Source organism: Pseudomonas sp. GM41(2012) (assembly GCF_000282315.2).
Taxonomy (GTDB): domain Bacteria; phylum Pseudomonadota; class Gammaproteobacteria; order Pseudomonadales; family Pseudomonadaceae; genus Aquipseudomonas.
Map to the genome: position 1 here is coordinate 1,322,131 of NZ_AKJN02000007.1, position 57,039 is coordinate 1,379,169.

The window sequence follows — 57,039 nt, forward strand, 5'->3', positions numbered from 1 at the left end:
TACCGTGGTCATGTCGCCTGAGACGCTGTCGATCAGTGGTCTATGGGGGTACATCCACTACCTGGCTGACCAGGGCTTGAGCAATGGTCGTTACTGGCTGGCATTTTGGGTCAAGGTGTTGCAGCCGCTGGTCACCGCCGCGCTGGTGCTGATGGCAATTTCCTTCATTTTCGGTCCGTTGCGCTCGGTGACCCTCGGTCAGCGGGTGTTCACCGGTGTGCTGGTGGGCTTCACCTTTCGCATTGTTCAGGATTTGCTCGGTCCTTCGAGCCTGGTCTTCGGTTTCTCGCCACTGTTTGCGGTCCTTGTGCCGGCGGGTGTTTGTGCCTTGGCCGGGGTCTGGTTGTTGCGTCGGGCCGGTTGATCAAGGGTTTCTCCTGACCTTGCAGGTCACTCAAAACGCCCCTGTCGCAAGACCGGGGCGTTTTTGTAGGCGCCGTCTGACCTGCGAACGTGACGCTTGCGCCGTGGATCAGGTACAATTCCCGGCTATTTTTCGGCGGGCTATGCCTGCAGCCTTTTTGAGTGTTGATCCGTGAGTGATTTGAGTCATATCCGCAATTTCTCCATCATCGCCCACATTGACCATGGCAAGTCGACGCTGGCCGATCGCTTCATCCAGATGTGTGGCGGCCTTGCCGAGCGCGAAATGGAAGCCCAGGTTCTGGACTCCATGGACCTGGAACGTGAACGCGGGATCACCATCAAGGCCCACAGCGTCACCCTGTATTACACCGCTCGCGATGGCATCAAGTACCAGCTGAACTTCATTGACACCCCGGGCCACGTCGACTTCACCTATGAAGTCAGCCGGTCGCTGGCGGCCTGTGAAGGCGCGTTGCTGGTGGTCGATGCCGGTCAGGGCGTTGAAGCGCAGTCGGTAGCCAACTGCTACACCGCGATTGAGCAGGGCCTGGAAGTGATGCCGGTCCTGAACAAGATCGACCTGCCTCAGGCCGATCCGGACCGCGTGAAAGAAGAAATCGAAAAAATCATCGGCATCGATGCCACCGACGCGGTCGAGTGCAGTGCCAAGACCGGTCTGGGCGTCGACGAAGTGCTGGAGCGTCTGGTCAAGACCATTCCTGCGCCGACCGGCAACTATGAAGATCCGCTGCAAGCGTTGATCATCGACTCCTGGTTCGACAACTACCTGGGCGTTGTTTCCCTGGTTCGCGTGCGCCACGGTCGTGTGAAGAAGGGCGACAAGATCCTGGTCAAGTCCACCGGCAAGATCCACCTCGTGGACAGCGTCGGTGTCTTCAACCCGAAACACACCGCCACCGTTGACCTGAAGGCCGGCGAAGTGGGCTTCATCATCGCTGGCATCAAGGACATTCACGGTGCGCCGGTCGGTGACACCCTGACCTTGAGCTCCACGCCGGACGTCGACGTGCTGCCAGGCTTCAAACGCATTCAGCCGCAGGTATACGCCGGCCTGTTCCCGGTCAGCTCCGACGACTTCGAAGATTTCCGTGAAGCCCTGCAAAAGCTCACGCTCAACGACTCGTCCCTGCAATACACCCCGGAAAGCTCCGACGCACTGGGCTTCGGCTTCCGTTGCGGGTTCCTCGGCATGCTGCACATGGAAATCATCCAGGAGCGCCTGGAGCGCGAGTACGACCTGGACCTGATCACCACGGCGCCGACGGTAATTTTCGAGCTGCTGCTGAAAACCGGCGAAACGATTTACGTCGACAACCCGTCGAAGCTGCCAGACCTGTCCTCGATCGAAGACATGCGTGAACCGATCGTGCGGGCCAATATTCTTGTGCCGCAAGAGCACCTGGGCAACGTCATTACCCTGTGCATCGAGAAGCGTGGCGTCCAGCACGACATGCTGTTCCTCGGTACCCAGGTCCAGGTGACCTACGATTTGCCGATGAACGAAGTGGTCCTGGACTTCTTCGACCGTCTGAAATCCACCAGCCGTGGCTATGCTTCGCTGGATTACCATTTCGATCGTTATCAATCGGCTAATCTGGTGAAACTGGATGTGCTGATCAACGGTGACAAGGTCGACGCCCTGGCGTTGATCGTGCACAAGGATAACGCGCACTACAAAGGTCGCCAGCTGACCGAGAAGATGAAAGAACTGATTCCACGTCAGATGTTCGACGTCGCAATCCAGGCCGCCATTGGCGGGCAGATCATTGCGCGGACTTCCGTCAAGGCACTCAGAAAGAACGTATTGGCCAAATGCTACGGCGGTGACGTTAGCCGTAAGAAAAAACTGCTGGAAAAGCAAAAGGCCGGTAAAAAACGCATGAAGCAAGTCGGTAACGTGGAAATTCCACAAGAAGCCTTCCTTGCAGTGCTCAGGTTGGATAGTTAGGTCCTATGTCACTAAATTTCCCGCTGTTGCTGGTCATCGCCGTGTTCGTCTGCGGCCTGTTGGCGTTGCTCGATCTGCTGTTCCTGGCGCCACGGCGCCGGGCTGCCATTAACTCTTACCAGGGTAGCGTCAGCCAGGCTGACATGGTGGTGGTCGAGAAACTGAACAAAGAGCCGCTGCTGGTCGAATACGGCAAGTCGTTCTTCCCGGTGTTGTTCATCGTGCTGGTACTGCGCTCGTTCCTGGTGGAACCGTTCCAGATTCCTTCGGGCTCGATGAAACCTACACTGGATGTTGGCGACTTCATTCTGGTGAACAAGTTTTCTTACGGGATCCGCTTGCCGGTGATCGACAAGAAAGTCATCGAAGTCGGTGATCCACAGCGCGGCGATGTGATGGTGTTCCGCTACCCGAGCGATCCGAACGTCAACTACATTAAACGTGTGGTGGGCCTGCCGGGTGACCAGATTCGTTACACCGCCGACAAGCGTCTGTTCGTCAACGGTGAGTCGATTGCCGAACAACTGGTCGGCTCCGAGCCGGGCACGTTGGGCAGCGCTGAGCTCTACAAGGAAAAACTCGGCATCGCCGAGCACCTGATCCGCAAGGAAATGAGCCGCTATCGTGCATCGCCGGACCATACATGGACCGTGCCTGCCGGGCACTACTTCATGATGGGCGACAACCGCGACAACTCGAACGACAGTCGCTACTGGGATGATCCGAGCATTCCCAAGGATCTGCTGGGCATGGTTCCCGACAAGAATATCGTCGGCAAGGCCTTTGCAGTCTGGATGAGCTGGCCGGAACCCAAACTCAGTCACCTGCCGAATTTCTCGCGGGTTGGCCTGATCAAGTAATCAAACACGGCGCTGTTGAACACAGCGCCGAATGCATTTCTGGAGTCGGCACAATCGACGCCAGACGCATGAAAACAATGATATTCAGGACGTAATTTTTGAACACAGCGTTAATTGTCCCAAGCCTGCGCCGCACCACGGCGATGGCGGTGGAATCCAGCCACGAACTCAGCGTGGGTAAACCGTGAGCGTCTCCTTAAGCCGTCTAGAGCGTCAGCTCGGCTACACCTTCAAGGATCAGGAACTGATGGTCCTGGCCCTGACTCACCGCAGTTTTGCCGGGCGTAACAACGAACGCCTGGAATTCCTCGGTGATGCCATCCTTAACTTCGTCGCTGGCGAGGCGCTGTTCGATCGCTTCCCGCTGGCCCGCGAAGGTCAGTTGTCGCGCTTGCGCGCACGCCTGGTGAAAGGCGAGACCCTGGCCGTACTGGCTCGTGGTTTCGATCTGGGCGAATACCTGCGCCTGGGTTCCGGTGAATTGAAAAGCGGCGGGTTCCGTCGCGAGTCGATTCTGGCCGATGCCCTTGAAGCGCTGATTGGTGCGATCTACCTGGATGCCGGCATGGACATGGCACGTGAACGCGTGTTGGCCTGGCTGGCCGGGGAGTTCGAAGGCCTGACGCTGGTCGACACCAACAAAGATCCAAAAACCCGCCTGCAAGAGTTCTTGCAGTCCCGTGGTTGCGAACTGCCGCGTTACGAAGTGGTGGATATCCAGGGTGAGCCGCATTGCCGGACGTTCTTCGTCGAATGTGAAATCACCTTACTGAATGAAAAAAGCCGAGGTCAGGGTGTGAGCCGTCGTATTGCCGAACAGGTAGCGGCCGCTGCAGCACTGATTGCCCTGGGCGTGGAGAATGGCCATGACTGATTCAACTGCAACTCGCTGTGGCTATGTCGCCATCGTCGGCCGTCCCAACGTGGGCAAGTCCACGCTGCTGAACCACATCCTCGGTCAGAAGCTGGCGATCACCTCGCGCAAGCCTCAGACCACTCGCCACAATATGCTCGGCATCAAGACCGAGGGCGCCGTGCAGGCGATCTACGTCGACACCCCCGGCATGCACAAAGGTGGCGAGAAAGCCCTGAACCGCTACATGAACAAGACCGCTTCGGCAGCGCTGAAAGACGTCGACGTGGTGATCTTCGTGGTTGACCGCACCAAGTGGACCGACGAAGACCAGATGGTCCTCGAGCGCGTTCAATACGTGACCGGCCCGCTGATCGTGGCGCTGAACAAGACTGACCGCATCGAAGACAAAGCCGAGCTGATGCCGCACCTGACCTGGTTGCAGGAACAGTTGCCGAACGCGCAGATCATGCCGATCTCGGCCCAGCACGGGCATAACCTCGAAACGCTGGAGCGCGTGATTGCTGGTTACCTGCCAGAAAACGATCACTTCTTCCCGGAAGACCAGATCACCGACCGCAGCAGCCGCTTCCTCGCCGCTGAACTGGTACGCGAGAAAATCATGCGCCAGATGGGCGCCGAGCTGCCGTACCAGATCACCGTCGAAATCGAAGAGTTCAAGCAACAGGGCAAAACCCTGCACATCCATGCCTTGATCCTCGTCGAGCGCGACGGCCAGAAGAAAATCATCATTGGCGACAAGGGTGAGCGGATCAAGCGCATCGGCACCGAGGCACGCAAGGACATGGAGTTGCTGTTCGACTCCAAGATCATGCTCAACCTCTGGGTCAAGGTGAAAGGCGGCTGGTCCGACGATGAGCGCGCCTTGCGTTCGCTGGGTTACGGCGACCTGTAACACCGGTTCCTGATACACCGAAGTACCCTGTGGGAGCGAGCCTGCTCGCGATAGCGGTCTGCCAGTCAACATCAATGTTGAATGTCATGCCCTCATCGCGAGCAGGCTCGCTCCCACATTGGTTTTGGGTGGTTTATAAATCTGTGCTGACTCATTGAGAACGCTGACTTCCATGTCCCAAACCCCTCCCATCGGCCAACCCGCCTTCGTGCTCCACTCCCGCGCTTACCGCGAGAACAGCGCATTGGTGGATTTCCTCACGCCGCAAGGCCGGCTGCGGGCGGTGTTGCGCAGTGCGCGGGGCAAGGCCGGGACGTTGGCACGGCCGTTCGTGCCGCTGGAAGTCGAATTCCGTGGGCGTGGTGAGTTGAAGAATGTCGGGCGCATGGAAAGCGCTGGCGTCTCCACCTGGCTCAATGGTGAGGCGCTGTTCAGCGGTCTCTACCTCAATGAGCTGTTGATTCGGCTGCTGCCGTCCGAAGACCCGCATCCCGCTGTGTTTGACCATTACGCCGCGACCCTGCTTGCGCTTGCTGAAGGTCGTCCGCTGGAACCGTTGTTGCGTTCCTTCGAATGGCGGCTGCTGGATGACTTGGGTTACGGCTTCGCTCTGACTACCGACATTCATGGCGAGCCCATCGCGCCGGATGGTCTCTACCGTCTGCAAGTGGATGCGGGGCTCGAACGGGTCTACCTGCTGCAACCCGGTCTGTTCAACGGCACCGAACTGTTGGCCATGGCCGATGCAGATTGGTCAGCCCCCGGCGCGCTATCGGCAGCCAAGCGATTGATGCGCCAGGCACTGGCCGTTCATCTGGGCGGTCGTCCCTTGGTAAGTCGCGAGTTGTTTCGCAAGCCGTAGGGTCTGTTGATGCTTGGCAGCGGCCGCGCCGGGCGCCCACTTGGCGCAAGGCTGCGTTGCTCGGAACTTATTTGGAACAACCAAACTATGTTCCTCGCGCCTTGCCCTGCACCAAGTGGTCATCCGTCGCGGCCGCTGCCAAACATCAACAGACCCTATCTCCCCGTGTATGCTGTGCACCGAACTTTCCCTTCTTCAGGAGCGCTTCCGTGACCACCAGCAATCGCATTCTTCTTGGCGTGAACATCGACCATGTTGCCACCCTGCGTCAGGCCCGGGGCACTCGCTATCCGGATCCGGTCAAGGCAGCACTGGACGCGGAAGAGGCGGGCGCTGACGGCATAACCGTGCACCTGCGCGAAGACCGTCGGCACATTCAGGAGCGCGACGTGTTGCTGCTCAAGGATGTGCTGCAAACCCGCATGAACTTCGAAATGGGCGTGACCGAGGAGATGATGGCGTTCGCCGAGCGCATCCGCCCGGCGCACATTTGCCTGGTGCCGGAAACCCGTCAAGAGCTGACGACCGAAGGTGGTCTGGACGTGGCGGGGCAGGAAGCGCGGATCAAGGCGGCGGTGGATCGTCTGGCGAAAATCGGCTGTGAAGTGTCGCTGTTCATTGATGCTGACGAGCGGCAGATCGAAGCGTCCCGTCGTGTTGGTGCGCCGGCTATTGAACTGCATACCGGTCGTTATGCCGATGCCGAGACGCCGACCGATGTGGCTGAAGAGCTCAAGCGTGTGGCGGATGGCGTGGCGTTTGGTCTGGCTCAAGGTTTGATCGTCAATGCTGGCCACGGTCTGCACTATCACAACGTTGAAGCTGTAGCGGCGATCAAGGGCATCAACGAACTGAACATCGGCCACGCGCTGGTGGCTCATGCGTTGTTCGTCGGGTTCAAGTCGGCGGTGTCTGAAATGAAAGCACTGATCCTGGCTGCTGCGCTCAAGGGCTGACGTCGGCGGCGCTGCCATCGCGGGCAAGCCTTGCTCCTACAGGTCCGTGTCGAACGCACAACTTTCGTTCACCCGGACCTGTAGGAGCAAGGCTTGCCCGCGATGGCGTCTTTGAAGGCTGCGAAGATTTAAAGCTGTGGGGTTTCCGGATTTGGCTTGGTCTTGTCGACCCCCGGCACATGCAGGTTGCCTTCGGCGACCTGATTGCCTTCAAGCTGCGGCTGCGTCACCCAGGTCAGGATGTCGTAGTAGCGACGGATGTTCGCCACAAAGTGAACGGGTTCGCCGCCACGGGCATAGCCGTAACGGGTTTTGCTGAACCACTTCTTCTCGGACAGGCGCGGCAGGATCTTTTTCACGTCCAGCCACTTGTTCGGGTTCAGTCCTTCCTTGGCCGCCAGTTTGCGCGCGTCATCCAGATGACCGCTGCCAACGTTGTAGGCCGCCAGTGCAAACCATGTGCGATCCGGCTCCTGGATCGACTCATCCAGCTGATCCTTCATGTAGGCCAGGTACTTGGCGCCACCCATGATGCTTTGTTTAGGGTCCAGTCGATTAGACACACCCATGGCCTGCGCAGTGTTCTGGGTCAGCATCATCAGGCCGCGCACGCCAGTCTTCGACGTGACGGCCGCTTGCCATAGCGATTCCTGATAACCGACCGCGGCCAGCAAGCGCCAATCGACTTTCTCTTTCTTGGCGTACGCCTTGAAGTGCTGTTCGTATTTGGGCAGACGTTGCTGCAAGTGTTGGGCGAAGGTGGTGGCGCCCATGTAACCCAGTACATCGACGTGCCCGTAATAGCGGTCTTTCAGACGCTGCAAGGTGCCGTTTTTCTTCACCTTGTCGAGGTAGTCGTTGATCTCGTTGAGCAAGCTGTTGTCGTCGCCAGCGGCCACCGCCCAGCTCTGGTTGCTGGCGTCACCGAGGTCGAAGGCTACCCGCACGTTGGGGAAGTAGACCTGGTTCATCGCGACTTCGTTTGAATCGACCAGGGTCAGGTCTATCTGATCTTCATCGACCATCCGCAGCAAGTCGACGACTTCAACGGCGTCGGACTCTTCGTATTCAATGCCGGGATATTTCTTTTTCAGCTCCGCCAATTGCTCGGCGTGGGTGCTGCCCTTGAGCACCATGATCTTCTTGCCCACCAGATCCTTCGCGTCGGTCGGCCGGGATTGGCCGTTGCGATAGATGACCTGCGGGGTGACTTCGAGATAGGAGTGGGAAAACCGCACCTGCTTTTTACGTACTTCGCTGCTGACCAGGCCGGCAGCAGCGATCACCGGGCCGTTGGGCTTGCCCACCTGATTGAACAGGTCGTCGAGGTTGTCGGCGGTTTCGATTTTGAGTTCCACCCCCAGATCGTCGGCGAAGCGCTTCACCAGCTCGTATTCGAAGCCGGTTTCACCGTTGCGATCCTGAAAGTAGGTGGCGGGGCTGTTACGGGTAACCACCCGCAGCACGCCATCCTCCTTTACGCGCTCCAGCGTGTTGGGTTTATCAACACAGCCACTGAGCACCAGGAAGAGTCCGGTTGCGATCAGCCATTTGGCGAACCGCGGACGCAAAGCCGTTGGGGAAAACATCTGCGCAGTATACGCAAAGGACCACGAGCGCCATATCTCGACAGCGAAGGGCTTGTCTGCTAGGCAACTGAAAACCGCTCCGGAGCCCGCAGGAATGGGCCCGAGCAGCATTTTGTGACAGAAAAAATATCGCTCGACGTGCGCCTGTTTTATGTCCGAACACCCGGCCCGACGCCCGGGTGCAGCCGCCCGTACCGTTTCGGGTGATGTCGCGGCCTGTTTAGGCTAGAATGCACGGCCTCAAAGCACACCCCTTCCCGAGGCTGTCCCGAAGATGTTGATCCTGCGCGGCGCTCCTGCCCTTTCTGCCTTTCGCCACAGCAAACTCCTTGAGCAACTGAGCCAGAAAGTTCCGGCTGTCAGTGGCTTGTATGCTGAATTCGCTCACTTCGCCGAAGTTACCGGCGTCCTGACCGGCGACGAACAGCAGGTGCTCGCGCGCCTTCTGAAGTACGGCCCAAGTGTTCCGGTTCAAGAGCCGACCGGTCGTCTGTTTCTGGTGTTGCCGCGGTTCGGCACCATCTCGCCATGGTCCAGTAAAGCCAGCGACATCGCTCGCAACTGCGGCCTGACGAAAATCCAGCGCCTGGAGCGCGGTATTGCGTTCTACGTCGCCGGCCAGTTCAGCGACGCCGAAGCGCAGCTGATCTCCGATGCGCTGCACGACCGCATGACCCAGATCGTCCTCGACAACCTTGAACAAGCAGCCGGCCTGTTCAGCCATGCCGAGCCGAAACCGTTGACCGCAATCGACGTGCTGGGTGGCGGCCGCGCCGCGCTGGAAAAAGCCAACACCGAGCTGGGCCTGGCCCTGGCCGAAGACGAGATCGACTACCTGGTCAACGCCTTCGTCGGCTTGAAGCGCAACCCCCACGACATCGAACTGATGATGTTCGCCCAGGCGAACTCCGAGCACTGCCGTCACAAGATCTTCAACGCCAGTTGGGACATCGACGGTCAGAGCCAGGAAAAAAGCCTGTTCGGCATGATCAAGAACACCTACGTGATGCACAGCGAAGGCGTTCTGTCGGCTTATAAGGACAACGCATCGGTGATCGTCGGCAACGTCGCCGGTCGTTTCTTCCCGGACCCTGAAACCCGCCAGTACGGCGCGGTGCAGGAACCGGTGCACATCTTGATGAAAGTCGAAACGCACAACCACCCGACTGCGATTGCCCCGTTCCCGGGCGCATCCACCGGTTCCGGTGGCGAGATTCGCGACGAAGGCGCAACCGGCCGTGGTGCCAAGCCAAAGGCTGGCCTGACCGGTTTCACCGTGTCCAACCTGCAAATCCCGGGCTTCGAACAGCCGTGGGAAGTGCCGTACGGCAAGCCTGAGCGCATCGTTACCGCGCTGGACATCATGATCGAAGGCCCACTGGGTGGCGCCGCGTTCAACAACGAATTCGGTCGTCCGGCCCTGACCGGTTACTTCCGTACCTTCGAACAGTCGATCACCACCCCGCGTGGCGACGAAGTTCGCGGTTACCACAAGCCGATCATGCTGGCCGGCGGTATGGGTAACATCCGTGCCGAACACGTGCAGAAAGGCGAGATCACCGTTGGCTCCAAGCTGATCGTGCTCGGCGGCCCGGCGATGCTGATCGGCCTGGGCGGCGGCGCGGCTTCCTCCATGGCCACCGGCACCAGCTCGGCAGACCTGGACTTCGCTTCCGTACAGCGCGAAAACCCGGAAATGGAACGTCGCTGCCAGGAAGTCATCGACCGTTGCTGGCAGTTGGGTGAACACAACCCGATCAGCTTCATCCACGACGTCGGCGCGGGCGGTCTGTCCAACGCCTTCCCGGAACTGGTCAACGATGGCAACCGTGGCGGTCGCTTCGAACTGCGCAACATTCCAAACGACGAGCCGGGCATGGCCCCGCACGAAATCTGGAGTAACGAATCCCAGGAACGCTATGTTCTGGCGGTCGGCCCGGCTGACTTCGAACGCTTCCAGGCGATCTGCGAGCGCGAGCGTTGCCCGTTCGCCGTCGTCGGCGAAGCCACTGCCGAGCCGCAACTGACGGTCACCGACAGCCACTTCGGTAACAGCCCGGTGGACATGCCACTCGAAGTGCTGCTGGGCAAAGCCCCACGCATGCACCGTTCGGCCGTTCGCGAAAATGAAATGGGCGACGATTTCGATCCGTCGACCCTGGAGATCGCAGACTGCGTCGAACGCGTTCTGCATCACCCGGCCGTGGCGAGCAAAAGCTTCCTGATCACCATCGGCGACCGCACCATCACCGGCCTCGTGGCCCGTGATCAGATGGTCGGCCCGTGGCAGGTTCCGGTGGCCGACGTTGCCGTCACCGCCACCAGCTTCGACGTCTACACCGGTGAAGCCATGGCCATGGGCGAGCGCACTCCGCTGGCACTGCTGGACGCTCCGGCGTCGGGCCGTATGGCCATCGGCGAAACCCTGACCAACATCGCGGCTTCGCGCATTAACAAGATCTCCGACATCAAACTGTCGGCGAACTGGATGTCCGCTGCCGGTCACCCGGGTGAAGACGCGCGTCTGTACGACACCGTGAAAGCGGTCGGTATGGAGTTGTGCCCGGACCTCGGCATCACCATTCCGGTGGGCAAGGACTCCATGTCCATGGCCACGCGCTGGAACGACGAAGGCGTCGACAAGACCGTGACCTCGCCGATGTCCCTGATCGTGACCGGTTTCGCGCCTGTGGCTGACATCCGTCAGACCCTGACGCCGGAACTGCGCATGGACAAGGGCACCACCGACCTGATCCTGATCGATCTGGGCCGTGGCCAGAACCGGATGGGCGCCTCGATCCTGGCTCAGGTTCACGGCAAGCTCGGTTCGCAAGCGCCGGACGTCGACGATGCCGAAGACCTCAAAGCCTTCTTCGCCGTGATCCAGGGCCTCAACGCCGACGGTCACCTGCTGGCTTACCACGACCGTTCCGACGGTGGTCTGTTGACCAGCACCGTGGAAATGGCCTTCGCCGGCCATTGCGGTCTGAGCCTGAACCTCGACGGTCTGGCAGAGACTTCTGCCGACATCGCCGCGATCCTGTTCAACGAAGAACTGGGCGCCGTGATCCAGGTTCGCCAGGACGCTACTCCAGACATCCTCGCGCAGTTCAGCGCTGCCGGTCTGGGCGAGTGCGTGTCGGTGATCGGTCAGCCGATGAACAACGGCCAGATCAGCATCACCTTCAACGGCGAAACCGTCTTTGAAGGTCAGCGTCGTCTGCTGCAGCGTCAATGGGCTGAGACCAGCTACCAGATCCAGCGGCTGCGTGATAACGCCGACTGCGCCGAACAAGAGTTCGACGTGCTGCTGCAAGAAGACAACCCGGGCCTGAGCGTCAAGCTCAGCTACGACGTCAACCAGGACGTCGCCGCGCCTTACATCAAGAAAGGCATCCGCCCACAGGTTGCCGTGCTGCGTGAGCAGGGCGTCAACGGTCAGGTGGAAATGGCGGCCGCGTTCGACCGCGCCGGTTTCAACGCGATCGACGTGCACATGAGCGACATTCTGGCCGGCCGTGTCGACCTGAACGAGTTCAAAGGTCTGGTGGCGTGCGGTGGTTTCTCCTACGGCGACGTTCTCGGCGCCGGCGAAGGCTGGGCCAAGTCCGCGCTGTTCAACAGCCGCGCTCGCGATGCGTTCCAGGGCTTCTTCGAACGTACCGACAGCTTCACCCTCGGCGTGTGCAACGGTTGCCAGATGATGTCCAACTTGCACGAGCTGATCCCGGGCAGCGAGTTCTGGCCGCACTTTGTGCGTAACCGTTCCGAGCAGTTCGAAGCCCGTGTGGCGATGGTTCAGGTTCAGGAATCGAACTCGATCTTCCTGCAGGGCATGGCCGGTTCGCGTATGCCGATCGCTATTGCTCACGGTGAAGGTCATGCCGAGTTCGCCAGCGAAGAAGCGTTGCTGGAAGCTGATCTGTCGGGTTGCGTGGCGATGCGTTTTGTCGACAACCACGGCAAGGTCACCGAAAACTACCCGGCCAACCCGAACGGCTCGCCGCGCGGGATCACCGGTTTGACCAGCCGCGACGGTCGCGTGACGATCATGATGCCGCACCCGGAGCGTGTGTTCCGCGCGGTGCAGAACTCGTGGCGTTCGGAAGACTGGAACGAAGACGCACCTTGGATGCGTATGTTCCGTAATGCGCGGGTCTGGGTGAACTAAGAGCGGGTGAACTAAGCGCTGTGTACAAGCTCAGTTTTTTTGTTCCAACCAGTCACGTCGAAGACGTGAAAAGTGCCGTATTCGCCGCCGGTGGCGGACGGATCGGCGTGTACGACCATTGCGCCTGGCAAGTGCTCGGCCTCGGCCAGTTTCGTCCATTGGATGGCAGTCAGCCGTTCATTGGGGAAGCGGGGCAGGTCGAGCAGGTTGAGGAATGGAAGGTTGAGCTTGTGGTCAGTGACGAGTTGATTCGGGCGGTGGTGGTGGCTCTGAAGCAGAGTCATCCCTATGAGACGCCGGCTTATGAGGTGTGGCGGTTGGAGGATTTTTGATCTGCCTGCCGCTGAATTGAGAAACCCGTTGAATTTGCGTTCAGCGGGTTTTTTGTTGCCTGAACAAATGAATGCACACACCCCTTGTAGGAGCTGTCGAGTGAAACGAGGCTGCGATCTTTTGACCTTGAAAAATCAAAATCAAAAGATCGCAGCCTCGTTTCACTCGACAGCTCCTACAGGGGGCGTGGGTTAAACCTTGGCACTCACCTCGCTGCGATTCACCAACGCATCCAGCGCATCACTCAAACTCGATGCCTTGTCGCCAATCAGTAGATGCCAAATCCCTCCCTCCAACTGACTGACGCCCTGGCAACCCAACGCCTTCAGATCACATTCCGACAACGCCTTGCCATCCGCCAGTTGCAATCGAATCCGGGTCATGGCGATGCAATCCATCTGCAACACGTTCTCGCCGCCACCCAAAGCGTTCAGCCATTGCTGTGCTTCTGTATTTGCCATCGCCGCAGGTTTCGGTACATCGATCACCGCAGCGGGGGAGGAAATGATCGCGCGCCCCAACGCAGGCATCGCCAAGCGAATCTCATCGGCAATGCTGTCCGCCATCGGCCCGACCACCACCTGCAAACTCCCACCCTTGCCCGGACGCACCACCGCCATCGCACCCAGCGCTTTCAACTGCGCATCGTTTGCCTTGTTGCGATCCACCATGTCCAGCCGCAACCGAGTGGTGCAGGCACCCACGGTGATCAAATTCTGCGCACCACCCAGCGCCTTGATGTAAGCGCCAGCCCGCTCGCTATCGGCGACGACGACTTTGTCGCCCGTTGGAATGTCTTCACGCCCCGGGGTCTTGAGGTTGAAGCGGCGAATGCAGAAATCGAACACCACGTAGTAGATCACCGCATACGCCAGCCCCACCGGCACCACCAGCCAGCCATTGGTGGATTTACCCCAGCCGAGAATCATGTCGATAAAGCCACCGGAGAAGGTAAAGCCGAGGTGGATGTTCAACAGGTTGGTGAGGGCCATCGACAAACCCGTTAGCAGCGCGTGCAGTAAAAAGAGCAGTGGCGCGAGGAACATGAAGGCGAATTCGACGGGTTCGGTCACGCCGGTGAGGAACGAGGTGAGCGCCATGGACAGGAAGATCCCGCCCATGACTTTGCGCCGTTCCGGCAGGGCGTTGCGGTACATCGCCAGGCAGGCGGCGGGCAGGCCGAAGAGCATCATCGGGAACATGCCGGTGGTGAATTGGCCACCCTTGGGGTCGCCGGCAAAGTAGCGCGAAATATCGCCGGTCACGAGGGCGCCCGTGGTCGGGTCGGTGAAATTGCCGAAGACGAACCAGGCCATGTTGTTGATGATGTGATGCAGGCCGGTGACGATCAGCAGGCGGTTGAGCACGCCGAAAATGAAGGCGCCGATGCTGCCGCTTTCCAGCATCAACACACCGAAGCTGTTGATGCCGTGTTGTATGGGCGGCCAGATCAAGCCAAAGATGACGCCCAGGCCGACGGCGGCGAACCCGGTGACAATCGGCACGAAGCGCCGGCCGCCGAAGAACGCCAGGTACTCCGGCAGTTTGATGTCCTTGAAACGGTTGTACAGCGCGCCCGCCATCAAGCCGCTGACGATCCCGGCGAGCATGCCCATGTTGATGCTCGCGTCGAGCACCTTGAGGGTGGAGATCATCACTAGGTAGCCAATGACTCCGGCCAGGCCTGCGGTGCCGTTGTTGTCCTTGGCGAAACCGACTGCGATGCCGATGGCGAAGATCATCGCCAGGTTGGCGAAGATCACCTGGCCGGCGTCATGGATGATCGCGATGTTCAGCAGGTCGGTGTCGCCCAGGCGCAGCAACAGGCCGGCAATCGGCAGGATCGCGATCGGCAGCATCAGCGCGCGGCCGAGGCGTTGCAGGCCTTCGATGAAGTAGTGGTACATGGCGTATCTCCCTGGATTTTTGTTCTAGTTGTTCAGCTCAGAGGCCATTGCTGGTGACAGGCGTGACGCACCGCAGCGGCGCTGCTCAATTTGAGCAGGTCCTGGCAGATGCGTCGGCATTCGGCGGCGTCGAGGTGACGGACGCGGTCCTTGATTTCACCGATCTGCACCGGGCTGACCGACAACTCGCTGACGCCCAGGCCAATCAGCACTGGTGTGGCCAGCGGATCAGAGGCGAGCGCGCCGCAGACACCGACCCAACGGTTATGCACCGCCGCACCAGCGCAGGTCTGAGCGATCAACCGCAGCAGCGCCGGGTGCATGGCGTCGACCCGCGAGGCGAGGCCAGCGTGGTCGCGGTCCATGGCCAGGGTGTATTGGGACAAGTCGTTGGTGCCGATCGACAGGAAGTCCGCGTGTTCGGCCAGTTGCTCGGCCAGCAGCGCGGCGGCGGGGACTTCGATCATCACGCCCAGCTCAGGGCGCTCACTCACACCGAGTTCAGTGCACAACGCATCGAGACGCTGGCGGACGTGCAGCAACTCATCGACTTCGGTCACCATCGGCAGCAGGATCCGGCAACGCGACAGCGGGCTGACATGCAGTAATGCGCGCAATTGCTGATCGAGGATTTCCGGACGGACCTGAGCCAGGCGAATACCGCGCAGACCAAGCACGGGGTTGGCCTCAGCCGGCAGCGGCAAATAGTCGAGTTGTTTGTCGCCGCCAACGTCGATGGTGCGGATGATCACCGACTTGTTGCCCATGGCGTCGAGCACGGCTTGATAGGCGACGCGCTGTTCCTCTTCGTCCGGTGCGGTGTTGCGGTCGACGAAGAGAAACTCGGTACGCAGCAAGCCGACGCCGTCGGCGCCATTGGCCAGGGCATCAGCCGCTTCAGCGCTGGAGGCCACATTGGCGGCGACTTCAATCTGCAAACCGTCGAGCGTCAGCGCCGGGGTGTGAGCCTGAGCCTGTTGCTCGGCGCGGCGCTGTTGATGATCGAGTTGCGCCTGATGCACTTCGGCCAAACGTTCGGCACTTGGTATCAGTTCGAGACGACCGCCATCGGCATCCAACACGACCGCCTGGCCTTGCTGTTGATCCAGCAGCGTAGAACCCAGGGCGACCATGCACGGCAAACCTTTGCCGCGAGCGAGAATCGCCACGTGGGAAGTCGCGCCGCCCTCGGCCATGCACAACCCGGCAACACCTTGCTGACTGAGTTGCAGCAGATCGGAAGGGGTCAGTTCATGCGCGGCGACGATGGCGCCGGCCGGCACGTCGTAGTGCCAGGTTTCGCCGAGCAAGGCGCGCAGCACGCGTTGTTTGAGGTCGCGCAGATCGTTGGCGCGCTCGGCCAACAACGGGCTGCCGAGTTGCTGGAGCACTTCGCACTGCACGTCGATCGATTGGCTCCAGGCGTGGGTTGCGGCCATGCCCTGATCGATGGAGGTGTTTGCTGCGTTCAGCAGCGCCGGGTCTTCGAGCAGGGCGAGGTGTGCGGCGAAGATCGCTTCTTCGTCGGTGTTCTTATGTTTTCTTGCTTGGGCCAGCGTGTGGTCGATTTCACCGCGCACAACGGTCAGCGCGGTGTCGAGAGCGAGCAGCTGTTGCTCGGGATCATGGTTGCCGGCGTCCACCGGCAGGCTGATGGCGCTCAAGCGGAACAACGGCCCGCCAACCAAACCGGGAGCGGCACAAACACCGTGCAGCACACCCGCTTCGGCAGTTCGAGTGCGTCGGTCAATCGGTGTCGGCGTGGCGGCGTGGCTGTCTTCGGCCAGCGCTGTGGATAACGCGATCAGCAACGCTTGCAACGCGGCTTCGGCGTCCGGGCCCTGGCAACTGACCTGAACCTCGTCCTGTTCGCCGATGGCCAAGCCCATCAATCCGATCAAGCTGTCGCAGGTCGCTGATTTGCCAGCGAAGTGCAGCTGCGATTTGCTCTTGAAACCTTGTGCTGTTTGGCGAATCAACGCTGCCGGACGGGCATGCAAACCGCCGCGATGGGCGATGCGAACGTAGCCATGAATCTCTTCCCCGCAGAGCTCCGCTTCAGCCTGTGCGCCCGACGCGTGCCGACGAATGATGTGTAGCAATGGCTCGCCAACTTTCACCGACTTCAGCGTGATTGGCCGCGCCTGAAAGTCCTGGCTGTTGGTCAGGATCATCAGGCTGACCAGGCTTTTGCACTGCTGCGCGACCTTGTCCAGGTCGTAGCGCAACAGCGGCTGGCCGTTGCTGACCCGCGCACCTTCCTTGACCAGCATCGAGAAGCCTTCGCCCTGCAACTCGACTGTGTCGAGGCCCAGGTGCAGCAGCAATTCGGCGCCGTTGTCGGCACGCAAGGTGACGGCATGGCCGGTGCGCGCGACGTGCACCACGATGCCGGCGCACGGGGCGTGGAGGGTGTCGTTCAGCGGATCGATGGCGATCCCGTCGCCCATCGCACCGCTGGCGAACACCGGGTCCGGGACTTTGGCGAGCGTGAGCACCGGGCCGCTGAGCGGGGCGCTGAGGGTCAGCTCTTTATTATTGTTGTGCATGGCTCGGTCTCATCAGTAAAAAACTACGGTTCGGATCAACTCGCCCGCCCCCTCTCTTGGGTTTTTCGTGCGCGCTTTGAATTAATGGGTGCGGGTCACTTTGCTCAAGTGTCGCGGCTGGTCCGGGTCCAGGCCTCGGGCGACGGCCAATCCGGCGGCCATGACGTAGAAACTCTGGATCGCCAGAATCGGGTCGAGGGCCGGGTGCTCGGCACGGCTCAGGGTGAGGTCGCGTTCGGCAATGTCATCCGGTGCGGCCAGCAACACGCGGGCACCGCGCTGGCGCATGTCGGCGGCGAGGCTCAGCAAACCGGCCTGCTCGGCGCCGCGTGGGGCGAAGATCAGCAGTGGATAATTTTCATCGATCAACGCCATCGGGCCATGACGGACCTCGGCGCTGCTGAAGGCTTCGGCCTGGATCGCCGAGGTTTCCTTGAATTTCAACGCGGCTTCCTGGGCGATGGCGAAACCGGCGCCACGGCCAATCACCATCAGGCGTTGGCAATTACGCAGGGCATCGATGGCCAGGCTCCAGTCCTGTTGCGCCGCCTCGCGCAAACCTTCCGGCAGTGCGAGGCCGGCCTCCAGCAATTGCGTGTCCTCTTTCCAGTGGGCGATCAGACGGGCGCTGGCGCTAAGGGTGGCGATAAAACTTTTGGTCGCCGCGACGCTGTTTTCGGTGCCAGCACAAAGCGGCAAGCTGAACTCACACGCCGCCTCCAGCGGCGAACTCTCGGCGTTGACCATCGAGATGCTCAGGGCGCCGCGCTTGCGCAGCAGACGCATGCTGTTCACCAGATCGGGACTTTGCCCGGACTGCGAGAAAGCGAACGCCACTTGGCCGCTGACCTTCAGCGGCGCTTGCAGCATGGTCACCACCGACATCGGCAACGATGCCACCGGGAAGCCCAATTGCTGCATGGTCAGGTAGGCGAAGTAACTGGCGGCATGATCGGAGCTGCCGCGAGCGACGGTCATCACCACTTGCGGCGGCTGACGGCGAAGGCGCCCGGCGATCTCGATCATTTGCGGGTCGAGTTGCTGCAATTGGGCCTGCACGGCTTCGAATGAGGACAGCGCCTCTTCAAGCATTTTTGAAGTCAATGTCTTCTCCTTCGACCATGACGGCGGTCAGTGTGAGTGAGCGATCGAGCCGCACGCAGTCGGCCCAGCTGCCGGGTTGCAGGCGCCCGCGTTCGTTGAGGCCGAGGTAGTCGGCGGGGAATTGCGAAAGACGTTGCGAGGCCTCGGCGATCGGCAAACCGATCTTCACCAGATTGCGCAGGGCCTGATCCATGGTCAGCGTGCTGCCGGCCAGCGTGCCGTCGGGCAAGCGCACACCGCCCAGGCATTTGGTCACGGTGTGGCTGCCGAGCTTGTACTCACCGTCCGGCATACCCGCTGCGGCGGTCGAATCGGTAACGCAATACAGACACGGGATTGAGCGCAGGGCCACACGGATGGCGCCGGGGTGCACGTGCAGCAAGTCCGGAATCAGTTCTGCGTATTTGGCGTGAGCCAGTGCCGCGCCGACGATGCCCGGCTCACGGTGATGCAGCGGGCTCATGGCGTTGTAGAGGTGGGTGAAACTGCTGGCGCCGGCGTTCAGCGCGGCAACGCCTTCCTCGTAGCTGCCGAGGGTGTGGCCGATTTGCATGCGCACACCGCGAGCGCTGAGGTCACGGATCAAGGCGTCGTGGCCGGCGATTTCCGGGGCGATGGTGATCACCCGGATCGGCGCGAGTGCCAGGTATTCTTCGACTTCGGCCATCAATGCGGTGTGGGCGAAATTCGGTTGGGCGCCGAGTTTGCCGGGGTTGATGTATGGGCCTTCAAGGTGCACGCCGAGGACTCGGGCGCTGCCTTTCGGGCGCTGTTCGCAATATTCGCCGACGGCTTTGAGCACGCTGGAAATTTCTGCAGGCGGCGCGGTCATGGTGGTCGCCAGCAGCGAGGTCGTGCCGAAACGCACGTGGGTTTTGGTGATGGTCTGGAAGGCTGGCGCACCTTCCATGATGTCTTTGCCGCCGCCGCCATGAACGTGCAGGTCGATGAAACCCGGCAGCAGGTAAGGCAGGTCGTTGTCGGCCGGATCGCACGGTTGGCCTTCGATCGATACGACCTTGCCGTGTTCGTGAGTCAGCCGGCCGCGAACCCAGCCGTGGGCGGTGAGGATGTTGTCTTCGGACATGATCGGTTCTCGTTGCTCGATTAGCGGCGAAGCTCTGCGACAAAGTCGTAGTAGTCGTTGCGGCAATAGGTGTCGGTGACTTCGATCGGCGTGTTGTCTTCCAGGTAGCCGACCCGGGTCATCAGCAGCATGGCGGTGCCGGGGGCGATGCCCACCAGGGCGGCGAATTCGTCCGAGGCGTTGATCGCCTGAATGTGCTGCAGGGCGCGGACGATCGGCTTGCCGATGCCGTCGAGGTATTCGTACAGGGAGTCGCCCACCGCTTGCGGCTTGGGAATGATCGAGGCGGGCAGGGTGCTCATTTCGATTGCCATCACCGTGTCGTCGGCTTTGCGCAGTCGCTTGAGCCGGGCGACCTTGTCGTTCGGCGAGAGGCCCAGGCGGATCAGTTCTTCGTGGGTCGGCGGAGTGATTTCACGCTCCAGCCATTGCGAGCCGGGGACGAAGCCTTTCAGGCGCAGCATCTCGCTGAAACCCGAGAGGCGCGACAGCGGTTGTTCCAGGCGTGGGGTGATGAAGGTGCCGGAACCCTGGTTGCGGCGAATCAGGCCTTGTTCGAACAGAACTTCCAGCGCCTTGCGGGCGGTGACGCGGGAGATGCCCAGCATTTCGCTGAGGTTGCGCTCCGACGGCATGGCCTGTTCGGCTTTCCACTGGCCGGCATGGATCGCCGCTTCCAGATTGCGCGCCAGTTGCAGGTACAACGGCGTGGGCTGGGTGTCGTCAGGACGTAGGGCCTGGAGGTCATTCATGTATGTTTGGTCCGATGCGGATATAGGATTGTTGTCGCCCGGTGGTGGGGTGAAACCTAATACCACTTAAATACCATGTCAATGAGACCACTTTGCTGTTGGCGTGGGAAAGCCTGCCCTGATGGATGGGTAATAGGGTTGATGGTTTGAAGTGGTATTAGTGGTGGGGATTTCAACAGCAAAGATCGCAGCCTTCGGCAGCTCCTACGAGTGAAATTGGTATCTACCCGGTAGGAGCTGCCGAAGGCTGCGATCTTTTGATTTATTTTTTCAGAGGGCGACCGAAGGTAGCGGTCGAAACACGAATTAACTGGCGACGCGGTCCACTGTGGCGAGGGGGCTTGCCCCCGTTCGGCTGCGAAGCAGTCGTAAAATCAGAAAACGCGGTTGTGCCAGTTGAACCACGATTGCAGGTTTTGGCACTGCTTCGCAGCGCAACGGGGGTAAACCCCCTCGCCACAAAAGCTTCTCGCCAGCCTTAAAGTTACCCGTTACGGACGGATTTCGATCATCGTGCCGTCCGGCACCAAACCCCAAACCTCGCGCATGTCCATGTTGCGCATGGCAATGCAGCCGTCGGTCCAGTCCAGCGTGTGGAACAGGTCTTCGGGGTTTTCTTCAGTGTCCGGGGTGCCGTGGATCATGATCATGCTACCGGGTTCGACGCCTTCACGTCGGGAGCGTACGGAGTCACTGATGTTCGGGTAGGAGATGTGCATCGCCAGATTGAATTTATCGCTGACCTTGCGCCAGTCCAGCCAGTAAAAACCTTCAGGCGTGCGTTTGTCGCCTTCCATGAGTTTCGGGCCGATGGGTCTTTTTCCCAATGAGATGCGATAGGTCTTGATCGGCTTGCCGTCATTGATCAATTGCAATTGGTGGGCGGACTTGAGCACGAGAACTTTTTCGATGACTTTGCCGTCCAGCGATTCCGCAACGGAAGCCTGGGAGACAGCGACGAACGCCAAGCAAAACAGGGCAAGCAACCAGCGCATTGAAACGATATCCCTAAGAGGTGTCGCGACTATTAAGTTATAGGTGATTTTAGAGCCAGGAGCTTTATGTGTTGGCAGGCTGAGCAAGTGGCGGGATCGACTCGGACCGCACGGGGTAGACCTCGGCCCGCCGGTCAGCAAAGAAGCATTCTAAGGTACGGCCCACTGTGCGGAAAGCCAACTCGGACCACGGGATGTCGGCTTCGTCGAAAAGCGCCACTTCCAGGCTCTCGGGGCCGGCGGCAAAGTCCAGGTCCACCAGCTCGGCGCGGAAGAACACATGCACCTGGCTGATGTGCGGCACGTCGATCAATGTATAGATGCTCAGGTTGCGCACCCGCGCGCAGGCTTCTTCGGCCGTCTCGCGAATGGCCGCCTGCTCGATGGTTTCCCCGTTTTCCATGAAACCGGCGGGCAGGGTCCAATAACCGCGCCGAGGCTCGATGGCGCGTCGGCACAGCAAGACCTTGGAGCCCCAGGTCGCCACGCAACCGGCGACGATATTGGGGTTCTGGTAGTGAATCGCCTGACAGCTGTCGCAGACAAAACGCAGGCGCGAATCGCCCTCTGGAATGCGTTGGGTCACCGGGTTGCCGCACTGACTGCAAAATTTCATGCTTGGGTTCCTGAATGCTGCGCCTATCTTGGCGTGCGGCGGTGTCTGTCGGCAAGTTGTCGTTTAGCGACATGCAGTGGTTATGGGGTTGGGCGGCCGGTTCGATTGGTGCATGATGCGAGATAGAGAACAAATCGAGAAGACTCATGCTGGACGAGCTACTTCACCGAGTAAGTAATCACACTCCAAGCACACTGGAAACCGATAAGCGTTTCCCCGAAGCCGCCGTGCTGGTGCCCATCACCCGCAGTGACGAGCCGGAACTGGTTCTGACCCTGCGCGCCAGCGGGCTCTCGACCCATGGCGGCGAAGTCGCCTTTCCCGGCGGGCGACGCGACCCTGAAGACCCTGACCTTATTTTCACCGCCCTGCGCGAAGCCGAAGAAGAAATCGGCCTGCCGCCGGGGCTGGTCGAAGTGATCGGCCCGCTGAGCCCGTTGATCTCCCTGCACGGCATCAAGGTCACACCCTATGTCGGTGTGATTCCGGACTTTGTCGAGTACCGGGCCAACGATGCCGAGATTGCCGCCGTCTTCAGCGTACCGCTGGAGTTCTTCCGCAAGGATCCGCGCGAGCACACCCATCGAATCGATTACCAGGGTCGCAGTTGGTACGTGCCGAGCTATCGTTATGGCGAGTACAAAATCTGGGGCCTGACGGCGATTATGATCGTCGAGTTGATCAACCTGCTCTATGACGCCAAAATCAGCCTGCACCAGCCACCCAAGACGTTTATCAATACCTGAAGCCATCGCCCGTATGGCGTGAACCCCCGCTTTTTGCACGTGAGCCAGCCTGGCCTTGAGGACAATAAGATGAAATATCGCCTGGGCGACGCCCGCGTCGAAACCCATCCGCAGAGCTGGGTCGCACCCAATGCCGTACTGGTGGGTAAGGTCAAACTGGAAGAGGGCGCCAACGTCTGGTTCAACGCTGTGCTGCGTGGCGACAACGAACTGATCCTGATCGGCAAGAACAGCAACGTCCAGGACGGCACGGTGATGCACACCGACATGGGTTACCCCCTGACCATCGGTACCGGCGTGACCATCGGCCATAACGCCATGCTTCATGGCTGCACGGTCGGCGATTACAGCTTGATCGGGATTAACGCGGTGATCCTCAACGGCGCGAAAATCGGCAAGAACTGCATCATCGGCGCCAACTCACTGATTGGTGAGGGCAAGGAGATTCCAGACGGTTCGCTGGTCATGGGCTCCCCCGGCAAAGTGGTGCGCGAGCTGACCGAGCCGCAGAAGAAAATGCTGGAGGCCAGTGCTGCTCACTATGTGCATAACTCTCAACGTTATGCCCGCGATCTGGTTGAGCAGGAAGAATGAGCACGCCCGAACGCCCGGTTCGATCGCCTTGCGTGAATATCTGCGCGCTGGACGAGGACGATATTTGCACCGGGTGCCAGCGCACAGTGGAAGAGATCACGCGCTGGAGCCGGATGGACAACGAAGAGCGGCGCAAGGTGTTGGGGTTGTGTCATGAGCGGGCCAAATCCAGCGGGATTCTCTGGATGCTGGGCAAGACACCAGACCTGTAGGTACCCTGTGCGCCAAATTGACAGGTTTCCCACTCGCCCATGCTCTTCCTGATTGCCTACATCAGCAGCGTCGTGCTGATCAACTACGCCTTTTCCACCGCTCCGCACCTGGACATCATCTGGTCGGCCTGGGGTGGTTTGGTCTTCGTTTTGCGCGACATGGTGCAAACCCGTTTTGGCCATGGCGCGATCGCGGCGATGCTGGCAGCGCTGGTGTTGTCCTACGTGACGTCCGATCCCTCCATCGCGCTGGCCAGCGCCACGGCGTTTGCGGTGTCCGAATGCATCGATTGGCTGGTGTTCAGCATCACCAAGCGTCCCTTGCACGACCGCCTGTGGATAAGTTCAGCGCTGAGCATTCCTCTCGATACCTTCATTTTCTTCGGCATGATCGATGCGTTCACCCCGGCCGTGATCCTCACCGCCATGGGCTCGAAGTTCGCCGGCGTGACCGCCGTGTGGCTGATCATGGCCTGGCGCTTGCGCAAGCAAGCCGTCGTCAGCTGAAGCCAAACTTGCAGGTTCATGTAAAATGCCGCGCTTTCTCCCCATGGGAAGCGCGCCAGGCGTAGCGACCCTCGATGATCCGCTTCTTGAGGACCTGAGATGACCCGTATCGGAACTCCATTGTCGCCAACCGCGACCCGCGTATTGCTGTGTGGCTGTGGCGAGTTGGGCAAGGAAGTGGTGATCGAGCTGCAACGCCTGGGTGTTGAAGTGATTGCCGTGGATCGCTACGCCAATGCCCCGGCCATGCAAGTCGCGCATCGCAGCCATGTGATCAACATGCTCGACGGCGCCGCCCTGCGTGCGGTGATCGAAGCCGAAAAGCCGCATTTCATCGTGCCGGAAATCGAAGCCATTGCCACCGCGACCCTCGTGGAGCTGGAAGCCGAAGGCTTCACCGTGATCCCGACCGCTCGCGCCGCGCAGTTGACCATGAACCGTGAAGGCATCCGTCGCCTGGCCGCCGAAGAGCTGGACCTGCCGACCTCGCCGTACCACTTCGCCGACACCTTCGAGGATTACAGCAAGGCTGTCGAAGACCTCGGCTTCCCCTGTGTGGTTAAACCGGTGATGAGCTCGTCGGGCAAAGGCCAGAGCCTGCTGCGCAGTGCCGATGACGTGAAAACCGCTTGGGATTACGCTCAAGAAGGTGGCCGTGCCGGTAAAGGCCGCGTGATCGTCGAAGGCTTTATCGACTTCGACTACGAAATCACCCTGTTGACCGTGCGTCACGTTGGCGGCACTACGTTCTGCGCGCCAGTCGGCCACCGTCAGGAGAAGGGCGACTATCAGGAATCCTGGCAGCCACAAGCCATGAGCCCGATTGCCCTGGCCGAATCCGAGCGCGTTGCCAAAGCCGTCACTGAAGCCTTGGGTGGCCGTGGTCTGTTTGGTGTCGAGCTGTTCATCAAGGGCGATCAAGTCTGGTTCAGCGAAGTCTCTCCGCGTCCACATGACACCGGTCTGGTGACGTTGATTTCCCAGGACCTGTCGCAGTTCGCGCTGCACGCACGAGCGATTCTGGGCCTGCCGATTCCATTGATCCGTCAGTTCGGTCCATCGGCTTCGGCGGTGATTCTGGTGGAAGGGCAGTCCACTCAGACGGCTTTCGCCAATCTCGGTGCTGCGTTGAGCGAGCCGGATACGGCGCTGCGTCTGTTCGGCAAGCCTGAGGTGAATGGTCAGCGCCGGATGGGTGTGGCGTTGGCGCGGGATGAGTCGATTGACGCGGCTCGTGCTAAAGCGACCCGCGCTTCTCAGGCTGTTGTTGTAGAGCTGTAAAAGCATCGCGAGCAAGCTTTGCTCCTACAGGTTTGCGTCGATCCACGATGGTGTGAACGACGCAGAACTGTAGGAGCAAAGCTTGCTCGCGATTGCGGTCTATCAGGCAACCCGATTCAGATCGTTGTTGCGCGTTTCCTTCAGGCACAGCACCGCAATCAAGCTCAGCACCGCCGCCCCCGACACATACCCGCCGACATAACTCAAACCACCCATCGCCACCAGCTTCTGTGCGAAGAACGGCGCCGCTGAGGCCCCGACAATGCCGCCCAGGTTGTAGGCCGCTGACGCACCGGTATAGCGAACGTGAGTTGGAAACAGCTCCGGCAGCAGCGCGCCCATCGGCGCAAACGTCACGCCCATCAGAAACAGCTCGATGCACAGGAACAGCGCCACGCCCCAGGTCGAACCTTGGGTCAACAGCGGCTCCATCAGGAAGCCGGACAGAATTGCCAGCACACCGCCGATGATCAGCACCGGTTTGCGCCCGTATCGATCACTGGCCCAGGCCGACAGCGGCGTAGCGGCGGCCATGAACAGCACGGCGAAGCACAGCAGCGCGAGGAAGGTCTCGCGGGTGTAGCCGAGCGTCGACACGCCATAGCTCAGCGAAAACACCGTCGAGATATAGAACAGCGCGTAGCACACCACCATCGATCCGGCACCCAGCAGCATCGGCGCCCAATACTGGCTGAACAGCTCGACCAGCGGGATCTTCACCCGCTCCTGGCGAGCCATTGCGTTGGCAAACACCGGGGTTTCGTGAAGCTTGAGGCGCACATACAGGCCGACCATCACCAGCGCGGCACTGAGCAGGAACGGAATCCGCCAGCCCCACGAACGGAACTGCTCGTCGTCCAGGGTCATGGCCAGCGTAAGAAACAGCCCATTGGCCGCGAGGAATCCGATCGAGGGGCCAAGCTGCGGGAACATGCCGAACCAGGCGCGTTTGCCCTTCGGCGCATTCTCCGTCGCCAGCAGCGCCGCACCGCCCCATTCGCCGCCGAGTCCCAGGCCCTGGCCGAAGCGCAGCACGCAAAGCAGGATCGGCGCCCAGGCCCCGATGCTGTCGTAACCCGGTAGTACGCCGATCAGCGTGGTGCACACGCCCATCAGCAGCAGCGAGGCAACCAGCGTCGACTTGCGCCCGATGCGGTCACCAAAGTGGCCGAACAGCGCCGAGCCCAGCGGTCGAGCCAGGAAGGCGATACCGAAGGTGAGGAACGCCGAGAGCATCTGGGCTGTGCCGGAGGTCTGCGGAAAAAATACCGGACCGATCACCAGCGCAGCAGCAGTGGCATAGACGTAGAAGTCGTAGAACTCGATGGCGGTGCCGATGAAACTCGCGGTCGCCACGCGGGTGGCGGAGTTCGTCGGTTGCGCAGGTGCGGTGTCGTTATAAGTCGTGCTGGTCGTCATGCGGTTATCCCTGACAGTCATGTGCCCCAGTGGAGCGAATTATTATGGTCGAACACCCAGGGATGTGGGTTTGATGCTGGGTGCGGGTAGCACGGGGGTATGGCGGGGCTTGGGTAAGCGGGGATGATTATAGGAAGGAGGCTAACGATCGAACAAGTGGCCAAGCGCTGGCGATGACAACAAGTGGATAAGGCTGGCAATGCAATTGTGGCGAGGGGATTTATCCCCGTTGGGCTGCGAAGCGGCCCCAGTACTTCAAAGTCAAACCGCTTTCGATGGGTTGACGACTGCTTCGCAGCCGAACGGGGATAAATCCCCTCGCCACAGATAAATCCCACTCCGCAGATAAACCCCCTCAGCGCAGGGGAGGTGCCACGGTTTAGATTACTGCGGGGACTGAACTGGTATGCCAGATCAAAACCCGCGTGACGCGATTGTCTTCCGTCTCCAGAATCTCCAGCCGATAACGCCCGATCTTCAGGCATACCGCACTGTCCGGAATCGTTTCCAGCGCCTCGGTCACCAACCCGTTGAGGGTTTTCGGACCGTCGCTCGGCAAGTGCCAGCCCAGGCTCTTGTTCAATTCGCGAATCGACGCCGCCCCTTCGATCACCAGGCGGCCATCGGCCTGTGGATGGATATGCGGGTTATCCAGGCTGTGCTGGTTTTCGAACTCGCCGACGATTTCTTCGAGGATGTCTTCCAGAGTCACGACTCCGAGCACTTCGCCGTACTCGTCGACCACCACGCCCAGGCGTCGCTGTTGTTTGTGGAAATTCAACAGCTGCAGTTGCAACGGAGTGCTTTCCGGTACGAAGTAGGGGTCGTGACAGGCTGCCAGCAGTGCCTCTCGGGTCAGGCTGGCGTCAGACAGCAGATGGCGGATCTGCCGGGTATTGAGCACCGCCTCGACCTGATTGATGTCGCTGTGGAAAACCGGCAAGCGTGTGCGTTTATTGGCGCGAAGCTGCTCAATGATTTCCTCGAGGGAGTCGTCCAGATTGACCCCGTCGACGTCACTGCGTGGCACCAGAATGTCGTTGACCGTGATGTTGTCCAGCGCATGGATGCCTGATAGCGGGTGTGGGCGGCAGGCGGCGTGTTCGTGATCGTCGTGCCGATCGTTCGGGGTCTCGTCTTCGCTCTGCTGCACCACTTTGACTTTGCGGGCGAACGGTCGCATCAGCAGCTGGCTTATGCCATTGAGCAACCAGGCGGCGGGATAGATGATTTTCAGTGGCGCGCCCAGCAAGGTGTTGCCCAGGGCCAGGACGGCGTCCGGATAACGGACGGCGAGGGTGCGCGGCAGGTAGTCGGCGAACACCAGCAGCACGGCGCCAGCCCCCAGGCAGGCCACCCATGGGCCGTTTTCCGCCCAAGTGAAAATCGCCAGCAAGGTGCTGATGACCACGACCAGTGCGCGGCACAGGGTGTTGCAGAGGATCAGGCTATTGAGCGAAAAGCTCAGTTTTGCCACTGGCTTGTCGCTCGAACGCGAAGCTGTCCGCTGGGCGAGCAAGTGCTGTTGCGCAGCTTCGATGGCGGTAAACAGCCCCGACCATAAAATCAGCAGGGCCACTACCGCGAGCATCGGCCCTATGGGCAAGTCGTCCATTAATGCCGCCCGTCAGATATGCAGGATGTATTCACGAACCAGCTTACTGCCGAAATAGGCCAGCATCAGCAGGCAGAAACCGGCGAGGGTCCAGCGAATGGCTTTGTGTCCACGCCAGCCGAGGCGATTACGGCCCCATAGCAGCACGCTGAAGACGATCCAGGCCAGGCATGCCAGCAAGGTTTTGTGCACCAGGTGCTGGGCGAAAAGGTTGTCGACGAACAGCCAGCCGGAGATCAGCGACAGCGACAGCAGGGTCCAGCCGGCCCAGAGGAAACCGAACAGCAGGCTTTCCATAGTTTGCAGCGGCGGGAAGTTCTTGATCAGGCCCGACGGGTGTTTGTGCTTGAGTTGATGGTCTTGAACCAGCAGCAGCAACGCCTGGAATACCGCGATGGTGAACATGCCGTAGGCAAGGATCGACAGCAGGATGTGGGCGAGGATGCCCGGTTCTTCGTCGATGATCTGCACGGTGCCGGCGGGGGCGAACTGTGCGAGCAGCACGGTGGCGGCGCCGAGCGGGAACAGCAATATAAGCAGGTTTTCCACCGGGATCCGCGAGCAGGCCAGCAGGGTCAGGGCAATCACCGCGGCGGCAATCAGGCTGGCGGCGCTGAAAAAATCCAGGCCCAGGCCAATCGGTGTCAGCAGGTGGGTGAACAGACTGGCGCTATGAGCCAGCACGGCGAGCACACCGAGCGTGACCAGCAGGCGTTTGTTCGCCTTGGCACCGGTGGCCAGACGAGTGCCTTGATAGAGGGTCGCAGCGGCATATAAGCAGGCGGCGGCGAGGGTAGCTAGCAAACTGGGTGACAAGGGGAGCATAAATCCTGTTAGGCAAGCCCGAAAGGCGCTGAGTTTGGCATAGAACCCCCACAGCACGAAAGACCATGCAACCTGACGACGAGGTGTCCGCCAGACGCAGTCTTCGCTATAATCCGCGACCTGCCCACGCCGCAGGCTCGCCGAGCACATGTTTATTCCGGTCTGGGCCGCCATTATCCCGGTCTACACAGGGCCTGAAAGGATCGCGCAATGTTTGAAAACTTAACCGACCGTCTCTCGCAGACGCTGCGCCATGTCACCGGCAAGGCCAAGCTGACCGAAGACAACATCAAAGACACCCTGCGCGAAGTGCGCATGGCGTTGCTCGAAGCTGACGTCGCCTTGCCGGTCGTCAAGGACTTCGTCAATTCGGTCAAGGAACGCGCCGTCGGCACCGAGGTGTCGCGCAGCCTGACGCCGGGCCAGGCCTTCGTGAAGATCGTCCAGGCCGAACTCGAAAGCCTGATGGGCGCGGCCAACGAAGACCTGAACCTGAGCGCCGTTCCTCCTGCCGTCGTGCTGATGGCCGGTTTGCAGGGTGCGGGTAAAACCACCACCGCCGGCAAACTCGCGCGCTTCCTTAAAGAGCGCAAGAAGAAGTCGGTCATGGTCGTGTCTGCGGACGTTTACCGTCCGGCAGCGATCAAGCAGCTGGAAATGCTCGCGGGTGAAGTCGGCGTTACCTTCTTCCCGTCCGATCTGAGCCAGAAGCCGGTCGACATCGCGCAAGCAGCCATTAAAGAAGCAAAACTGAAATTCATCGACGTGGTCATCGTCGATACCGCCGGTCGCCTGCACATCGATGAAGAGATGATGGGCGAGATCAAGGCGCTGCATGCCGCGATCAACCCGGTTGAAACGCTGTTCGTGGTCGACGCCATGACCGGCCAGGACGCCGCCAACACGGCCAAGGCCTTCGGCGATGCTCTGCCGCTGACCGGTGTGATCCTGACCAAGGTCGACGGCGACGCCCGTGGCGGTGCTGCACTGTCGGTGCGCGCCATCACCGGCAAGCCGATCAAGTTCATCGGTATGGGCGAGAAGAGCGACGCGCTCGAGCCGTTCCATCCTGAGCGTATTGCTTCGCGCATCCTCGGTATGGGCGACGTGCTCAGTCTGATCGAGCAGGCCGAACAGACCCTCGACAAGGACAAGGCCGACAAACTGGCCAAGAAACTGAAGAAGGGTAAGGGCTTCGACCTCGAAGACTTCCGCGATCAGCTGCAACAGATGAAAAACATGGGCGGCCTCGGCGGCCTCATGGACAAACTGCCGAACATCGGCGGTATGAACCTGGCGCAGATGGGCAATGCCCAAGGCGCGGCAGAGAAACAATTCAAGCAGATGGAAGCCATCATCAATTCCATGACCCCGGCCGAGCGCCGCGACCCTGAGATGATCAGCGGTTCGCGCAAACGCCGGATCGCCATGGGGTCCGGCACTCAGGTGCAGGACATCGGTCGCTTGATCAAGCAGCACAAGCAGATGCAGAAGATGATGAAGAAGTTCTCCGCAAAAGGCGGAATGGCCAAAATGATGCGCGGCATGGGCGGTATGTTGCCCGGCGGCGGCGCGCCTAGAATGTAATTAATTTACGCAGGGGCTTGCCCTTGCACCTCCCACACGGAAGTGGGATCTCCAGCAAACCCGCACTTGGCGGGAGCTGACTGGCCGTTTTCAACGACGGCTCTATAGCAAATCTTGATGGCGGCCGATAGGCAGCCGGAAAAAGACATTTGCAAAAGTCCGGATATTCCTTAGAATATGCGGCCTTTCGGGCACCTATGCCCGCTGTGCCTTTAGATTTGCAGCACCGACTACAGGAACGATGTTCACATGCTAACAATCCGTCTTGCCCTTGGCGGCTCCAAAAAGCGCCCGTTTTACCACTTGACCGTAACCGACAGCCGCAACCCGCGCGACGGTTCGCACAAGGAACAGGTTGGTTTCTTCAACCCTGTTGCTCGTGGTCAAGAAGTCCGTCTGTCCGTGAACCAAGAGCGCGTAGCCTACTGGCTGAGCGTTGGTGCACAACCTTCTGAGCGTGTTGCTCAGTTGTTGAAGGACGCGGCTAAGGCTGCGGCCTGAGCAATATGAACGCGACGCCAGCTGTTGCTGATGATTTGATCGTTATCGGCAAAATTTATTCGGTTCATGGCGTTCGCGGCGAAGTGAAGGTTTATTCCTTTACTGATCCGACTGAAAACCTGTTGCAGTACAAAACCTGGACGCTCAAGCGCGAAGGTAGTGTGAAACAGGTCGAGCTGGTCAGCGGACGCGGGAACGACAAGTTCCTGGTCGCAAAGCTCAAGGGTCTTGATGATCGGGAAGAAGCACGTCTTCTGGCTGGTTATGAGATCTGCGTGCCGCGCAACCTGTTCCCTGAATTGACCGACGGCGAGTACTACTGGTACGAGCTGGAAGGTCTGAAGGTCATTGATCAACTCGGGCAATTGCTCGGGAAAATCGATCATCTTCTGGAAACCGGCGCCAATGATGTAATGGTGGTCAAGCCTTGCGCTGGCAGCCTGGATGATCGCGAACGCCTGTTGCCCTATACGGAGCAATGCGTGTTGGCCGTCGACCTTGCCGCAGGCGAGATGAAGGTGGAATGGGATGCGGACTTCTAAACGTGGCTAACCTGCGCGTAGAAGTGATCAGTTTGTTTCCCGAGATGTTCTCCGCCATCAGCGAGTACGGCATCACCAGTCGTGCGGTGAAACAGGGGCTCTTGCAGCTCACCTGTTGGAATCCGCGAGACTACACGACGGATCGACATCACACTGTGGACGATCGCCCATTTGGCGGTGGTCCGGGCATGGTGATGAAGATCAAGCCCCTGGAAGATGCGTTGGTTCAGGCCAAGGCAGCAGCCGGGGAGGCGGCGAAGGTAATTTACCTGTCCCCCCAAGGCCGTCAACTGACTCAGTCGGCGGTACGCGAGTTGGCGAATCTGGATGCATTGATCCTGATTGCCGGCCGCTATGAAGGCATTGACGAGCGTTTTATTGATGCTCATGTCGATGAAGAGTGGTCGATTGGCGACTATGTACTGTCTGGCGGCGAGCTGCCGGCGATGGTCCTGATCGATGCGGTTACACGACTGCTGCCTGGAGCTTTAGGGCATGCGGACTCCGCCGAGGAAGATTCCTTTACGGATGGTTTGCTGGATTGCCCGCACTACACCCGACCGGAGGTGTATGCGGATCAGCGTGTTCCCGACGTATTGCTAAGTGGCAATCACGCGCATATCCGGCGTTGGCGTTTACAGCAGTCCCTTGGTAGGACCTTTGAACGACGCGCCGATCTTCTGGAAAGCCGCTCGCTTTCTGGAGAAGAGAAGAAGCTGCTCGAGGAATACATCCGCGAGCGGGACGATAGTTAACAACGTATCGATGGTAGATCCGACGATTTACCTTAGGAGCACAGCATGACTAACAAAATCATCCTTGCACTCGAAGCAGAGCAGATGACCAAAGAGATCCCTACCTTTGCCCCGGGCGACACCATTGTCGTTCAGGTGAAAGTGAAGGAAGGCGACCGTTCGCGTCTGCAAGCGTTCGAAGGTGTTGTTATCGCCAAGCGTAACCGCGGCGTAAACAGTGCTTTCACCGTTCGTAAAATCTCCAACGGTGTTGGCGTAGAGCGTACTTTCCAGACCTACAGCCCGCAAATCGACAGCATGGCCGTTAAACGTCGCGGTGACGTACGTAAAGCCAAGCTGTACTACCTGCGTGACCTGTCCGGTAAAGCAGCTCGCATCAAGGAAAAACTGGCTTAAGTCCAGCTTCCGATGCAGAAAAAAGCAGCCTACGGGCTGCTTTTTTGTTGCCTGCGATTTATCTTCCCTCACCGTACTGTCGGTCTTGCCTGAGCCTTTATGCCCGCCATCGATCATCCACTGATAGACCAATTCCTCGACGCCCTGTGGCTGGAGAAAGGTCTTTCCGATAACACCCGCGATGCCTATCGCAGCGACCTGGCCCTGTTCAACGGCTGGCTGCAGGAGAAGGGACTGGAATTGATCAACGCCGGCCGCGAATTGATCCTCGATCACTTGGCCTGGCGCCTGGAGCAGAACTACAAACCCCGTTCCACTGCGAGATTTCTCTCGGGTGTGCGCGGCTTTTACCGCTATTTGCTGCGGGAAAAGTTGATCGCGGTCGACCCGACGTTACGCGTCGATATGCCTCAACTCGGTAGGCCGTTGCCCAAATCTCTGTCGGAAGCAGACGTAGAAGCGCTGTTGAAGGCTCCGGACTTGAGCGAAGCCATCGGCCAACGCGACCGCGCCATGCTCGAAGTGCTTTATGCCTGCGGCTTGCGCGTGACGGAACTGATCAGCCTGACGCTGGAACAGGTCAATCTGCGCCAAGGCGTGCTACGAGTGATGGGCAAGGGCAGCAAGGAGCGGCTGGTGCCGATGGGCGAGGAGGCGATTGTCTGGGTCGAGCGTTACCTGCGCGATGGCCGCCAGGAGCTGCTTGGCGGGCGTCCCAGCGATGTCATGTTCCCCAGCCAGCGCGGCGAGCAGATGACTCGGCAGACCTTCTGGCATCGCATCAAGCACCAGGCCAAGGTTGCCGGGATCGGCAAGTCGCTGTCGCCGCATACCCTGCGTCATGCCTTTGCCACGCACTTGCTCAACCACGGCGCCGACCTGCGGGTGGTGCAAATGCTGCTCGGCCACAGCGATCTGTCGACTACGCAGATCTACACCCACGTCGCCCGCGCCCGCTTGCAGGACCTGCACGCCAAACACCACCCCAGAGGCTGAACAAAATCCCTGTAGGAGTGAGCCTGCTCGCGATGGCGATCTGTCAGTCACCGCTGTGTTGTCAGGACTACCGCTATCGCGAGCAGGCTCACTCCTACAGGGGATTGCGTTGTCCCAATGTCTTGCGTCAGGCGCATTCGGCCACAGGGGCCTTATGTGGTAGGCTTTGCCGGTTTGCACGATGGGCGTTTATGACCCGGTGTTTCGGCACGGGCGTTCTGATCGTCCCATTTGTCCGCCTTCAGGAGTTCTCATGCGTCTGACCCAGATTTTCGCCGCCGCAGCCATTGCGTTGGTCAGTACCTTTGCCGTCGCCGATGATGCGGCCGACAAAGCCATTCGTAAAAGCCTGGAAAACCTCCAGCTCGAAGTGCCGGTAGAAAGCATCACCGCCAGTCCGCTGCCGGGCCTGTACGAAGTCAAGCTGCAAGGCAGCCGCGTGCTTTACGCCAGCGCCGACGGCCAATACGTGGTGCAGGGCTACATGTTCCAGCTCAAGGACGGCAAACCGGTCAACCTGACCGAGAAGACCGAACGCCTGGGCGTGTCCAAACTGATCAACGCCATTCCAGTCGCGGAAACCGTGGTCTACCCGGCGATCGGCGAAACCAAATCGCACATCACCGTGTTTACCGATACCACCTGCCCGTACTGCCACAAGCTGCACGCTGAAGTGCCTGAGCTGAACAAGCGCGGCATCGAAGTACGTTACGTCGCGTTCCCGCGCCAGGGCCTGGGCTCGCCGGGTGACGAACAGCTGCAAGCGGTCTGGTGCTCGAAAGACAAGAAAGCGGCCATGGACAAGATGGTCGACGGCAAGGAAATCAAGGCCGCCAAGTGCGATAACCCGGTTTCCAAGCAGTTCGCCCTCGGTCAGTCGATCGGCGTGAACGGTACACCGGCCATCGTTTTGGCCGACGGCCAGGTCATTCCGGGCTACCAGCCTGCGCCACAAGTCGCCAAACTGGCGTTGGGCGCGAAGTAAATTCGCATCGTCACGGTCAGCCATTGACGATCATGGTTCGGCGGCAGCATTCGCCGGGCCATTAATAGAGAACCGCGAGTATGCGGTTGTTTTCACGGCCGGCCTTGAGTCGGCCGTTTCATGGGGAGTTCACAGTGAAACCGGTCAAAGTAGGCATCTGTGGGTTAGGGACCGTCGGTGGCGGTACCTTCAACGTACTTCAGCGTAACGCCGAGGAAATTTCTCGTCGTGCCGGGCGTGGAATCGAAGTGGCACAAATTGCCATGCGCACGCCAAAGCCTCAGTTCCAGACGACCGGTATTGCGATTACCAACGATGTCTTCGAAGTGGCCACGAACCCTGAGATCGACATCGTCATAGAGCTGATGGGCGGCTACACCGTTGCCCGCGAGCTGGTACTCAAAGCGATCGAGAACGGAAAACATGTGGTGACCGCGAACAAGGCGTTGATCGCCGTTCACGGTAATGAAATTTTCGCCAAGGCCCGCGAGAAGGGCGTGATTGTGGCGTTCGAAGCCGCCGTGGCCGGTGGCATTCCGGTGATCAAGGCGATCCGTGAAGGCCTGTCGGCCAACCGCATCAACTGGGTTGCCGGCATCATCAACGGCACGGGTAACTTCATCCTCACCGAAATGCGTGAGAAGGGCCGGACTTTCGAAGACGTACTCGCCGAGGCACAAGCCCTGGGTTACGCCGAGGCCGATCCGACCTTCGACGTTGAAGGCATCGACGCGGCCCACAAGCTGACGATTCTGGCGTCCATCGCGTTCGGTATTCCGCTGCAGTTCGACAAGGCCTACACCGAAGGCATCACCAAGCTGACCACCGCTGACGTGAACTACGCCGAAGCGCTGGGCTATCGCATCAAGCACCTGGGCGTGGCGCGCAGCACCGCGGCCGGCATCGAACTGCGCGTGCACCCGACGCTGATCCCGGCCGATCGCTTGCTCGCCAACGTCAACGGCGTGATGAACGCGGTGATGGTCAACGGCGATGCTGCCGGTTCGACCTTGTTCTACGGCGCCGGCGCCGGCATGGAGCCGACGGCTTCGTCGGTGATCGCCGACCTGGTGGACGTGGTTCGCGCCATGACCTCCGATCCGGAAAACCGCGTACCGCACCTGGCCTTCCAGCCGGATTCGCTATCGGCCCATCCGATCCTGCCGATCGAAGCCTGTGAAAGCGCCTACTACCTGCGCATTCAGGCCAAGGACCATCCGGGCGTGTTGGCTCAGGTGGCGAGCATCCTGTCGGAGCGCGGCATTAACATCGAATCGATCATGCAGAAAGAAGTCGAAGAGCATGACGGTCTGGTGCCAATGATCCTGCTGACGCACCGTGTGCTGGAACAGCACATGAACGACGCGATCACCGCCCTGGAAGCGTTGGAAGGCGTGGTCGGCCCGGTCGTACGAATCCGCGTCGAGCACCTGAACTAAGCCGTTATCGTTCACCGGGCTCGCCTGCGAGCCCGGGTTTGCGAACACTGTCTATTGGAGCCAGTCATGCGTTATATCAGTACCCGCGGCCAGGCACCGGCCCTGAATTTCGAAGACGTCCTGCTGGCCGGTCTGGCTACGGACGGTGGTCTGTACGTCCCGGAAAACCTGCCACGTTTCACTCAGGAAGAAATCGCTTCCTGGGCCGGCCTGCCGTATCACGAGCTGGCCTTCCGGGTGATGCGCCCATTCGTGACCGGCAGCATTCCTGATGCCGATTTCAAAAAGATCCTCGAAGAAACCTACGGCGTGTTCTCGCACAACGCCGTGGCACCACTGCGTCAGCTGAACGGTAACGAATGGGTGCTGGAGCTGTTCCACGGCCCGACCCTCGCGTTCAAAGACTTCGCCTTGCAGCTGCTGGGTCGTCTGCTCGACTACGTGCTGGAAAAACGTGGTGAGCGCGTAGTGATTGTCGGCGCCACCTCTGGCGACACCGGTTCGGCCGCCATCGAAGGCTGCAAGCACTGCGAAAACGTCGACATCTTCATCCTGCACCCGCACAACCGTGTGTCCGAAGTGCAGCGTCGTCAGATGACCACCATTTTCGGCGAGAACATCCACAACATCGCGATCGAAGGCAACTTCGATGACTGCCAGGAAATGGTCAAGGCCAGCTTCGCCGACCAGAGCTTCCTCAAAGGCACGCGTCTGGTCGCCGTAAACTCGATCAACTGGGCGCGAATCATGGCCCAGATCGTTTACTACTTCCACGCAGCCCTGCAGTTGGGCGGCCCGGCACGTTCGGTATCGTTCTCGGTGCCAACCGGCAACTTCGGCGACATTTTCGCCGGTTACCTGGCGCGCAACATGGGCCTGCCGATCAACCAGTTGATCGTCGCCACCAACCGCAACGACATCCTGCATCGCTTCATGAGCGGCAATCAGTACGTCAAGGACACCCTGCACGCCACGCTGTCGCCGTCGATGGACATCATGGTGTCGTCGAACTTCGAACGCCTGCTGTTCGACCTGCACGGTCGCAACGGCGCAGCGATCGCCGGGCTGATGGACACCTTCAAACAAGGTGGCGGTTTCAGCGTCGAACAGGAACGCTGGACCGAAGCCCGCAACCTGTTCGATTCGCTGGCCGTGGATGACGCTCAAACCTGCGAAACCATCGCCGAAGTCTTCGAGCAAACCGGCGAGCTGCTTGATCCGCACACCGCCATCGGCGTGAAGGCGGCGCGCGAGTGCCGTCGCAGCCTGGATATCCCGATGGTGATCCTCGGTACGGCGCATCCGGTCAAATTCCCGGATGCAGTGGAAAAAGCCGGCGTAGGAAAAGCGCTCGAACTGCCTGCACATCTTTCTGATTTGTTTGAGCGAGATGAGCGCTGCACCGTGCTGCCAAATGACCTGAAAGCCGTGCAGGCCTTTGTCAGCAAGCATGGCAACCGCGGAAAGCCTCTGTAACCAATTAAAACTGTCACATTTTGAAGCCCGTCTCCTGACGGGCTTTCTCATTTCTGCGTGTCACACTTGCCGGGTTTTCGCCCCATGAAGGACGGGCGAGTTGATCACGAAGGAAGTGGCAATGCTGTTTTTCAGAGGGTTAAAACCAGCCACGTGCTGGATGTTTTTTTTAGTCGGCACCCTGGGCTTTGCTCAATGGGGGGGCGCGTCGCAATTGGCGGCGAGCGATTCCAAAGGATCGGTTGCTGGCCCAAGGATCGAGCTGGATGCTCAAGAGTTGAAATGGATTGCCGAGCATTCGAAAGTCATCGTCGCCTCGGTGCAATACCCGCTGTACCTGTTCAAGGATAAGCACGGCCAATGGAGTGGCTTGAACAATGATCTGCTCAACCGCATCAGCGCGATGACGGGATTGCAGTTTGTTCATGAAGAATCGTTTTCCACCGATCAGTTGCTCGGGCGACTGGAAGATGGCGCAGCGGACATGAGCACGACGCTGGCGATGAATGACGAACGCAAGTCGTTTCTGGATTTCAGTCATGCGTTCGGTGGCGCTGGCTGGGTGTTCGTCGGGCGGGCCGGGGCGCCCAAGGTGCAATCCCTGGAGCAGCTGTCGGGAAGGGTTCTGGTGTTGCCGACCCGGCATGCGCTGGAGGCCACGATTCGCCGCGACTATCCCGACATCGAGCTGCGCTCGGTTAAAACTTACGCGGAGGCCCGGGCGCTGGTCGAGAGCGGTGAGGCTTATGCCACCATCGAAAACGAAACCGGCGCACAACTTTATCCGTCCGGGCAGCTCAAGGTCGGGTATACGGTGGAGGGCAAATGGGAGGCGGACCACCTGGCCGTACGCAAAGGTCAGCCTCAGCTGTCGAGCATCCTCAACAAGGCGCTCGAGGCGCTTGATCCTGCCGAATTGCGCGCCATTCGCCTGAAATGGCTCAATGGGATTGCCCCCGTCAAGGTGCCCGGTACCTGGCCCCGGCTCGCCGAGTGGGGCTGCTGGGGAATGTTTATCGTCAGCCTGTTCGGCCTGTTGTCCCTGCTCTGGAACCGACGGCTCACGGTATTGATCCAGCAACGCCTGGATGCCGAGAAAAGTCTGAGTGATCAGCTCGCCTTCCAGCATGCGTTGATGGACGCCATGCCCGATCCGATGTTTGTTCGTGATCTGGAAGGGCGTTTGATCATGTGCAACAAAAGTTATGAGGAGGGCTTGTCGACCCGTTTCGACCAGGTTCAGGGACGACAGCTGATTGAACTGAACGTCTTGCCCAAAGAGACTGCCGAACTGCTGCATGCAGAGTTCATGGCCCAGCTCGGTACGCGCAAGTCGCGCTTCAGTGAGCGTCAATTGATGTTCAACAACGGCGTCAGGCATATCTATCAGTGGACGGTGCCTTTTTACGGTGCCGACGGACAATTGCGGGGCTTGCTGGGAGGATGGACCGATATCGGCAAGCGCAAGCAGCAGGCGTGAGGCGCCTGTTTTTTATCTGTCATCTTGGGCGTGCATGCTCTGTTGACCAGAGGCGCAGGTTCCCCAGCAGTCGGTATCCAGAACTTTCTTCTCGAGCCAGTGGTCATTTACTGTAGGTACGCCCCAGGCACTTTGTTTTCGGACTATTGAGTGGTGATCGAGATGGAAAGTATCAGTCTATTGCTCGGTGAAGCTCTGAGCCCGTATCAGGTAACGTTGACCCCGTCGGGAACCCATGGCGAATGCCTGGTGACACTGAAAAATGCGACCGGCGCGATCGTGGTCGAACGGGTGTTCAATCAGGCCCAGTTGACCAGCAAGCGTCTGCTGACGGATGTCGTCGACGGTTTGCATCGCGACGTGCTGATCGCCGAAGGCAGGCTGGAGCCCTGCGTCATCGCGGCGTTACGCAATGCTGCTCAGGACAAGATCCTGGCCAACCGAAATTGAATTGTTTTTTGTGGGAACCTTCCTGCGCTTAGGTCAGTCAGACCTTGTAACAGCAGGATCAAGCATTGTGCTCCGGTGCTTGTAGCTTGCTGCCACTGGTCTTTGTATAGACCACGTTTAACCCCGAGTCGTCTCCCCACTTCTCGGGGTTTCTTTTTGCCTGCGATTTGTCATTGCTCGGCCTGGTGCAGGAAAAATGCCCGGCTGGCTTCCAGGTAATCGCTGCGACTTTCGGGGTCCAGCCAGGCGGCGTACGCCTCGCTCAAGTGATCGTGGGGCAGGGTGCGCAGCAGTTGGTTGATCTCGATGATCGCCTGCCGGCCCTGAGGGGTGTCAGTACAGCCGATGTAACCGGACAGGTATTTGCCCGTGCCGCGAATCGGGTAGAACTGCAATTGATCTTCCGCGATCCCTTGCTGCTGGGCCTGGTAGCGGATTTCCGAGCGGTACCCCAACAGCATCCGCAAGCGCCCCAGGCGTTGCATTTGCAACAGGCTGCCCAAGGCATCATTACCGTAGTGGAGGGTCAGTGAGTTGGCTGGCGCTTGTTTGAGCAGCGCGTCGAGATATTCGCCGTAGTTGCGCTCGGCAATAATGCCCAGTTTCTCCCGGCCACTGGTCAGCAGGGCCGCCAGGTCCACTTCGCCGTCCTTGATAAAGGGCGCCAGCACTTCCCGATCAACGCGCCGTACTGCCAGGCCATTACTCATGGCCCGAAAGACCGGGATGGAAAACGCGATCCAGCCATCGCGCTCCTTGCTCCAGTTCAGCGCCGCATCGCACGTGAGGAGTGGCTCGTGGAGCATTTGCAAGCCACGAGCGCGATTGACTCGCATCAGGGTGTGTTCGTATTGCGGCATGCGGGCGATCAGCAGCGGCAGCAGTTGATCGATGACGCCCTGGCCCTTTTTCGACCCTTCGAAAATCATCAGCGGTGGAAGGTCGCGCAACAGCCAGACCAGGGTTTCCTTCGGTTGCGCCAACGCTGGCTGAGCCTGGCCGGCGAGCAACAGGAAAAACGCGAACGCGCACAATGCTCGTCCACCGCGCGTCAGGCAGTGGTTGATGGGCCGCGCAAGCAGGCACCTCAGCTTAGATGGCCCCGTCCTCACGCAGCTTTGCGATCTGTTCCTTGTCATAACCAAGATCGTTGAGTACCTGCGCATTGTGTTCGCCCAACTGCGGCCCGACCCATTCCGATGTTCCGGGTGTCTCTGAGAGTTTCGGCACGATTCCCGGCATCTTGAAATCTTTGCCGTCCGGCAACTTGGCCTTCAGGAACATTTCCCGGGCCAGGTACTGCGGATCACTGAACATATCTTCTGCACTGAAGATCCGGCTGGCCGGTACGTCGGCCTGATTCAACTGCTCGATGATAGTGTCGAGCGGCAGCGAGTTGACCCAGCGATCAATCACCCCATAAATCTCGTCGCGACGGCTATCGCGTCCGTCGTTGCTCGCCAACGCAGGGTCATTGGCCAGGTCCTCGCGACCGATGATCAGCATGAAACGTTTGAAGATCGCGTCGCCATTGGCGCCGATCTGCACATGTTTGCCGTCGGCACTGGTGTGGATCGAGGAGGGCGTGATGCCCGGCATGATGTTGCCGGTGCGTTCGCGGATGAAACCGAACACGTCGAACTCCGGGACCATGCTTTCCATCATGGCGAAGATCGCTTCATACAGCGCCACATCCACCACTTGGCCGAGGCCACCGTTGACCTCGCGATGACGCAGGGCCATCAAGGCGCCGATCACGCCCCAGAGCGCGGCAATAGAGTCGCCGATGGAAATCCCGGTGCGCACCGGTGGCCGGTCTTCGAACCCGGTGATGTAGCGCAAGCCGCCCATGGATTCACCGACGGCGCCAAAACCTGGTTGATCTTTCATCGGCCCGGTCTGACCGAAACCCGAGAGGCGCACCATCACCAGTTTCGGGTTCAGAGCGTGCAAGACTTCCCAGCCCAAGCCGAGCTTTTCCAGCACGCCAGGGCGAAAGTTCTCGATCAGGATGTCCGCCTCGCTGAGCAGTTTTTTCAGGATCGCCAGGCCGTCGGGGTGTTTGAGGTTCAGGGTCAGGGATTTCTTGTTCCGCGCCTGGACGAACCACCACAGCGAGGTGCCTTCATACAGTTTTCGCCATTTGCGCAATGGATCGCCGCCATCGGGGGACTCGATTTTGATCACCTCGGCACCAAACTCTCCGCATATGCGCGAGGCAAACGGCCCGGCGATCAGCGTACCCAATTCAATGACTTTCAGCCCTGAGAGCGGTTTTCCGGTGAGCGGCATGCTGGATCCTGTAGGACAAAGGTTGAGCGAATACAGGGTTTTAACATAGCCGAACGTCAGACGACCAAGGTTGATCGCCTTCAATTCGTGGATTGCCTACCGCATCGGTTAGACTTGCCGCCTTTCCCCGTATCAAGAAGCCCGTTCATGGCCCAGCCGTCCACGACCTACAAGTTTGAACTGAACCTTACCGACCTCGACCGCAGTGTCTACGAGAGCGTGAAGCAGACCATCGCCCGTCACCCTTCGGAGACCGAAGAGCGTATGACCGTGCGGCTGCTGGCCTACGCCTTTTGGTACAACGAGCAGTTGTCGTTCGGTCGCGGTCTGTCAGACGTGGACGAACCTGCCCTGTGGGAAAAGAGCCTGGACGACCGCGTTTTGCACTGGATCGAAGTCGGCCAGCCAGACGCCGATCGCCTGACCTGGTGCTCGCGTCGCACCGAGCGCACCAGCCTGCTGGCCTACGGCAGCCTGCGCGTCTGGGAGACCAAAGTGATCCCGGCGATCAAAAACCTGAAAAACGTGCACATCGCTGCTGTTCCCCAGGACGTGCTGGAAACCCTGGCCAAAGACATGCCCCGGGTTATCAAGTGGGATGTGATGATCAGCGAAGGGACGATTTTCGTCACTGACGACCGTGGTCAGCATGAAGTCCAGTTGCAGTGGCTGAGCGGCGAACGCGGCTGATTACTCGCTGCTGGTCCGCGTTATCCGGTTTTATCCTACGTATTCAAGAGAAGCACCTGTCACCCCATGCGCATCGAACCTCGCCTGTTGCCCGACACCCTGCCATTCCTCGGTGATCTGCCGCCGCTGCTGACCCGTCTGTACGCGGCGCGGGGCGTGCTGTCCGAGGCTGAACTGGACAAGAGCCTGGCGCGGCTGATCCCGTTCCAGCAACTCAAAGGCATCGATGCCGCGATGGATTTGCTGGTGACGGCGCTCGAGCAGCGTCAGCGGATTCTGATCGTCGGTGACTTCGACGCCGATGGGGCGACGGCCAGCACCGTGGGCATGTTGGGCTTGCGCCTGCTGGGCGCGGCGCACGTCGACTACTTGGTGCCGAACCGGTTCGAGTACGGCTACGGCCTGACGCCGGAAATCGTTGAAGTGGCGCTGACCCGTACACCCCAGTTGCTGATCACTGTGGACAACGGAATCTCCAGCGTTGAAGGCGTGGCGGCGGCAAAAAAGGCCGGGCTCCAGGTGCTGGTCACCGACCACCACTTGCCCGGTGACGAGTTGCCGTTGGCCGATGCCATCGTCAATCCGAACCAGCCAGGTTGCGAGTTCCCGAGCAAGGCACTGGCCGGCGTCGGGGTGATTTTCTATGTGCTGATGGCTTTGCGTGCGCGTTTGCGCAGCCTCGGTTGGTACGAGAGCAAGCCGCAACCGAATATCGGTGAGTTGCTGGATCTTGTGGCCCTGGGCAGCGTCGCCGACGTGGTACCGCTGGATGCCAACAACCGGATTCTGGTGCACCAAGGCCTGGAGCGGATTCGCGCCGGGCGCGCACGGCCGGGGATCAAGGCGATCCTCGAAGTCGCCAAGCGTGACCACACGCGCATCACCTCTACCGACCTGGGTTTCATTGTTGGCCCGCGTCTGAACGCGGCGGGGCGTCTGGATGACATGAGCCTGGGCATCGAATGCCTGCTCACCGAAGACGCTGGTCTGGCGCGTGAAATGGCCGCTCAACTCGACGGCATGAACCAGGACCGTAAATCCATTGAGCAGGGCATGCAGCGTGAAGCGCTGGCTCAACTGAAGGATTTGCCGGTCGAGTCGATGCCGTTCGGCTTGTGCCTGTTCGATCCCGAGTGGCACCAAGGTGTCATCGGAATCCTCGCATCGCGTATGAAAGAACGCTATTTCCGTCCGACCATTGCCTTTGCCGATGCCGGCGATGGCTTGCTCAAGGGCTCGGGGCGTTCGGTTCAGGGATTTCATATTCGCGACGCGTTGAGCGTGGTGGCGGCGCAGCATCCGAATCTGATCAGCAAATACGGCGGCCATGCGATGGCCGCCGGCCTGACGCTGCCGGAAGCGAATTTTCCGTTGTTCGCCGAAGCCTTTGACGCGGAAGTGCGTAGGCAATTACGCGAAGAAGACCTGACCGGGCGATTGCTGTCGGACGGCACGTTGGCGGTCGAGGAATTCCACCTGGAACTGGCCCGCGCCCTGCGTCATGCCGGACCCTGGGGGCAGCACTTCCCGGAGCCGTTGTTCCACGGCGTGTTCCAGTTGGTCGAGCAGCGAGTGGTCGGCGAGCGGCACCTCAAAGTGGTGCTGAAGAGTGAATGTGGCTCGGTAAAACTGGATGGCATTGCCTTCGGAATCGACCGCGACATCTGGCCGAATCCGACCATCAAGTGGGTGGAATTGGCCTACAAACTCGATCTCAACGAGTTCCGTGGCAACGAGACGGTGCAGTTGATGATTGCCCACATCGAACCGCGTTGAAGATCAAAAGATCGCAGCCTTCGGCAGCTCCTACAGGTGTACGCCGATCTATGTAGGAGCTGCCGAAGGCTGCGATCTTTTCTTGAACCCACCGAGATTCTCCGATGTCGACTAGTCTCTAAGCACTGCTTGATTATCCTTGTGACGTCTTGTCGAATTTTTTGCCCGCGGGGGCGGGTGCTGCACCTTTTTCCTGTCACTCGTCGACTTTCAAACAGAACCCTGGAGCCTGCCCACTGATTCGAGAGGTGCCCCATGAGTCTGCTGCTTGAACCCTATACCCTTCGCCAATTGACCCTGCTCAACCGCATTGCGGTATCGCCGATGTGCCAGTACTCCAGCGTTGATGGACTGGCCAATGACTGGCACCTGGTCCATCTCGGCAGCCGCGCTGTCGGCGGCGCCGGCCTGGTGTTTACCGAAGCTACGGCGGTCACGGCCGACGGGCGCATCACCGCCGAGGACCTCGGCCTGTGGAACGATGAACAGATCGAACCGTTGCAACGCATCACGCGCTTCATTGCGGCGCAAGGCGCTGTGGCCGGCATTCAGTTGGCTCACGCCGGGCGCAAGGCCAGCACCCATCGGCCGTGGATCGGCAAACATGGCAGCGTCAAACCCGAAGACGGTGGCTGGGTGCCGGTGGGCCCTTCGCCGATTGCTTTCGACCCGCAGCACACACACCCCAAGCAGCTCGATGATGGCGAGATCGCTGAGGTCATTCAGGCCTTTGTCGCTTCGGCCAAGCGAGCACTGACCGCCGGTTTCAAAGTGGTGGAAATACACGCCGCGCACGGCTACCTGTTGCATCAGTTTCTTTCGCCTCTGAGCAATCAGCGGCGCGATCAATATGGTGGTTCGTTCGAGAATCGCATCCGGCTGGTGCTGCAAGTCACCGAAGCGGTGCGTGCAGTGTGGCCTGAAGAGCTACCGCTGTTCGTGCGGGTGTCGGCCACCGATTGGGTGGAAGACGGCTGGAACCCGGATGAAACCGTGGAGCTGGCACGACGCCTCCACGCGTTGGGCGTAGACCTGATTGACGTCTCGTCGGGCGGTACGGCGGCCAACGCCGAGATTCCTACAGGTCCCGGGTATCAGACCCGTTTCGCCGAACGTGTGCGCAAAGAGTCAGGTATTGCCACCGGCACGGTAGGAATGATTACTGAGCCGGCGCAGGCCGAGCACATTCTGCGCACCTGCCAGGCGGACATCATCTTTCTCGCCCGTGAGCTGTTGCGTGATCCGTACTGGCCGCTGCATGCCGATGATGACCTGGGGGGACGCAAGGCCATCTGGCCGGCGCAGTATCAGCGGGCCACCCATCGTGAACAGCCGATTCATGAGTCGGATTTGCGCGACTGATTGATGCTGTAAAAACCAAAAAGCCCCGATCGTTGTGATCGGGGCTTTTGTGTTTCTGTGCACTGAGGTTTGTTGTCTGTCAGGCCCTCATCGCGAGCAGGCTCGCTCCCACATTGGATCTCCATGAGACACAGCTCCTGTGTCCGACGATGATCACCTGTGGGAGCGAGCCTGCTCGCGATGGGGCCAGCCCAGACCCCCGATTACTCTCAGGTGTACTTGCGCTTATCCGGCGCCGGCGGGAAATACTGGTACAACCAGGTCTCACTCAACGTCCGGTCATTGGTGCGAATGAACAACCGCAGCTCAACCGGAGCCACGCTGTCATTGGTCGGGTACCAGTCAAAGGTAATGCGGTAACCCTTGATGTCATCCAGCACCAGCACGTTGAAATCCTTGACCTGCCCATTCGAGCACGTGACCACCGGCTCGATCCCCGCGCCTTCCGGCAAGCGATCCAGACCGCCTCCGGTGAAGTCCACGGCAAACCGTCGAGCCCAAACCTCCGGGTAATGCTCGCCGGGGGCCCAGCCTTCGATGAAGCCGCCCATGCCCGAACGAGTGGCGTTGACCCGCGCCAACGGCGTGCCGACCGGTGGCAGTGCGCTCCAGTACAGCTTGTAGCCGTAGTTCAGTGAGTCGCCGGCCGCGACCGGTTTCTTCGGGGTCCAGAACGCGACGATGTTATCCAGGGTTTCGCCCGTCGTAGGAATTTCCAACAGATCGATAGAGCCTTCGCCCCACGCGGTCGTAGGTTCTACCCACAGGCTCGGACGCTTGCTGTACCAGTCGACGGTGTCTTGATAGCTGTCGAACTCATGATCGGTCTGCACCAGACCGAAACCTTTCGGGTCGGTGTCGGCGAAGGCGTTGAATTGCAGGGTGGCCGGGTTGTTCAGCGGGCGGCAGATCCACTCGCCGTTGCCGCGCCACATGGCCAGGCGATCAGAATCGTGGATTTGCGGGTGAATCGTGTCGCACATGCGCCGTTCATGGGTGCCGCAGCTGAACATGCTGGTCATCGGCGCGATGCCCAGTTGTTCGATGGCAGTGCGCGCATTGATGTGGGCATCGATGCCCATGACGACCTGGCTGGCCTGACAGTCGATGTCGAAACGGTAAGCGCCGGTAGCACTCGGTGAATCCAGCAGGGCGTAGACCACGAAACGGGTGCTGTCCTTGTCCGGGGTCTCGAACCAGAACTTGGTGAAGTCCGGGAATTCTTCACGCTTCTTGGCATAGGTATCGATCGCCAGGCCGCGTGCCGACAGACCGTACTGGCCTGAGGCATCGACTGCACGGAAATAGCTGGCGCCGAGGAAGGACAGCACGTCGTGCTGGTCCAGCTCCGGGGCCTTGAACAGCTTGAACCCGGAAAACCCCAGGTCGCCCGTAAGCTGTTTGGTATCGACCGTGGTTTTTTCATAGTTGAACAGGGACGGGCGGAAATGCACCTCCCGCGCCTGACGCGTCTTGGGGTCGACGCTGTACATGCGCACCGGCTGCTTGAAACCCATGCCCACGTGGAAAAACTGCACATCCAGCTGACCATTGAGGTCATTCCACAGCGAGTGGTTGCCGTCGTAGCGGATCGCGTTGAAATTCTGCGGTGTCATGGTCGCCAGGGTCGGCGGCAACACCTGCTTGGTGTCCTGATAGCGATTGCCGGCGAGCTGCTTGGCCTGGATTTTCAGCGCTTCGAAGTCGAACGCCTGAGCCTCGCCATCCGCCGCGCCGGTACCGGCCCAGGCCCGCGAAGCCAGCAGACCGGTGGCTGATAATCCGGTGTAGGCAGCGATGGCCATGGATGCTTTGAGCAAATTCCTGCGGTGCATAAGTTCAACCTGTCGTGAACAATCCCGCGCCGTTCCTGGCACGTGCTGGATCAAAAAAAAAAGGTTCGGACATGCCTTCGGCCAAACGCAACGGACATTAAACAGATAACAAATAGCTTAAACCGTTCGGTTGCGGAGAAAAAATGATTGGTAGCACTTTGGCTTCGTGGCAATGAAACAAGAAATGTCGGTTAAGTTTTCCGACAGTACTTTCTGATTTATAGGGCATTTCTGCTTTTTTTGACTAATTACTCTAAAAATCGCTTTTCACCGCCGCGATAGTTCCTATTCTGTGTTCATGACCGACCACTGCCCTTCAGGCCGGCGACTACAAAAAGGAGAGGGCGATGCGGTTTTTGAAGTTTTCTCGGACTTATAGAAGGACATCGTCCATGACGAAAGTACAAGGCATCACCCAGTTGTTGGGAATCCTTCCTTGCCTGACCACTGTGCGCCGAAGGCGTCGGGTCAGTTCGGACGAGATGAAATTGTTGGAGCGCTATCGGGAGCTGTCGGAAAGCGACCAGATTGCGATGCGGTATCTGGTGGATGCGATGAGGAGTGTTTCGCGGTTTTGATCGAGGACGGTTACCGTGAAAGCCATTTGGCTTTTACGGTGGCCAGCCAGGTCAGCTTGCCAGCATCGGCGTCGATGATGCCTTCCTGGATTGCTTGGCGGCGAGCCGCAATATTTTTTTGCTCGATGGTTTGTCGCAGATACTTTTCTGAAAAGGCGCTATCACTTGGAATCACTTCAGTGACGCTTTGGCTGGTGATGCGCGGTTTGCTCATGGCTGCAGATTGCTCTTGCGGGAGATTGAACAGGTGTATTCAAACCAAAGGGGCGGACTGTGAAGTCTGCCCCTTTTTCATTTGTTCATCTCGCCTTCAACTGCAAGTGCCCATGATCGGGAACGGTCGCTGTACCTGCATCAGATCAGGCATATCCCGCCATTTGATCCAGGCCTGATGTTGCCAATGCAGCAGCGGCACCGAGATCCCGGCCCACTGCAACGAACTCAGGCTTGGAATGTTATCCACAGATGTCGCTTTCGACTCACGCAGCGAAGGTATGACTTCGTTGCTCAGCCATTGGCGCAGGTTTCGGTTTTCCGGGACGAAGTGGTGCACCAGAAGGGCATACATCCCTGATTCGCTGATCATCAGTGATTCGACTGTTTTGCCGTTCTTCAGCATCCAGACATGTTGGCGCTGATCGGGGTCGAGTTTCAGGGTGAGGCGTTGGTCCATCGGGCGACCCATCAAACGACCGAGATCCTGGACGCAGAACCAGGCTTGGTTGTTCTGCATGAAGGCGTGTAGGAAGCGGTTGTGGCGGGTGAAGATGGTTGGGATGAAATGAGGATGGGTTTCAGACGGATTTAGCGTGTGTTCAAGCATTTTTTCGACTCCAAGTTGAAAAGGGAGCCGCCACTCAGAGGAGCGCGGTTGCGCCATGTTGATAGTGTTCCGGCTTCGACCCCGGGCCGCTGATTTGGCAGCGACGAGGTAAAGCCTATCGTTCAGGCGCTCGCGGCGCCAAGTCTACCTTGGCGCCGCATGCTGTAGGAATCGGTGTCTATGCCGGAAGGTTCGATCTGTAGGAATTTCCTGTTTTTGCCTGAAGTGCAGTCAAGCAGCGTCACAGCCGTGGTTTTTCCTATAGCTTTTCCCGCATTCAGGAACGAACTGCAGGTTTGTTACATGTTGATCGAATTTTCAGTTTCCAATTATCGCTCCTTCCGTGACAAACAAACCCTGTCCATGGCTGCGACGCCGCGCTTGAGCAAAAAGCGCAACGTGTTCACACCCATCGTAAATGGAGAAAAACTGCCTGATTTGTTGAAGGTGGCGGCGATTTACGGACCGAACGCATCCGGTAAATCTTCGCTTATCCGGGCGATGGGCGTCATGGGGAGTTTGCTCGCTTCGATACCCACATCGAATGATGAACCGCTTCCGGTCTCGCCATTTCGTTTTGACCCACAACTTCAAAACGAACCCAGTTCTTTTGAGTACAACTTCATTCAACGCGAGGTCCGATATCGGTTTGTTCTGCGCATGACTGCGCAGCGGATTATCGAGGAACAACTGGTTTCCTATCCCAAAGGTAAGGAAACGCTGTTGTATTCGCGTTGCTTTGTTGATGAGGGAGAGCATTATGTTTTTGGCTCAAGCCTTGAGGGCGGCAAAGAGGTGCACAACGCCTGGCGGCGTCTGACGAGCCCCAAGATGTTGTTTATTTCGCAGGCGGTTGCGAACAGTAGTGAAGAGTTGACTCAGTTGCGGGGGCCGTTTAGCTGGTTTCAAACCGGTCTACTCGTTATCGAGCAGAACAACATGATGGGGCTGTCAGCAGCGTCCATCAGATTTCTTCGGATGGCATCGGATTACACACATGATTTACGAGACTTTCTAAAGGAAGTGGATATCCCGGTGTCAGCGATCCGTCTCAACACCGAAGACGCAGAGTCTGTTCAACGCACCAAAAAACTCACACTGAAAGAGTTCTTCGCCGCAGCCCAAAAAGACAAAGTAACCCTCACACATACGAGCTTTTTAGGCACCGCTGAGTTTGATTTTTCCGAGGAGTCCGACGGTACGAAAAACCTGATTGGATTCTGGCTGCCCTGGTTCATGATCAATCACGCCGATGGTAGCGGGATACTTTCTGTCGATGAGTTGGACAGCAGTCTTCATCCCTCAATAGTCGCGGACTTGATTGAGAAACACCTGGACGGTGGGCTGGATACTCAACTGATCTTTACCACTCACGACACTCATCTAATGAACGCCAAAGCGCTTCGGCGCGATCAGTTCTGGATCACCGAAAGAGACGCTAACGGTGCAACCTGCCTTTTTTCTGTTTACGACTTTGAAGGACGGGAAGGGGAGGATGTTGAGAAACGCTACTTTGAAGGTCGTTATCGCGGGTTGCCACTGATAAGGCGGGGTTGACCATGGCGCGTTCGATACGGCTATTTGATCGAAAGGCACCGCGGTTCAAGCCTCAACCCAAAGTGTTGATCCTTTGTGAAGACAGCAAGTCAGGAAAACGATATCTGGAGGAGGCTGCATTTCATTTTCGCGCCAAAGCTCAAGTGGAAATTGCCCACTGTGGCGTCACACACCCAAGTGGCATTGTAGAAACAGCAATAGCCCGCCAGAAATGCTTCGACAAGATTTTTTGTGCATTGGATCGCGATACACATCTGTGTTTTGAACGAGCAATAAATCTGGCGAGGCCTCATCCGAAAATCAAAGTCATCGCTTCGTACCCCTGTTTTGAGTTTTGGTTGCTTCTGCACTTCGGTTTCAATCGAAAACCATTTCGAGCGGTTGGGAAGCACTCTCCAGGCGACTTGGTGGCCAAGAGCCTCAGAGAAAAACCCAGCATGCATAAATACGAGAAAGGCGAAGAGACCAACTATTTCGCAAAACTTTTAGGTGAGCCATTCCAAAGGGCGAGAGACTTGGCACCAAAGATTATCGAGGACGTCGCTATCAGCGGCGAACCCAACCCCAGCACCGAAATCCACCTGCTTATGGACGAATTCGAAACCCTCTCCAAGCCTCAAGCAATCTAGCATCACGAACCCTGCCCGCATCACTGCGAGCAGGGCAACCGTCATTACCGACTAACCTTCCAAGCATCCCCCGCAGGCGCAGTCCCATGGTCATACGGCTTGGCCAGCCACATATAAACCAGCCCCAAACCAATCACGATCGCGGTACTCAACACCATCGCGTAGTTGATGTACCACGCCGCATCCGGCGTGCGCGGCCAGGCCATGTTGATGATCGCGCCGACGCCATAGACCAGCGCGCCGATGTTCACGGCCCAGCCCCAGGCGCCGAGGGTGAATTTGCCGCTCGGTTTCCAGCCCTTCATGCGTGCATACAACGCGGCGAGCACGATCATCTGGAATGCCAGGTAGATACCGATGGCCGCGAAGCTGACGATGGTTGCCACCGCATCCTGCAGGAAGAAGCCCAGCACAATGATCAGCGCCGGCAGGACGCCGGACACGAATAGCGCCGCAACCGGCACCTGAGTCGTAGGGGAAATCTTCTTCAGCAGTGAGCTGCCAATGACCATTTCATCCCGAGCATAGGAATACAGCAGACGACTCGCCGCGGCTTGCAGGCTGATGACGCAGGAGATGAAGGAAATCATCACCACGCCCATCACCACTTTCGAACCGACCGGGCCGAAGGCGTTGTTGAGGATGGTGGTGACCGGGTCCTTGTCGGTGCCATTGATGACGGCTTGCATGTCTGGCACGGCGAGGATCAGCGCCAGGCAGGCGAACATCGCTGCGATGCCGCCGATGTAGATGGTTATGCGCATGGCCACCGGAATTTGCTTGCTCGGGTTCGGGGTTTCTTCGGCCACGTCGCCGCAGGCCTCGAAGCCGTAGTACAGGAACATCCCCGCCAGCGAGGCGGTGAGGAATGCCGGCAGATACGAGCCGTCGACGCTGATATCGAAGGTGTTGAACAACACACTGATCGATTGATGACGTTCGAAGATCAGCAGATAAACGCCGACGATTACCGCACCGACCAGTTCGCAGAGGAAGCCGAACATGGCGATCCGCGCCAGCACTTTGGTGCCGCTGAGGTTGACCAAGGTGGCGAACAACGTCAGGAACAGTGCGATGACGATGTTGGTGTTGTTGCTCGGTTCAAAGCCCATCATCGCGGCCAGGTACGGACCGGCGCCCACCGCAACAGCCGCGATGGTTACGCACAGGGCGATGGAGTAGATCCAGCCGACCATCCACGCCCAGCGCTTGCCCACCAAGCGACGAGCCCACGGGTACACGCCGCCGGAAATCGGGAACTGCGAGACCACTTCACCGAAGATCAGGCACACCAGCAACTGGCCGCATCCGACCAGCAAATAGGCCCAGAACATCGGAGGCCCACCGGCGGCGAGGCACAGGCCGAACAGGGTATAAACCCCTACGACCGGAGAGAGATAAGTGAAGCCCAGGGCGAAGTTTTCCCACAGGCTCATGCTGCGATTGAAGTTCGAGGTGTAACCCAGTTTGCGTAGCTGCTCGGCGTCGCTGTCCGCGACGGGTACAGCGAGTTCGGGTGTTGTATCCATGGTGTTAGCTCCGGAAAATCGGCAGATTTCGGATGTCCGAAACCGTGGCAGGGCCATGACGGCGCTACCCGGATCGGTGGTTATTGTTTTGTGTTGCGGTGAGGCCATCGCGAGCAGGCTCGCTCCCACATGGATTGCGCTGAACCTGTGGGAGCGAGCCTGCTCGCGATGCTTTTAGTGCTTGAACATCACATGCCGAACGACGGTGTAGTCCTCCAGCCCGTACATGGACATGTCCTTGCCATAACCGGACAGTTTCTGACCGCCGTGCGGCATTTCGCTGACCAGCATGAAGTGCGTATTCACCCAGGTGCAGCCGTACTGCAAGCGTGCGGACAAGCGATGCGCACGCCCGACATCCGAGGTCCAGACCGACGACGCCAGGCCGTAGTTCGAATCGTTGGCCCAGCCCAGCACCTGCGCTTCATCGGCGAATTTGGTCACCGACACCACCGGCCCGAACACTTCACGACGGACGATTTCATCGTCTTGTTGCGCGTCGGCCAACACCGTTGGTTCGAAGAAGAAGCCATTGCCCTCGACAGCCTTGCCGCCAGTGATCAAGCGGATATGCGGCTGCGCCAAGGCACGCTCGACAAACCCCGCCACACGGTCGCGATGTTGCGCGGTGATCAATGGGCCCAGTTCGGTCGACGGATCATCCTGCACACCGTACTTGATGCTGCTGACCGCTTCGCCGAGCTTCTCGACGAATTTGTCGTAGATGCCTTCCTGCGCGTAGATGCGGCAGGCGGCGGTGCAGTCCTGGCCGGCGTTGTAGAAGCCGAAGGTGCGAATGCCTTCCACGGCGGCGTCGATGTCGGCGTCGTCGAAGATGATCACCGGGGCCTTGCCGCCGAGTTCCATGTGCATGCGTTTGACGCTGTCGGCGGTGCTGGAAATGATGTTCGAACCGGTGGCGATCGAACCGGTCAACGAGACCATGCGCACTTTCGGGTGCGTGACCAGTGGATTGCCAACCGTAGGACCACGACCAAACACCAGGTTAAGTACGCCGGCCGGGAAAATCTCCGACGCCAGTTCCGCCAGGCGTAGCGCGGTCAGCGGGGTTTGTTCCGACGGCTTGAGCACCACGGTATTACCCGCGGCGAGGGCTGGGGCGATTTTCCAGGCGACCATCATCAGCGGGTAGTTCCACGGTGCGATGGACGCGATCACGCCGACCGGGTCGCGACGGATCATCGAGGTGTGGCCGTGCAGGTATTCACCGCCCGCCGAACCGCTCATGCAACGGCTGGCGCCGGCGAAGAAACGGAACACGTCGGCAATCGCCGGGATCTCGTCGTTCAGTGCAGCACTGTAAGGCTTGCCGCAGTTGTCTGATTCCAGTTTGGCCAGCTCTTCGCCGTGGGTTTCGATAGCGTCGGCGAGTTTGAGCAGCAGCAGCGAACGTTCTTTCGGCGTGGTTTGCGACCAGCCTTCGAAGGCGCTGTCGGCGGCACGCACGGCGGCATCGACCTGGGCTTCACTGGCTTCGTTGATTTCGACCAACACACGACCGAGGGCCGGGTTGAACACCGGTTGGGCGGGGCCTTCGCCGTCGATCAGTTGGCCATTGATCAAGAGTTTGGTTTGCATGGCATTGTCCTCATTAACACTTTTTATTGTTCTGTCTGAACCGGATCTAAATGTAGGAGTGAGCCTGCTCGCGATAGCGGTGTATCAGCCGACATCTATGTTGAATGTGATGTCCTCATCGCGAGCAGGCTCACTCCCACAGTTGATTCGGTTCCTACAGCTATTCGGTTATTTCCCGCCACTGCCCGCAACACTCTCGCCGCCACGGGTCAGGTAATAGGCGCCGAGGATCGGCAGCATGGTCACCATCATCACCAGCATCGCGACGACGTTGGTCACCGGCACGTCCCGTGGGCGGCTGAGCTGGTTGAGCAGCCACAGCGGCAGGGTGCGTTCATGGCCGGCGGTGAAGGTGGTGACGATGATTTCGTCGAACGACAGGGCGAACGCCAACATGCCGCCGGCCAGCAACGCCGAGCCGAGGTTCGGCAGGACGATGTAGCGGAAGGTCTGCCAGCCGTCGGCGCCGAGGTCCATTGAAGCCTCGATCAAACTGTGAGAAGTGCGACGCAAGCGGGCGATGACGTTGTTGTAGACGATCACCACACAGAAGGTCGCGTGACCGACGATGATGGTGAACATCCCCGGCTCGATCCCCAGCGTCTTGAACGTCGCCAGCAACGCGATGCCGGTGATGATCCCCGGCAAGGCAATCGGCAGGATCAGCATCAGCGAGATGCCTTGCTTGCCGAAGAAATCCCGGCGGTACAACGCCGCCGATGCCAGCGTGCCAAGGACCAGCGCAATCAACGTCGCGACGGAGGCGATTTGCAACGACAGCTTGATCGCTTCCAGCACGTCGGGACGCAAGAACGCCACGCCGATCCACTTCAACGTGAAGCCTTTAGGCGGAAAACTGAACGCCGCGTCTTCGGTGTTGAAGGCGTACAGGAAGATGATCAGGATCGGGAAGTGCAGAAACAGCAACCCGCCCCAAGCTGCGATGCGCAGGCCGAGCGAGGCTTTCTCCCCGTGCGTTTCCGGCGCTTGTTTTTTTGCATCAGAGCGCATCGAAGGCCCCCAGTCGTTTCACGATAGTCAGGTAAATGGCGATCAACACAATCGGCACCAACGTGAAGGCCGCGGCCATCGGCATATTGCCGATCGCGCCTTGCTGGGCGTACACCATGCTGCCGACGAAGTAGCCCGGCGGACCCACCAGTTGCGGCACGATGAAGTCGCCCAGGGTCAGTGAAAAGGTGAAGATCGAACCGGCGGCGATGCCCGGAATCGACAGCGGTAAAGTCACTTGCATAAAGGTCTGGCGCGGCTTGGCGCCAAGGTCGGCCGAGGCTTGCAGCAAGGACGGCGGCAGACGTTCCAGCGAGGCCTGAATCGGCAGGATCATGAACGGCAGCCAGATGTAGACGAACACCATGAACCGGCCCAGGTGCGAGGTCGACAAGGTGCTGCCGCCGACGCCCGGAATGCCCAAAACGAATTGCAAAACCGGCTCAAGACCCAGGTGCTGAACGAACCACTGCGCCACGCCGCCCTTGGCCAGCAGCAAGGTCCAGGCATACGCCTTGACGATGTAACTGGCCCACATCGGCATCATCACCGCGATGTAGAAAAACGCCTTGGTTTTGCCGGTGGTGTAGCGCGCCATGTAGTAGGCGATCGGGAACGCGACGATGGCGCTGGCGATCGAGACGACGACGGCCATGCTCAAGGTGCGCAGGATGATGTCGAAGTTCGACGGCTGGAACAGCGCAGCGAAGTTCGCCAGGGTCAGGTCGGGCGTGACCGCCATGGTGAAGTCATCGAAGGTGTAGAAGCCCTGCCATAGCAGAACCAGCAGCGAGCCGAGGTAGATCGCGCCGAACCACAGCAGCGGCGGTACCAGCAGCAGCGACAGGTAAAAATTCGGCCGGCGATACAGCAGGTTGGAAAACCTGCGCAATGGCGAGCCGCCGGTCGGGGTTTGAGAAAGAGCCACGCTGTTCATCTCACACCCCACCGACAGCGTTGTCGTGCAACGGGATCATCGCTTCCCGTGCCCAGCGTGCGCTGATGCGTTGTCCGGTCTGATGTTGCGCGCTGACGTCGAGCCACTGGACGTTGGCCTGGCTGATGTTCAGGGTCTGGCCGTTTTCCAGTTTCAGTTCATAGCGCGTGGCGCTGCCCTGGTACTGAATGTCATGGAGCAAACCGCTGACTTCGATTTCATGACTGGCCAGCGGCCCTTCGGCGAAACGCACGTGCTCCGGACGAATCGAAAACGGCTGTGGATTGCCGCTCAATTGTTTCGCCAGGTCGCCGCGAATCACGTTGGAGGTGCCGACAAATTCGGCGACAAAGGTTGTAGCCGGTTTCATGTAGAGGTTGCGCGGGGTATCGACCTGCTCGATGCGCCCCTTGTTGAACACCGCCACGCGATCCGACATCGACAGCGCTTCCGTCTGGTCGTGGGTGACGAAGATGAAGGTGATGCCGAGCTGGCGTTGCAGCTTCTTCAGTTCACCCTGCATTTGCTCGCGCAGTTTTAAGTCGAGCGCGCCCAACGGTTCATCGAGCAGCAGCACGCGCGGACGATTGACCAGGGCGCGGGCCAGGGCCACACGCTGGCGCTGACCGCCGGACAGTTGCACCGGTTTACGCTCGCCATAACCGCCGAGGGCGACCATGTCGAGGGCTTCTTCGGCGCGTTTCTGGCGTTCGGTTTTGCCGATGCCTTT

The 57,039-nt window shown here is 59.4% G+C and carries 52 protein-coding genes (2 of these 52 cut by a window edge); 31 read left to right on the top strand and 21 right to left on the bottom strand.

Annotated elements, in window-relative coordinates; genetic code table 11:
• The 7 genes from lptG to pdxJ all read left to right on the top strand — a co-directional run.
• A protein-coding gene (gene lptG / locus PMI27_RS08570) for an LPS export ABC transporter permease LptG (protein WP_008151570.1) crosses the window boundary here: on the top strand, positions 1-364 show its end. It extends 698 nt beyond the left edge of the window; the window shows 364 of its 1,062 coding nt (coding positions 699-1,062); its start codon lies beyond the left edge, outside the window; its stop codon occupies positions 362-364.
• Positions 365-535: 171 nt separating this feature from the next.
• Complete coding sequence (gene lepA / locus PMI27_RS08565; protein WP_008151572.1) at positions 536-2,335, top strand: translation elongation factor 4; 1,800 nt, start codon at positions 536-538, stop codon at positions 2,333-2,335.
• Positions 2,336-2,340: 5 nt separating this feature from the next.
• Positions 2,341-3,195, top strand: coding sequence for a signal peptidase I (gene lepB, locus PMI27_RS08560; RefSeq protein ID WP_008151574.1), 855 nt, complete (start codon positions 2,341-2,343; stop codon positions 3,193-3,195).
• 184 nt (positions 3,196-3,379) lie between these two features.
• Positions 3,380-4,069, top strand: a complete 690-nt coding sequence (rnc, locus tag PMI27_RS08555) for a ribonuclease III (protein WP_033053426.1) — start codon at positions 3,380-3,382, stop codon at positions 4,067-4,069.
• A complete protein-coding gene (gene era, locus PMI27_RS08550) occupies positions 4,062-4,964 on the top strand; it encodes a GTPase Era (RefSeq protein ID WP_008151577.1) in 903 nt (300 codons plus the stop codon). The genes rnc and era overlap by 8 nt, the downstream gene beginning before the upstream one ends.
• Positions 4,965-5,136: 172 nt before the next feature.
• Positions 5,137-5,826, top strand: coding sequence for a DNA repair protein RecO (gene recO, locus PMI27_RS08545; protein ID WP_008151579.1), 690 nt, complete (start codon positions 5,137-5,139; stop codon positions 5,824-5,826).
• Between the two features lie 209 nt (positions 5,827-6,035).
• On the top strand, positions 6,036-6,782 hold the full coding sequence (gene pdxJ, locus PMI27_RS08540) for a pyridoxine 5'-phosphate synthase (RefSeq protein ID WP_008151581.1): 747 nt from the start codon (positions 6,036-6,038) through the stop codon (positions 6,780-6,782).
• 128 nt (positions 6,783-6,910) lie between these two features.
• On the opposite strand, the gene mltF is transcribed toward pdxJ, so the two are convergent.
• A complete protein-coding gene (gene mltF / locus PMI27_RS08535; protein WP_033053427.1) occupies positions 6,911-8,371 on the bottom strand; it encodes a membrane-bound lytic murein transglycosylase MltF in 1,461 nt (486 codons plus the stop codon).
• A 274-nt stretch (positions 8,372-8,645) separates the two neighbouring features.
• Here mltF and purL point away from each other — a divergent pair, with 274 nt between their 5' ends.
• Together purL and PMI27_RS08525 are read left to right on the top strand one after the other, a co-directional pair.
• The gene (gene purL / locus PMI27_RS08530) at positions 8,646-12,542 is read left to right on the top strand and encodes a phosphoribosylformylglycinamidine synthase (protein ID WP_008151585.1); all 3,897 of its coding nucleotides are present in this window, start codon (positions 8,646-8,648) and stop codon (positions 12,540-12,542) included.
• A gap of 20 nt (positions 12,543-12,562) precedes the next feature.
• Positions 12,563-12,874, top strand: coding sequence for a Nif3-like dinuclear metal center hexameric protein (locus PMI27_RS08525; protein WP_008151586.1), 312 nt, complete (start codon positions 12,563-12,565; stop codon positions 12,872-12,874).
• A 192-nt stretch (positions 12,875-13,066) separates the two neighbouring features.
• Here PMI27_RS08525 and nagE read toward each other — a convergent pair whose 3' ends face one another.
• From nagE to PMI27_RS08490, 7 genes are all read right to left on the bottom strand, one after another.
• The gene (nagE, locus tag PMI27_RS08520; protein ID WP_008151588.1) at positions 13,067-14,782 is read right to left on the bottom strand and encodes an N-acetylglucosamine-specific PTS transporter subunit IIBC; all 1,716 of its coding nucleotides are present in this window, start codon (positions 14,780-14,782) and stop codon (positions 13,067-13,069) included.
• A 32-nt stretch (positions 14,783-14,814) separates the two neighbouring features.
• Positions 14,815-17,331: a phosphoenolpyruvate--protein phosphotransferase gene (ptsP, locus tag PMI27_RS08515; protein ID WP_008151590.1), complete on the bottom strand. Its 2,517-nt coding sequence runs from the start codon at positions 17,329-17,331 to the stop codon at positions 14,815-14,817.
• A gap of 81 nt (positions 17,332-17,412) precedes the next feature.
• Entirely contained in the window at positions 17,413-18,435 is a 1,023-nt protein-coding gene (locus tag PMI27_RS08510) for an SIS domain-containing protein (protein ID WP_008151592.1), read from the bottom strand.
• Complete coding sequence (gene nagA / locus PMI27_RS08505) at positions 18,416-19,522, bottom strand: N-acetylglucosamine-6-phosphate deacetylase (RefSeq protein WP_008151594.1); 1,107 nt, start codon at positions 19,520-19,522, stop codon at positions 18,416-18,418. The genes PMI27_RS08510 and nagA overlap by 20 nt, the downstream gene beginning before the upstream one ends.
• A gap of 20 nt (positions 19,523-19,542) precedes the next feature.
• Positions 19,543-20,274, bottom strand: coding sequence for a GntR family transcriptional regulator (locus PMI27_RS08500; RefSeq protein ID WP_008151596.1), 732 nt, complete (start codon positions 20,272-20,274; stop codon positions 19,543-19,545).
• A gap of 491 nt (positions 20,275-20,765) precedes the next feature.
• Positions 20,766-21,269 (bottom strand): L,D-transpeptidase family protein, encoded by a 504-nt coding sequence (locus PMI27_RS08495; protein ID WP_008151599.1) that lies wholly within the window; start codon positions 21,267-21,269, stop codon positions 20,766-20,768.
• A 64-nt stretch (positions 21,270-21,333) separates the two neighbouring features.
• On the bottom strand, positions 21,334-21,885 hold the full coding sequence (locus PMI27_RS08490) for an NUDIX hydrolase (RefSeq protein WP_008151601.1): 552 nt from the start codon (positions 21,883-21,885) through the stop codon (positions 21,334-21,336).
• Positions 21,886-22,031: 146 nt separating this feature from the next.
• On the opposite strand from PMI27_RS08490, the gene PMI27_RS08485 reads away from it, so the two are divergent.
• The 5 genes from PMI27_RS08485 (at position 22,032) to purT (ending at position 25,225) form a co-directional block, all read left to right on the top strand.
• The gene (locus PMI27_RS08485; protein WP_008151603.1) at positions 22,032-22,631 is read left to right on the top strand and encodes a CoA pyrophosphatase; all 600 of its coding nucleotides are present in this window, start codon (positions 22,032-22,034) and stop codon (positions 22,629-22,631) included.
• Positions 22,632-22,700: 69 nt separating this feature from the next.
• On the top strand, positions 22,701-23,225 hold the full coding sequence (locus PMI27_RS08480; RefSeq protein ID WP_007954617.1) for a gamma carbonic anhydrase family protein: 525 nt from the start codon (positions 22,701-22,703) through the stop codon (positions 23,223-23,225).
• Entirely contained in the window at positions 23,222-23,437 is a 216-nt protein-coding gene (locus tag PMI27_RS08475; protein ID WP_008151606.1) for a DUF1289 domain-containing protein, read from the top strand. The genes PMI27_RS08480 and PMI27_RS08475 overlap by 4 nt, the downstream gene beginning before the upstream one ends.
• 39 nt (positions 23,438-23,476) lie before the next feature.
• Entirely contained in the window at positions 23,477-23,944 is a 468-nt protein-coding gene (locus PMI27_RS08470) for a VUT family protein (RefSeq protein WP_008151608.1), read from the top strand.
• 99 nt (positions 23,945-24,043) lie between these two features.
• Positions 24,044-25,225, top strand: a complete 1,182-nt coding sequence (purT, locus tag PMI27_RS08465; RefSeq protein ID WP_008151610.1) for a formate-dependent phosphoribosylglycinamide formyltransferase — start codon at positions 24,044-24,046, stop codon at positions 25,223-25,225.
• Between the two features lie 102 nt (positions 25,226-25,327).
• On the opposite strand, the gene PMI27_RS08460 is transcribed toward purT, so the two are convergent.
• From PMI27_RS08460 to PMI27_RS08450, 3 genes are all read right to left on the bottom strand, one after another.
• Positions 25,328-26,644 (bottom strand): MFS transporter, encoded by a 1,317-nt coding sequence (locus PMI27_RS08460; RefSeq protein WP_008151611.1) that lies wholly within the window; start codon positions 26,642-26,644, stop codon positions 25,328-25,330.
• A 379-nt stretch (positions 26,645-27,023) separates the two neighbouring features.
• Positions 27,024-28,259 carry a transporter associated domain-containing protein gene (locus PMI27_RS08455; protein ID WP_008151613.1) on the bottom strand — a complete coding sequence of 412 codons (1,236 nt, stop codon included), beginning with the start codon at positions 28,257-28,259 and terminating at the stop codon, positions 27,024-27,026.
• 12 nt (positions 28,260-28,271) lie between these two features.
• Complete coding sequence (locus PMI27_RS08450) at positions 28,272-29,084, bottom strand: cytochrome C assembly family protein (protein ID WP_033053429.1); 813 nt, start codon at positions 29,082-29,084, stop codon at positions 28,272-28,274.
• 210 nt (positions 29,085-29,294) lie between these two features.
• Here PMI27_RS08450 and ffh point away from each other — a divergent pair, with 210 nt between their 5' ends.
• The 11 genes from ffh to PMI27_RS08395 all read left to right on the top strand — a co-directional run bounded on the left by ffh (position 29,295) and on the right by PMI27_RS08395 (position 39,691).
• The gene (gene ffh, locus PMI27_RS08445; RefSeq protein ID WP_008151618.1) at positions 29,295-30,671 is read left to right on the top strand and encodes a signal recognition particle protein; all 1,377 of its coding nucleotides are present in this window, start codon (positions 29,295-29,297) and stop codon (positions 30,669-30,671) included.
• A gap of 249 nt (positions 30,672-30,920) precedes the next feature.
• Positions 30,921-31,172, top strand: a complete 252-nt coding sequence (gene rpsP / locus PMI27_RS08440) for a 30S ribosomal protein S16 (RefSeq protein WP_007944872.1) — start codon at positions 30,921-30,923, stop codon at positions 31,170-31,172.
• 5 nt (positions 31,173-31,177) lie between these two features.
• Positions 31,178-31,714: a ribosome maturation factor RimM gene (gene rimM / locus PMI27_RS08435; RefSeq protein ID WP_008151622.1), complete on the top strand. Its 537-nt coding sequence runs from the start codon at positions 31,178-31,180 to the stop codon at positions 31,712-31,714.
• Entirely contained in the window at positions 31,696-32,469 is a 774-nt protein-coding gene (gene trmD, locus PMI27_RS08430) for a tRNA (guanosine(37)-N1)-methyltransferase TrmD (RefSeq protein WP_173667518.1), read from the top strand. Before rimM ends, trmD begins: the two co-directional genes overlap by 19 nt.
• A 45-nt stretch (positions 32,470-32,514) precedes the next feature.
• Positions 32,515-32,865 (top strand): 50S ribosomal protein L19, encoded by a 351-nt coding sequence (rplS, locus tag PMI27_RS08425; RefSeq protein WP_003175895.1) that lies wholly within the window; start codon positions 32,515-32,517, stop codon positions 32,863-32,865.
• A gap of 99 nt (positions 32,866-32,964) precedes the next feature.
• Complete coding sequence (gene xerD, locus PMI27_RS08420) at positions 32,965-33,861, top strand: site-specific tyrosine recombinase XerD (RefSeq protein ID WP_008151625.1); 897 nt, start codon at positions 32,965-32,967, stop codon at positions 33,859-33,861.
• A 253-nt stretch (positions 33,862-34,114) separates the two neighbouring features.
• A complete protein-coding gene (gene dsbC / locus PMI27_RS08415) occupies positions 34,115-34,846 on the top strand; it encodes a bifunctional protein-disulfide isomerase/oxidoreductase DsbC (protein ID WP_008151627.1) in 732 nt (243 codons plus the stop codon).
• Between the two features lie 134 nt (positions 34,847-34,980).
• Positions 34,981-36,285: a homoserine dehydrogenase gene (locus tag PMI27_RS08410; RefSeq protein WP_033053454.1), complete on the top strand. Its 1,305-nt coding sequence runs from the start codon at positions 34,981-34,983 to the stop codon at positions 36,283-36,285.
• Positions 36,286-36,351: 66 nt separating this feature from the next.
• On the top strand, positions 36,352-37,761 hold the full coding sequence (gene thrC, locus PMI27_RS08405) for a threonine synthase (protein ID WP_008151630.1): 1,410 nt from the start codon (positions 36,352-36,354) through the stop codon (positions 37,759-37,761).
• A gap of 121 nt (positions 37,762-37,882) precedes the next feature.
• Positions 37,883-39,241 (top strand): transporter substrate-binding domain-containing protein, encoded by a 1,359-nt coding sequence (locus PMI27_RS08400; RefSeq protein WP_008151632.1) that lies wholly within the window; start codon positions 37,883-37,885, stop codon positions 39,239-39,241.
• A gap of 162 nt (positions 39,242-39,403) precedes the next feature.
• Positions 39,404-39,691, top strand: coding sequence for a DUF3509 domain-containing protein (locus PMI27_RS08395; protein ID WP_008151633.1), 288 nt, complete (start codon positions 39,404-39,406; stop codon positions 39,689-39,691).
• A gap of 170 nt (positions 39,692-39,861) precedes the next feature.
• On the opposite strand, the gene PMI27_RS08390 is transcribed toward PMI27_RS08395, so the two are convergent.
• Entirely contained in the window at positions 39,862-40,830 is a 969-nt protein-coding gene (locus PMI27_RS08390; protein ID WP_033053430.1) for a TIGR02285 family protein, read from the bottom strand.
• Positions 40,784-41,983, bottom strand: a complete 1,200-nt coding sequence (locus PMI27_RS08385) for a CaiB/BaiF CoA transferase family protein (protein WP_008151637.1) — start codon at positions 41,981-41,983, stop codon at positions 40,784-40,786. The genes PMI27_RS08390 and PMI27_RS08385 overlap by 47 nt, the downstream gene beginning before the upstream one ends.
• A gap of 147 nt (positions 41,984-42,130) precedes the next feature.
• Between PMI27_RS08385 and PMI27_RS08380 the strand changes: the two genes are divergently transcribed.
• The 3 genes from PMI27_RS08380 (at position 42,131) to PMI27_RS08370 (ending at position 45,811) form a co-directional block, all read left to right on the top strand.
• A complete protein-coding gene (locus tag PMI27_RS08380; protein ID WP_008151638.1) occupies positions 42,131-42,673 on the top strand; it encodes a YaeQ family protein in 543 nt (180 codons plus the stop codon).
• 66 nt (positions 42,674-42,739) lie between these two features.
• Positions 42,740-44,449, top strand: coding sequence for a single-stranded-DNA-specific exonuclease RecJ (recJ, locus tag PMI27_RS08375; RefSeq protein ID WP_008151639.1), 1,710 nt, complete (start codon positions 42,740-42,742; stop codon positions 44,447-44,449).
• A gap of 255 nt (positions 44,450-44,704) precedes the next feature.
• On the top strand, positions 44,705-45,811 hold the full coding sequence (locus PMI27_RS08370; protein ID WP_008151640.1) for an NADH:flavin oxidoreductase/NADH oxidase: 1,107 nt from the start codon (positions 44,705-44,707) through the stop codon (positions 45,809-45,811).
• Positions 45,812-46,020: 209 nt separating this feature from the next.
• Here the strand turns inward: PMI27_RS08370 and PMI27_RS08365 are convergent, their stop codons facing one another.
• A complete protein-coding gene (locus PMI27_RS08365) occupies positions 46,021-47,646 on the bottom strand; it encodes a glucan biosynthesis protein D (protein ID WP_008151641.1) in 1,626 nt (541 codons plus the stop codon).
• Between the two features lie 392 nt (positions 47,647-48,038).
• Here PMI27_RS08365 and PMI27_RS08360 point away from each other — a divergent pair, with 392 nt between their 5' ends.
• On the top strand, positions 48,039-48,224 hold the full coding sequence (locus PMI27_RS08360) for a hypothetical protein (protein ID WP_008151642.1): 186 nt from the start codon (positions 48,039-48,041) through the stop codon (positions 48,222-48,224).
• Positions 48,225-48,234: 10 nt separating this feature from the next.
• Here the strand turns inward: PMI27_RS08360 and PMI27_RS08355 are convergent, their stop codons facing one another.
• Both PMI27_RS08355 and PMI27_RS08350 read right to left on the bottom strand, forming a co-directional pair.
• Positions 48,235-48,438, bottom strand: coding sequence for a hypothetical protein (locus tag PMI27_RS08355; RefSeq protein ID WP_008151643.1), 204 nt, complete (start codon positions 48,436-48,438; stop codon positions 48,235-48,237).
• A gap of 96 nt (positions 48,439-48,534) precedes the next feature.
• Positions 48,535-49,047 carry a BRO-N domain-containing protein gene (locus PMI27_RS08350; RefSeq protein ID WP_008151644.1) on the bottom strand — a complete coding sequence of 171 codons (513 nt, stop codon included), beginning with the start codon at positions 49,045-49,047 and terminating at the stop codon, positions 48,535-48,537.
• Between the two features lie 303 nt (positions 49,048-49,350).
• Between PMI27_RS08350 and PMI27_RS08345 the strand changes: the two genes are divergently transcribed.
• Together PMI27_RS08345 and PMI27_RS08340 are read left to right on the top strand one after the other, a co-directional pair.
• Entirely contained in the window at positions 49,351-50,604 is a 1,254-nt protein-coding gene (locus tag PMI27_RS08345) for an AAA family ATPase (RefSeq protein WP_033053455.1), read from the top strand.
• Between the two features lie 2 nt (positions 50,605-50,606).
• On the top strand, positions 50,607-51,233 hold the full coding sequence (locus tag PMI27_RS08340; RefSeq protein WP_008151646.1) for an RloB family protein: 627 nt from the start codon (positions 50,607-50,609) through the stop codon (positions 51,231-51,233).
• Positions 51,234-51,277: 44 nt separating this feature from the next.
• Here PMI27_RS08340 and PMI27_RS08335 read toward each other — a convergent pair whose 3' ends face one another.
• From PMI27_RS08335 to PMI27_RS08315, 5 genes are all read right to left on the bottom strand, one after another.
• Positions 51,278-52,762, bottom strand: coding sequence for an APC family permease (locus tag PMI27_RS08335; RefSeq protein ID WP_008151647.1), 1,485 nt, complete (start codon positions 52,760-52,762; stop codon positions 51,278-51,280).
• Between the two features lie 174 nt (positions 52,763-52,936).
• Positions 52,937-54,361 carry a gamma-aminobutyraldehyde dehydrogenase gene (locus PMI27_RS08330; protein WP_008151648.1) on the bottom strand — a complete coding sequence of 475 codons (1,425 nt, stop codon included), beginning with the start codon at positions 54,359-54,361 and terminating at the stop codon, positions 52,937-52,939.
• Positions 54,362-54,529: 168 nt separating this feature from the next.
• Positions 54,530-55,372: an ABC transporter permease gene (locus tag PMI27_RS08325; RefSeq protein ID WP_008151649.1), complete on the bottom strand. Its 843-nt coding sequence runs from the start codon at positions 55,370-55,372 to the stop codon at positions 54,530-54,532.
• Positions 55,362-56,309, bottom strand: a complete 948-nt coding sequence (locus PMI27_RS08320; protein WP_008151650.1) for an ABC transporter permease — start codon at positions 56,307-56,309, stop codon at positions 55,362-55,364. Before PMI27_RS08320 ends, PMI27_RS08325 begins: the two co-directional genes overlap by 11 nt.
• Before the next feature lies 1 nt (position 56,310).
• Positions 56,311-57,039, bottom strand: partial view of an ABC transporter ATP-binding protein gene (locus tag PMI27_RS08315; protein ID WP_008151651.1) — the 3' portion only. It continues 309 nt past the right edge of the window; 729 of the gene's 1,038 nt are visible here — the last part of the coding sequence; its start codon lies off the right edge, out of view — the gene reads right to left on this strand; its stop codon occupies positions 56,311-56,313.

What these genes read in the sequence shown, in the direction of transcription:
- PMI27_RS08485 (WP_008151603.1), top strand. Translation starts at nt 22,032, where the DNA reads ATGCTGGACGAGCTACTTCACCGAGTAAGTAATCACACTCCAAGCACA.
- PMI27_RS08480 (WP_007954617.1), top strand. Translation starts at nt 22,701, where the DNA reads ATGAAATATCGCCTGGGCGACGCCCGCGTCGAAACCCATCCGCAGAGC.
- PMI27_RS08395 (WP_008151633.1), top strand. Translation starts at nt 39,404, where the DNA reads ATGGAAAGTATCAGTCTATTGCTCGGTGAAGCTCTGAGCCCGTATCAG.
- nagE (WP_008151588.1), bottom strand. Translation starts at nt 14,782, where the DNA reads ATGTACCACTACTTCATCGAAGGCCTGCAACGCCTCGGCCGCGCGCTG.
- PMI27_RS08335 (WP_008151647.1), bottom strand. Translation starts at nt 52,762, where the DNA reads ATGGATACAACACCCGAACTCGCTGTACCCGTCGCGGACAGCGACGCC.
- PMI27_RS08400 (WP_008151632.1), top strand. Translation starts at nt 37,883, where the DNA reads ATGCTGTTTTTCAGAGGGTTAAAACCAGCCACGTGCTGGATGTTTTTT.
- recJ (WP_008151639.1), top strand. Translation starts at nt 42,740, where the DNA reads ATGCGCATCGAACCTCGCCTGTTGCCCGACACCCTGCCATTCCTCGGT.
- era (WP_008151577.1), top strand. Translation starts at nt 4,062, where the DNA reads ATGACTGATTCAACTGCAACTCGCTGTGGCTATGTCGCCATCGTCGGC.
- PMI27_RS08455 (WP_008151613.1), bottom strand. Translation starts at nt 28,259, where the DNA reads ATGGACGACTTGCCCATAGGGCCGATGCTCGCGGTAGTGGCCCTGCTG.
- PMI27_RS08320 (WP_008151650.1), bottom strand. Translation starts at nt 56,309, where the DNA reads ATGAACAGCGTGGCTCTTTCTCAAACCCCGACCGGCGGCTCGCCATTG.
- PMI27_RS08380 (WP_008151638.1), top strand. Translation starts at nt 42,131, where the DNA reads ATGGCCCAGCCGTCCACGACCTACAAGTTTGAACTGAACCTTACCGAC.
- nagA (WP_008151594.1), bottom strand. Translation starts at nt 19,522, where the DNA reads ATGTCCGAAGACAACATCCTCACCGCCCACGGCTGGGTTCGCGGCCGG.
- purL (WP_008151585.1), top strand. Translation starts at nt 8,646, where the DNA reads ATGTTGATCCTGCGCGGCGCTCCTGCCCTTTCTGCCTTTCGCCACAGC.
- PMI27_RS08325 (WP_008151649.1), bottom strand. Translation starts at nt 55,372, where the DNA reads ATGCGCTCTGATGCAAAAAAACAAGCGCCGGAAACGCACGGGGAGAAA.
- ptsP (WP_008151590.1), bottom strand. Translation starts at nt 17,331, where the DNA reads ATGCACAACAATAATAAAGAGCTGACCCTCAGCGCCCCGCTCAGCGGC.
- trmD (WP_173667518.1), top strand. Translation starts at nt 31,696, where the DNA reads ATGGGATGCGGACTTCTAAACGTGGCTAACCTGCGCGTAGAAGTGATC.
- PMI27_RS08370 (WP_008151640.1), top strand. Translation starts at nt 44,705, where the DNA reads ATGAGTCTGCTGCTTGAACCCTATACCCTTCGCCAATTGACCCTGCTC.
- xerD (WP_008151625.1), top strand. Translation starts at nt 32,965, where the DNA reads ATGCCCGCCATCGATCATCCACTGATAGACCAATTCCTCGACGCCCTG.
- PMI27_RS08495 (WP_008151599.1), bottom strand. Translation starts at nt 21,269, where the DNA reads ATGCGCTGGTTGCTTGCCCTGTTTTGCTTGGCGTTCGTCGCTGTCTCC.
- PMI27_RS08365 (WP_008151641.1), bottom strand. Translation starts at nt 47,646, where the DNA reads ATGCACCGCAGGAATTTGCTCAAAGCATCCATGGCCATCGCTGCCTAC.
- PMI27_RS08470 (WP_008151608.1), top strand. Translation starts at nt 23,477, where the DNA reads ATGCTCTTCCTGATTGCCTACATCAGCAGCGTCGTGCTGATCAACTAC.
- PMI27_RS08475 (WP_008151606.1), top strand. Translation starts at nt 23,222, where the DNA reads ATGAGCACGCCCGAACGCCCGGTTCGATCGCCTTGCGTGAATATCTGC.
- lepB (WP_008151574.1), top strand. Translation starts at nt 2,341, where the DNA reads ATGTCACTAAATTTCCCGCTGTTGCTGGTCATCGCCGTGTTCGTCTGC.
- PMI27_RS08345 (WP_033053455.1), top strand. Translation starts at nt 49,351, where the DNA reads ATGTTGATCGAATTTTCAGTTTCCAATTATCGCTCCTTCCGTGACAAA.
- mltF (WP_033053427.1), bottom strand. Translation starts at nt 8,371, where the DNA reads ATGTTTTCCCCAACGGCTTTGCGTCCGCGGTTCGCCAAATGGCTGATC.
- PMI27_RS08360 (WP_008151642.1), top strand. Translation starts at nt 48,039, where the DNA reads ATGACGAAAGTACAAGGCATCACCCAGTTGTTGGGAATCCTTCCTTGC.
- PMI27_RS08500 (WP_008151596.1), bottom strand. Translation starts at nt 20,274, where the DNA reads ATGAATGACCTCCAGGCCCTACGTCCTGACGACACCCAGCCCACGCCG.
- PMI27_RS08460 (WP_008151611.1), bottom strand. Translation starts at nt 26,644, where the DNA reads ATGACGACCAGCACGACTTATAACGACACCGCACCTGCGCAACCGACG.
- rpsP (WP_007944872.1), top strand. Translation starts at nt 30,921, where the DNA reads ATGCTAACAATCCGTCTTGCCCTTGGCGGCTCCAAAAAGCGCCCGTTT.
- thrC (WP_008151630.1), top strand. Translation starts at nt 36,352, where the DNA reads ATGCGTTATATCAGTACCCGCGGCCAGGCACCGGCCCTGAATTTCGAA.
- PMI27_RS08340 (WP_008151646.1), top strand. Translation starts at nt 50,607, where the DNA reads ATGGCGCGTTCGATACGGCTATTTGATCGAAAGGCACCGCGGTTCAAG.
- recO (WP_008151579.1), top strand. Translation starts at nt 5,137, where the DNA reads ATGTCCCAAACCCCTCCCATCGGCCAACCCGCCTTCGTGCTCCACTCC.
- rplS (WP_003175895.1), top strand. Translation starts at nt 32,515, where the DNA reads ATGACTAACAAAATCATCCTTGCACTCGAAGCAGAGCAGATGACCAAA.
- PMI27_RS08330 (WP_008151648.1), bottom strand. Translation starts at nt 54,361, where the DNA reads ATGCAAACCAAACTCTTGATCAATGGCCAACTGATCGACGGCGAAGGC.
- PMI27_RS08390 (WP_033053430.1), bottom strand. Translation starts at nt 40,830, where the DNA reads ATGACAAGGAACAGATCGCAAAGCTGCGTGAGGACGGGGCCATCTAAG.
- PMI27_RS08450 (WP_033053429.1), bottom strand. Translation starts at nt 29,084, where the DNA reads ATGCTCCCCTTGTCACCCAGTTTGCTAGCTACCCTCGCCGCCGCCTGC.
- PMI27_RS08355 (WP_008151643.1), bottom strand. Translation starts at nt 48,438, where the DNA reads ATGAGCAAACCGCGCATCACCAGCCAAAGCGTCACTGAAGTGATTCCA.
- ffh (WP_008151618.1), top strand. Translation starts at nt 29,295, where the DNA reads ATGTTTGAAAACTTAACCGACCGTCTCTCGCAGACGCTGCGCCATGTC.
- PMI27_RS08350 (WP_008151644.1), bottom strand. Translation starts at nt 49,047, where the DNA reads ATGCTTGAACACACGCTAAATCCGTCTGAAACCCATCCTCATTTCATC.
- PMI27_RS08385 (WP_008151637.1), bottom strand. Translation starts at nt 41,983, where the DNA reads ATGCCGCTCACCGGAAAACCGCTCTCAGGGCTGAAAGTCATTGAATTG.
- purT (WP_008151610.1), top strand. Translation starts at nt 24,044, where the DNA reads ATGACCCGTATCGGAACTCCATTGTCGCCAACCGCGACCCGCGTATTG.
- dsbC (WP_008151627.1), top strand. Translation starts at nt 34,115, where the DNA reads ATGCGTCTGACCCAGATTTTCGCCGCCGCAGCCATTGCGTTGGTCAGT.
- PMI27_RS08490 (WP_008151601.1), bottom strand. Translation starts at nt 21,885, where the DNA reads ATGAAATTTTGCAGTCAGTGCGGCAACCCGGTGACCCAACGCATTCCA.
- rimM (WP_008151622.1), top strand. Translation starts at nt 31,178, where the DNA reads ATGAACGCGACGCCAGCTGTTGCTGATGATTTGATCGTTATCGGCAAA.